This window comes from Bacillus sp. Brlt_9 (genome assembly GCF_051948935.1).
GTDB lineage: Bacteria > Bacillota > Bacilli > Bacillales > Bacillaceae_G > Bacillus_A.
This window is the reverse complement of sequence record NZ_JAYJLO010000007.1, coordinates 115344-173014: the sequence shown is the minus strand read 5'-3', so window position 1 is coordinate 173014 and position 57671 is coordinate 115344. Positions and strand designations below refer to the sequence as shown.

Below are 57671 nucleotides of genomic sequence, written 5' to 3'. Positions count from 1 at the left end.
GTCTATTTCTACAACTGGAATCATTAGATGATATTTTTCTAAAAGGTCATTATCTTCATATATATCTATTTCCTCAATTTGAAAAGAATATTCACATTGTACTTCCTGTAAAACTTGTTTCGCCTTCACGCAAAGGCCACAATCTTTTTTTGTATACAGTACAACTTTCATCTTCTCCACCTATCCGATCGTTTTTCGTAATGACGACGCTGGGATGTGCATTTGCTCTCTATACTTCGCCACTGTTCTTCGAGAAATAACGATTTCATGCTCTTCTTCTAATAATTTTGAAATCTTTTGATCTGAAAGTGGCTTTTTCTTATTTTCCGCCTCAACAAGCGTTTGGATAAATTGTTTTACACGCTTCGTAGAAACTGCTTCATCTTCCGTAGTCGAAACCGCATTACTAAAGAACGATTTCATCTCAAATAAACCGTGTGGTGTTTGCACATATTTATTTCGCGTTGCACGACTAATTGTAGATTCATGTACACTTAACTCTTCTGCTACCTCTTTTAAAGCCAGTGGCTTTAAATAAGCTGGACCTTCCCAGAAAAAATCACGTTGTTTTTCCATAATAATGGTCATCACTTGAAGAAGCGTTTGTTTTCTCTGTTTCAAACTACGCATAATCCACTGCACATGCTGATACTTTTCTGATACGTAAGATGCTACTTCACTTTCACTATTATTAAGAAGCGCACTATACTCAGAGTGAATCTCAATTCTCGGCATATTTCTCTCATTCATTTGTAAAACGAGACGATCACCATCTTTTTTCACTGCCATATCAGGCACAATATAAAGTGGTTTATCTGAAGAAAACGCAAGACCTGGTTTTGGCTGTAATGACGTAATACAGTTCACCGCTAGTTGCAATTCTTCATTACTACACTTCAACACTTGAACGAGCTTTCGCCAATCTTTCTTCACGAAATAAGTGAAGTGATCTTCCACAACCTCTTCCGCTAATCCATTTCGTCTTTGTAAGCGCTTCAATTGTAAAGTTAGGCATTCCTGAATATTACGCGCACCTACCCCTGCTGGTTCAAGTGATTGGACAAGCTCAACAGAGCGGTCGACTACATGAAGCGGTGCGGAAAGGAGATCGGCTAACTCTTCGTTCGTTTCTTGTAAATACCCATTTCCATCCATATTCATAATAATGAAGGAAGCTACTTTTCGCTCTTCTTCTTCTATTTTATAATACTGCATTTGATTTAATAAATGTTGCTGAATCGTTGTAGAATCCACACTGTAGATTTCCATCTGATTCTCGACTTGTTTGCTGGTACTTTTACTGTTGTTAGAGCTCTTTTTCTTCTCCCTCTCAAAACCACCTAACTCAATAAGGGGATTCTCTAACGATTGCTCATACAAAAACTCCGATAATTCTTGCACATTATACTGGAGCATTGTAATCGCTTGCCTTAACTCTTGTGTCATTGCCAAACGTAAGCTTTGTTCTTGTAAAAGACTTGCCTTCAAACTAATCTCCCCCTTGTTTCTATTGTACAATAAGTTTGGTAAAAGGAGAATGCTATCACAGACACCCATTCCAAAATATTATTAATTTATATGTATTAATGAGATTTACAACTTACAACTGAAATTTGAATAATATTGAAAGAAAATAATAAGTCATAAAATTATTATCAAGTACTAATAGTAAATCTTATCACTAGATATAACAATAGGGAAATAAAAAAAGTCCTAACTTACAAAACGTAAGTTAGGACTTTTTGACGCGCCCAGAGGGATTCGAACCCCCGGCAGACGTGGTACCGGAAACCACCGCTCTATCCGACTGAGCTATGGGCGCATGATTATAGAAAACACTTCATTTTCTTTTCATAATAATAGCAATAAAATCCATCTAAATCAATAAAAACATCCCCATAATCCGTTATGCAACTTAGTTATGAGTATATTAACAACACACTCTCCCCTATATTTTCCAATCATAATTTCACCCCAACTCACAAATTATAACCTTTGAATTGATATTCCAAAGGGGGCTTCATTCAATGACTGTAATTACGAAACTAAAGCAAACTGTTTCTGGATTAAAAAGTGCACAAGCTAGCTTAGAGGGATTCGCCCTTGATACGGATAACCAACAAGCTAAGCAACTTTTCCAAACAGCTGCGCAGCAAACGCAAACAATTATCGATTCTTTAAATCCACGCGTTGAAGAAGTCCAACAAGAAGAACCACAATACTCACAGCAATAACGGATCGGTTTATGCTGTGAAATAGAAAAAGGATGATATGCAGTCATCCTTTTTCTATCACATTACATATTGCAATAGAAACGGAATGATAATTATGCGAAAACTCGGCCTCATAACCGCATTATTTGCCCTTCTATTTAGCTCTTTTACCGGATGTGATAATAGTCCTTTAGATAAAAAAGTGAAAGAAGAAGCAAAACGAACGGAGAAAGAAAAAGGTCCTAAGTTAACAAAGACGAGTACGGAATCCTTTAATCAATCTATATCACAAGGAGCCAAGAAAAGGGCTCTCGCTATGGATGAAATTATAAAAAGCACAGCAGTGAATTCAAATTTAGATCTCTACATAGCAGTTACACCGGAGCATCACGAAAGGTTTGGATTAAAACCTCTGCGTAAGAAACTTCAAAAACAACTAAGTGATGAGCATCCTACTTTCGATGTTCGTGTCAGTACAGATAAAAAAATCTTTATGTTACTCGAAAAACTCGAAAGAAAAATTAAGGAAAAAGAAGTATCTAAAGATGAAATTAATAAACAATTAAAATTCATTGGTAAAAAAATGGAGTCTAACACTTAACGCTTTTTAAAAGAAAAGGAAGGATCGCAATGTCTAGTAAAGATAAGAACTTAACCCCTGTACAACAGGAGTATAAAAAATTCGAGCAAGAACGAGAACCGAAGCGCCCTGTCTTAAAAAATTGTATTAAAGCTTTTTTCGTTGGTGGTTTTATTTGTTTCATCGGACAACTCATTTCTACGTTTTATATCACATATTTTGATTTCACTGAACGCTCAGCAGGAAATCCAACAGTCGCAACTCTCATTTTCATTTCCATGTTACTAACTGGTTTCGGTATATATGACCGCTTTGGGCAGTTTGCTGGAGCAGGCACAGCTGTACCTGTCACTGGATTTGGTAATTCTGTTATTGCCGCATGTATCGAACACCGAACAGAAGGGTTCGTACTCGGCGTTGGCGGAAACATGTTTAAATTAGCCGGCTCCGTTATTTTGTTTGGTGTATTTTCAGCTTTCGTCATCGCACTTATTAAAACGATTCTCGTTCAATGGGGAGGGCTATAAATGTTACAAGGACACCGAACGTGGGTATTTGAAAACAAACCCGTTATTATTTCGACAGGAGTCGTTGGCGGGCCGTTTGAAGCAAAAGGGAAAATTCCAGAAGACTTCGATATTCTTCATGAAGATTTATGGCTCGGACAAGATTCCTATGAAAAAGCACATAAAATTTTATTTGAAGAAGCTTGTAGCCGCGCCACTGAAAAAGCAGAACTTCGCAAAGACGATATTCAATTCGTACTTGCAGGAGATTTAATCAATCAAATTACCCCTACAAGCTTTGCGTGCCGTACACTGGGCACTCCTTATCTCGGCTTATTCGGCGCTTGTTCTACTTCTATGGAAGGTTTAGCACTCGGGGCAAGTATTGTAAATGCAAAAGGCGCAAAATATTTACTAACTGGGGCATCTAGTCATAACGCTGCTGTAGAAAAACAATTCCGCTATCCAACTGAATACGGCGGTCAAAAACCTCCTACCGCACAATGGACAGTAACCGGGGCAGGCGCGGCTATTTTAAGTGACACTGGACATGGCCCTAGGGTAACATCTGCCACGATCGGACGAGTGATTGATATGGGATTAACAGATCCTTTTAATATGGGTGGTGCGATGGCCCCAGCAGCTGTCGATACAATTGAGGCTCATTTACGCGAACGACAAATTGACGCCTCTTATTACGACTTAATTGTAACAGGGGATCTTGGACATGTCGGTCGTGAAATTGCTTATGACTTACTACATAAACACGGAACAAAAGTAACGAGCGAACAGTTTCAAGATTGCGGGATACTCATTTATAGAGAAGGACAACCTGTCATAGCTGGTGCTAGTGGACCAGGATGCTCCGCAACAGTCGTGTACGGTCATTTATTAAACCGAATGAAAAGAGGAGAATTCAAAAAAATACTTGTCGTTGCGACAGGCGCTTTACTATCTCCACTTACATTCCAACAAGAAGAAACGATTCCGTGTATCGCCCACGCCGTTTCGATTGAATTTGGAGGTGCAACACAATGATTTTTTTCTGGGCTTTCGTCATCGGCGGACTCATATGTGTGATTGGCCAACTTATGTTTGATGTTGTAAAACTTACACCCGCTCATACAATGGCAACACTCGTTGTTGCCGGAGCTATATTAGACGGATTCAATTTGTATGAACCATTAATTGATTTTGCTGGAGCCGGGGCAACTGTACCTATTACAAGTTTCGGTAATGCCCTCGTTCACGGCGCAATGGAAGAAGCTGCAAAACATGGTATCGTTGGCGTCATTACCGGCATGTTTAAAGTAACGAGCGCCGGTGTATCCGCAGCCATTATTTTCGGCTTTATTGGAGCACTGCTATTCAAACCGAAAGGATAAGAGGTGTTTGTATGACAGTTATCGCTAGCGTTAAAACTTGCCTTGCTAGTGTAAGGGGCGCTCAAGCAAGCTTAAGTTCCCTTTCACTAAATTCTACAGACGATGAAGCTAAACGCGTATTTCATGAATGTATGTTAGAAATGGACAGTGTCATCGCTGATTTACAGGATAGAGTTTCAGTATTAGAACGTGAAGAACCTCAATATAAAGGGTTTTAAGTAGACTGGAGGAAATGACTATGTCTCACCTACCGGAATGGACACTTGTCATCCTTCGCTCTGTATTCATACTAATTATTTTATTCACTATTACAAAGTGCTTAGGAAAAAGGCAAATCTCTCAGCTTTCCTTTTTTGAATACATAGCGGGAATGACAATCGGTGATATCGCTGCTCAAATTGCTACAGGGCTTGATCAAAAGTTTTTCCATGGTGTCTTCGCTATACTTATTTTTGCCTCGGTACCTTTTTTCGTTGGAATTCTTTCCTTAAAAAACAAAACTGCTAGAGACTTTTTTGAAGGAAAATCTACAGTGTTAATAAAAGACGGAAAAGTACTTGAAGATAATTTAAAGAAAGAAAAATACACAAGTGATGAGTTACTTGAACTTCTTAGAGGAAATGGTGCATTCAGTATAGCTGAAGTTGAATTTGCTGTCTTAGAACCGAGCGGAGAATTAAATGTATTATTAAAGAAAGATGCTCAGCCACTTACTGCAAAAGATCTCGGTTTAAAAGTGCCGAATGAAAAGGAACCACAAACTGTTATTATGGATGGGAATGTACTAGATGGCCCCCTTTCAGCAAGCGGGCATAACCGTGCTTGGTTACATTCTGAACTAGAAAAGCTCGGTGTTGTTATTGAAAATGTCTTTCTCGGTCAAGTGGATTCATACGGACAACTTACTATCGACATTTATAATGACAAACTACAAATGCCATCTCCTCAAAACAAGCCTTTATTATTAGCATCTTTAAAAAAATGTCATGCTGACCTTGAACTATTTTCCCTAGAAACAAAGTCGAAATCAGCGAGCGAAATGTATAGCAAAAATGCGAAACAAATCGAAAAGATTTTAAATAAAGTAACATATCTTTTAAAAGAATAAATATCGAAAGAACGCTTCAGTAAAAAGGCGTTCTTTTCTTTTTTTCTATAGTTTTTATAACGTTTAAATTTATGTAATTCGGTTATGATGTTGAAGATACATAAGCAGGGAATTTCAAAAACATAGCGAATATTTCATGTTACAACTACATATTTTTTTGATTTAAAGTGGTTTCGTTTGACCTTTATTGACCATAATTGTATTATAAGACTAAGAAAGCTTTAGAAGGAGGAAATAACAGATGAATTTAATTCCTACAGTAATTGAACAAACAAATCGTGGAGAACGCGCTTACGATATTTACTCTCGACTATTAAAAGACCGCATCATTATGCTTGGTAGTGCAATTGATGACAACGTAGCTAACTCAATCGTTTCCCAGCTTTTATTCTTGGAATCTCAAGATCCAGAAAAAGATATTCATATCTACATCAACAGCCCTGGTGGTTCTATCACAGCGGGTATGGCAATTTACGATACAATGCAATTTATTAAACCACAAGTATCAACAATCTGTATCGGTATGGCTGCATCTATGGGTGCATTCTTACTTGCAGCAGGTGAAAAAGGAAAACGTTATGCACTTCCAAACAGTGAAGTAATGATTCACCAACCACTTGGTGGAGCACAAGGTCAAGCGACTGAAATCGAAATCGCTGCTAAACGTATCCTATTCTTACGTGAAAAACTAAACCAAATTCTTGCTGACCGCACAGGTCAACCACTTGAAGTACTACAACGCGACACAGACCGCGACAACTTCATGACAGCAGAAAAAGCTTTAGAATACGGTTTAATCGATAAGATCTTTACAAATCGTTAATAACTAAAAGCGGAAACGGCTCGTTTAGAATCACAGGGCGATGGAGCACCTGATTCCGAGGCGCTTTTTGCCTCGAATGAAGGGGCGAAGCGACCGAAGATTCTAGCCGCTGGAGCTGGATATAACTAAAAGCGGAAACGGCTCATTTAGAATGGGAGGGGGATGGAGCTTCTGACATAGAGGTGCTTTTTACCTCGACGGAAGAAGCGAAGCCACCGACCATTCTAGCCGCTGGAGCTGGATATAACTAAAAGCGGAAACGGCTCGTTTAGAATCACAGGGCGATGGAGCCCCTGATTCCGAGGCGCTTTTTGCCTCGAATGAAGGGGCGAAGCGACCGGAGATTCTAGCCGCTGGAGCTGGATAGATTTAAAGCAGAAGCGCCCTATAATGGGGCGCTTTTTTTATATCTAGGTCTCCGCACGTGCATACCCCACCTAGTATCCCCTTAAATATATCAGCGATTTTTCAAATATATCGACCGTAACTCCAATTATATCGGCGATTATTTCAATATATCGACGATTCGACACAACTTATCGACTTACCGACAATACTCGACAAGCACACGCCACCTATATACCCTCCCCCCGTCAACAAACACCAAAACAAAAAAAGCTATCGCACACGCGCGATAGCTTCTTATTGTACATATGCAGCTAATGCTTCTAAAGCTTCTTCTGCATCTGAACCTTCTGTTGTAATTGTTATCATGCTACCAGTTCCAATTGCTAAGCTCATAATCCCCATTATGCTCTTTGCATTCACTGTCTTTCCATCTTTCTCAATGAAGATATCCGCATGAAAGCGATTTGCCTCTTGTACAAACAACGCAGCCGGACGTGCTTGTAAACCGTTTTTTAATGAAACCTGAACTCTTTTTTGAACCACAGCTCCATTTCCCCTTTAACCTCTTATTTTTTTGCTACCGTTTCCCCCGCGCGTAATTTCTCTGCAATCTCATCGATTTTGCGCAAACGATGATTAATACCCGATTTACTAATTTTCCCCCCGGATACCATCTCACCTAACTCTTTCAATGTTACATCTTGATAATCTCTTCGTAGTTGTGCAATTTCTCGTAGTTTATCTGGCAATATATCAAGACCGACCGTCTCATCAATATAGCGGATATTTTCAATCTGCCTTAGCGCTGCACCAATTGTTTTATTTAAATTAGCTGTTTCGCAGTTCACTAAACGATTTACCGAATTACGCATATCACGTACGATTCGAATGTCTTCAAATCTTAAAAGTGCATTATGAGCACCTATAATATTTAAAAACTCTGTAATTTTTTCTGCTTCTTTCAAATACGTAATATACCCTTTTCTTCTTTCCAACGTCTTACTATTTAAATCAAATCCGTTCATCAGTTCACATATAGCATCATTATGTTCCTTATATAACGAAAAGATCTCTAAATGATAAGATGATGTTTCTGGGTTATTTACTGAACCACCTGCTAAAAATGCACCGCGTAAATACGATCGTTTACAACATTTCTTCTCAATCAATTCTTGTGATATATTTCGAATAAATGAAAAGTCGTCTCGAACGATATGAAGATCAGCTAATATTTCGCGAGACTTCTCAACAAGCCGTACGATATATACATTATTTTTCTTCAATCGCATTTTTTTACGAACAAGTAATTCTACCGTCACGTCATATCCTTTTTTCAAAAGCGTATAAATCCTTCTTGCAATTGCCGCATTCTCTGTTTGAATATCGATAGATAGACGACGATTTGAAAAAGAAAGCGATCCGTTCATGCGAAGTAACGCTGATAATTCTGCTTTCTCACAGCATTCCTTCATCTCAAGATTCGTCAACTCTTTCTTTGTTTCTGATGCAAATGACACAGTCAACACCTCCTTATACGATTATTGTGGAACAAAAATCTTGTCCTATATGAAATGATGAGCGTTACCTCAAACGAGGCAACGCACATCTACAACAGTGAATATAAAATAGAAGCTAGTTTTAATGTATCGTGCCTTACAACATGATCATCATACTTCGCTAATTGATCTTGAATGACATCAATATTGCACTCTGTAAAACGCTCTTCATCTACTACAACTGGTGCCGACATTTCTTCCTCATATAACTGACGTAATTCACAAGGAATATCACGGTTATTTACAATTGCAGTATCGATAAATGACTTACCTAAATGATCATGTAACGCCTGCACATGGTCAAACGCAGTATATCCCATCGTTTCACCAGCTTGCGTCATAACATTACACACATATACCTTCTTTGCTTTTGCAGCAAGAACAGCGTCCCCGATTTTGTTAACAACTAAATTCGGTAATATACTCGTATACAAACTTCCTGGACCGAAAACGAGTAAATCCGCTCGTTTAATCTCAGCCAACGTTTCATGTAACGGTTCTACATCTTCTGGAGTTAAAAAGACACGGTTAATCTTCTTTCCGTAATAAGGAATCTTTGATTCACCTGTTACAATTTCTCCATCTTCTAGTTCCGCATGAAGTACCGCGCTTTGGTTCGCTGCCGGTAACACACGCCCTCTGACGTTCAATACTTTACTCGTTTCCGTAATCGCATGGAAAAAGTCTCCTGTAATCGAGGTCATACCCGCCAATAATAAATTTCCTAACGCATGACCTTTCAGCCCGTCTCCCGTTGTGAAACGATGCTGAAATAAAGCTTCCACCAGTGGCTCTACATCTGATAACGCAACGAGTACGTTACGAATGTCACCTGGGGGTGGAATTTCTAGCTCATCACGTAATCTACCTGAACTGCCACCATCATCAGCGATTGTAACAACTGCTGTAATATCAACCGGATATTGTTTTAATCCTCTTAATAAAACAGAGAGTCCAGTACCGCCTCCCATGATAACAATTTTAGGTTTTCTCTCTTTTTTCATCCCTTAATGGCCCTTTCTCTTCTCCACATCACGATGAGATACATGAACGCTATACTCTGGTTTCAAATGTTTCCCAAGGTATTCTGTAAGCGTAACAGAACGATGCTGTCCACCTGTACATCCAATTGCAATTACAAGTTGACTCTTGCCTTCTCTTTTATAATGAGGCAGCATGAAAGTAATAAGATCCGTCAATTTCTCTAAAAACTTATGCGTCTCATTAAATTTCAGCACATACGATGAAACTTCTTCATCCAGTCCTGTTAACGGCTTCATATGTGGAATGTAATATGGATTCGGTAAAAAACGAACATCAAATACTAAATCTGCATCAATTGGAATACCGTACTTAAATCCAAATGACATGACATTTACACGAAATGCTTGCTCAGTTTCAGTTGAAAACAGATGAACAATTTTTTCACGTAATTCTTTCGGTTTTAAATCTGATGTATCAAGCACAATATTCGCTCGCGCCTTCATATCAGTTAATAAACTACGCTCCATCTCGATTCCCTTTAACGGCAAACCAGTTGGTGCAAGTGGATGCGAACGTCTCGTTTCTTTATAACGAGTTACAAGCGTGCCATCTTTCGCATCTAAGAATAAAATATGAGGAATAATCCATGTACGTTCTGATAAATCATCAAGTGCTCCCCATAAATGTTCGAAAAACTCTCGGCCACGTAAATCAACGCCAAGTGCTACTTTATTCATTTTTCCTTTTGAATCCGCCATAAGCTCAATAAACTTTGGCAATAACATCGGTGGTAAATTATCTACACAGAAATATCCTAAATCTTCAAAACTTTGTAAAGCTACTGTCTTTCCAGCTCCAGACATTCCTGTAATAATTACCATTTTTATATCATTATTCTCTGTCATCGTATCCTCTCCTTGACGGTTTAACTCGGATCTAATCGATATGAAAGCAACTCAAAATCTGGGGTATATACAAATGTACCGTAGATTATGCCATTTCCTTTAATTAAATAATCAATAATGTGATAATCTCCTGGCGCCATTGCTAGATCATCAATTTTATCAAATGTATGCCAACCAATGATGCCTTCTTCGCTCTCTAGTTTGTTTTCTCCTGCAAAATCTGTCGCTAAGAAGGAGAACATCATCCATTCAGAAACAACTTTATCACCTTCTTGGATGACAAAGGTGAAGACCCCCTTTAAAGCTGGGTTCTTTAAATAAATACCTGTTTCTTCACGATACTCGCGAACAACGGAATCTCTTACAGTCTCACCACGCTCCATTTTCCCGCCTGGTGCAACCCACCAATTTCGGCGAGGTTTTTGGAGTAAGAGTACTTCATTATCTCTAATTAACACACAGTTTGTCACTCTTTGCATGTTTCTTCACCTCAGCTACTTGCAGTAAAATTCTCACTGCATACTCATTTCATTATACTATCAAAAACAGTTTGCTACAACGAAGGAGCCAGTCCTCTTTTGCTCAGCACTGCTTCTCAACAATTGTAGAAAAGCTTTCTACAACAAGCAATGTAAATGCCTAGATTTTCAATAAATAGCATGAAAAATCCCCTTAACGATTTTTATCGCCAAGGGGACTCCAGCCCTTATTTCTTACCGAAATAAGTAACAATTGCAAATCCTAAAATAAAGGTAATAATTGAACTTATAATTGAAAATCCTCCAGTTGGAATACCAGGGAACACAATTACAATCGAGCCGATAACAAGTCCAATAATTGCTGCAAATGTCATACTTTTATAACGATCTAATAAGAAACTAATTCCTTTACTACTTACAACAAACCCTACCATAACACCAGCACCGATAACTACGATTAATGGTAAGTTCAGTGTAGTTAAAGCATTAATTGCTGTCGGATACACACCAATAATTAATAAAATAAATGATCCGCTAATTCCAGGAAGTAACATAGCCATACTAGCCATCCATCCTGCAAAAAATAAACCAATTGCATTTAAAATTGTTAACGTCGTAATTGGATCTGCTGCCTTATCTGGTTTAAAGAAAGCTGTGATCGCAACAAGAATTGCTGCAACTATTAGTAAAACGATGTGCTTACCTTTAAACGACGACTTTGCATCAGCTTCTCTCATTAACATCGGTAATATGCTAATAATTAAACCGAGAAAGAAAAATTGAGTCGGTTCATAATGATTTGCAAGTAAATATTTAATAACGTGGCTTAACGTTAAAAAAGCTGCTGCCACACCAGCTGCAAGGGGAATTAAAAATCCTAAATGTTTTTTCCATTCACGACTAAAGAATCCACTAATTGCCGCAAGTAATTGTTCATAAATCCCTAACACAACAGCGATTGTACCGCCGCTCACACCAGGAATTAAATCACTAACACCCATACAAAATCCACGATATATATTACGCCATTCCATACTGAATAAATTCCTCATTTCTTATAGTGATTTTTTCCGTAAAGTCCAGTATATCAATAAGAAATCTTATAATCCTAATAATTTTTGACAAAACTTTGACATTTTCACACAAAAAAAAGAAGAAAGCCCCTATGTGTAGCTTTCTTCTCAAAAGGTATGTTATCCCTTATTTTTCTGATACAGTTTTTAGTTCTTCTAATAATTCTTCTACGTAATGTTGTGCACTTTGTGCTGCAATACTACCATCACCTGTTGCAGTTACAATTTGACGTAGCATTTTTTCACGAACATCTCCAGCTGCGAAAATACCAGGAACTTTCGTTTCCATACGCTCATTTGTTTCAAGGTAACCATTTTCATTTGTAATACCTAGTTCAACAAATGGTTTTGATAATGGTAACATACCGATATATACGAATACGCCATCAGTTTTGACTTCTTTCTCTTCTCCACTGTTTACGTCTACAAGTGTTACACTTCCAACTTTACCACTTGCTTCGTTAATTTCTTTAATAGTGTGATTCCAAATGAAATCTACTTTCTCATTTTGGAAAGCACGATCTTGTAAAATTTTCTGTGCACGAAGCGTGTCACGACGGTGAACAATTGTTACCTTCGATGCGAAGCGTGTTAAGAACACACCCTCTTCAACAGCAGAATCTCCGCCACCAATAACTACAAGTTCTTTTCCTTTAAAGAATGCGCCATCACATACTGCACAATATGATACACCTCGGCCGCCAAGTTCTGCTTCACCTGGCACACCAATTTTTTTATATTCTGCGCCGCTTGCAACGATAATTGCACGTGCTTTATATTCTTTTTTACCAGCAATAATTGTTTTGTATTCTTTACCATCGATGACCGCTTTCACATCACCGTATGCATATTCAGCACCAAATTTCTTCGCATGCTCGAACATTTTATTTGATAAGTCTGGTCCTAAAATAGACTCATAACCTGGGTAGTTTTCTACATCTTCCGTGTTTGCCATTTGGCCACCTGGAATACCACGCTCAAGCATTAATGTGCTTAAGTTCGCACGAGAAGTATATACTGCAGCTGTCATACCAGCTGGTCCTGCACCAATAATAATGACATCATAAATTTTTTCTTCTGACACACCATTCACTCCTATTCATTCCTACACAATTAAGTTACCCTCATTATACTGTTAGCATCATTTTTTTCCCAATGATTTGCTTACCTTATTTGTGCGTACGTTTCACAGCCTGCACATACTTTCGAACAGTCGCTACAGATACATTATATACATCTCCAAGCTCCGACTGTGTCATCTTATTTCCTTGTTCGCTGCGTACGATATATTCAATCGCAGCTGACCATCCGTACACGTTTGTAAAAACTGCTCCAGATGTATATAAACGTATGAATGTACAAAACCAAAATTGTAAACACTCTTCGATTAATTCATCATCTTTTTTCGTATAATTATATAAGGCATCCGCGATTCGCGCGCACTGTTCAAACTGTTGTAAATCAGCTGGAATGCTCTTATGGCTATTAAGTAAAAAGAAATACTTTGCAAGTTGTGATACAATTGGAACACCGTTCTTCGCTTGCGTTACATCAAAGAAGAATCCCACCTTCTCTGGCGTGGATAATTCATTCATTAAATATAAAGCTAGCATTTGTTCCTCTAGCGTCGCACTTTGCTGAAATGATTTTCGTAATTCTTCAAATAACACGTTTTGTCCTTCATCCGCTAAATTCAGCGCATTCCACGGTTCTTTTCCCTTTTTATCAGGGTGCAATTCTACAACATGTTGCCACATTTTTTCAGCTACTTGCTGATCTTTCACCATATAAGCAGAATATGCAAACCAATAATAAAAACTAACGTCTCCCTCGTATCCTTGACGCTTTAATACTTTGAACCATTTATATGCAGGTTCAAAATGACCAATTGTTGCAAGTGTCGTTCCGAGTTTCAAACGATGTTCAAATGAAATTGGATATACTGCAACTAACTGCGCAGCTAACGCTTCTACTTGTTTATGCTCTCCAATTGAATATAGAAAAATAAGCGTATTACAAAGCGCATGTATATTACCAGGATTTTTCTCTAAAATCATTTCCGTTAACTTCAGCGCTTTATCTACATTACCAGATTGAAAATGTGCGATGGCTAAATTATTATGACCCGACCAAAATTCCGGATAATCTTTCGTAACAATTTCTAATGTAGCAATCGCTTCTTCCAATTGTCCGTTACGAATATAGCGATTCGCTTCTTCCTGCATAACAATTAGATCATCTTCATCCTCAATCTCTTCCGCACCCATCGCTTCTTCTTCCATAATTTCAAGTAATTCTAATGTATCTTCTACAAATTCCTTCTCTTCTGCAACTTCTAAATAGCGATCCGCATACTTTTTTGCCTGCTGAAATAGCCCCATATATGCATAATTATTTGCAATAAAATAATAGCACTGTTCAAGTTCTGGATTAGATCTAACAAGCTTAAAGAAGGTTTGATTCGACTCTTGATATTCACCAGCCTCAGATAATACTGTTGCTAATTGGCATAAAATAAACGGCTCCTTCTCACTTTGTGCCGCTCTTCGAAAATATTTAATTGCATCTTGCAATTTTTGCCCTTTGTAAGCCCTCATCCCTTTTTTATAAAAGAAGTCCGCTAATTGATTAAAAGAGATAACTTGTCCGTTCTCCTTATATATTCCTTGATTTTTCCCCATATATCCTCCAGTTTTTTGTTTTCTTCGTTCACACATTCTTCTATCTATAAGTATAAACGATTCCGTAAAAAACAAAACAGTATATTATACTCAATTATTTCCTTTTTATTCATTAAAAAAGAAGAGAAATGTTACATTTTTAGTATCAACCTTCTTTAGCATCGATTTCTTCTTTCGTATAAATAACACGCATTGGATTTCCACCCACGAAGGCACCACTTGGGACATCCCTATGAACAAGTGTGCCAGCTGAAACAATCGCGCCATCTCCAATTTTCACACCTGGTAATATCGTTGTATTCGCTCCAATCATCACTTCATTTCCTATGACAATCTCTCCAAGTCGATATTCGCGAATTAAATATTCATGCGCTAAAAGCGTTGTATTATAGCCGATAATCGAATTCTCTCCCACAGTTATCTTTTCTGGGAACATAATGTCCGGCATTACCATAAGCGCGAACGATGTTTTCTTTCCGACTTTCATCCGTAAAAATGTGCGGTACAACCAATTTTTGACGGATAAAAATGGTGTATAACGAGCAATCTGGATAATAATAAAGTTCTTCATTACCTTCCAAAAGGACACTGTTTTATACACATTCCATAATGAATTTTCTCCCGAAACAGGATAGCGCGTTGTCCGTCGCACTTAGCTCGCTCCTCTACTAAAAAATGAAACTGTAAGTTAGTAGAGAAATATCTCCCCTACTAACTTACTTGGACCTTTATGAACGATTCATATTAGACAAAATTGGTAGCAAATCACTCATTTTATCTAGCATAAAGTCCGGCTTGTAAGCCTCTAAATACGCTCTACCTTTCAATGTCCATGAAACAGCAGCTGTTTTCGTACCCGCATTTTGTCCACCAACAACATCATGATGGTTATCCCCAACCATCAATGCTTCTTCCGGTTTCGCATCTAATAAATCAAGCGCTTTTTGAAGTGGTTCTGGGTGTGGTTTCACATGCTCTACATCATCAATTGTCACAACAACATCAAAAAATTCATCAAGCTTTGACAACTTTAATCCCATTTCAACAGTTTGTCTCGCTTTCGTTGTAACAATCCCAACTTTATAGCCTCGCTTCTTCAACTCTTGAACTGTTTCATATACAGTTTCATATTCTTCTACTAATTCATCATGATGATCATGGTTAAATTGACGATAACATGTGATCATCTCTTCAACCTTGTCTTCATCAATCTTGCTGAAGGTTTCATGTAAAGACGGGCCGATGAATGGTAATACATCTTCACGTTTATATTGATCTGGATAATATGTATGTAACACATGTAAAAAAGAAGAAATAATAAGTTCGTTTGTATTAATTAAAGTTCCATCTAAATCAAATAACACTGTATTTATTCTCATTGCCTTAGTCCTTTCTCTTTCCTGAATATGAAAGAAGCAGCATCTTATAATAAGATGCTACTTTTCTCTAATTTTCCGAATATCTTTTATCAGCTTGCCCCATTTTTCGTCTCACAATAATGAAAATAATAGAAATAACAACAAGTCCAATTGACATTACTTGTGCGATGCGAAGTGGTCCTAGCATTAAACTATCTGTACGTAAGCCTTCTACGAAGAAGCGCCCTACTGAATACCAAATTAAATATGTGAAGAATAATTCCCCGCGTCGTAAGTTCACTTTTCGTAATGCAAGTAATAAAATGACACCTGCAAAATTCCATAATGATTCATATAAAAACGTCGGATGGTAGTATACACCATCAATATACATTTGATTAATAATGAAATCCGGTAAATGAAGGCCTTCTAAAAACTGTCTCGTTACTTCATCACCATGTGCCTCTTGGTTCATAAAGTTTCCCCATCGGCCAATTGCTTGTCCTAGTAAAATACTTGGCGCAGCAATATCAGCCAACTTCCAGAATGAAACCCCGCGGCGTTTCGCAAAAAGAATCCCTGTAATAACAGCCCCAATTAAACCACCATGAATCGCCAAGCCACCTTGACGAATATTAATAATTTGACTCGGGTTTTGCGCGTAATATTCCCATTCAAAAATAACATAGTACATTCTCGCAAATAGAATAGCGATCGGTACTGCAATTAATACAAGGTCAACAAATGTATCTTTTGGAATACCTAGCCTTTCTCCCTCGCGAGTTGCTAGCCAAAGACCTAATAGCACACCTGTCCCGATAATAATCCCGTACCAATAAACAGGAAACGGCCCAAGTTGGACAGCTACGCGGTCAAGCTGTGGTACAGAACCTAACAGCATATGTATGACCTCCCTCTCCAAAGTTTACTCCTGATTTCCTAACTCAATCGCACTCATTAATCGTTCAGAGAACTGCTGTGCTGCATTGACTCCCATACGTTTTAGACGGAAGTTCATCGCTGCCACTTCAATAATAACAGCCAAGTTTCGACCAGGGCGAACTGGAAGTGTAATCTTCGTAAGTTCTGTATCAATAATCTTCATCTTCTCTTCATCAAGACCTAAGCGATCGTAATTTTTCTTTTGATCCCAAATTTCAAGATTAATAACAAGTGTAATACGCTTATAATTTCGCACTGCCCCTGCACCGAATAACGTCATAACGTTAATGATACCTAGACCACGAATTTCTAATAAATGCTCAATTAAATCTGGTGAGCTTCCGACTAACATGTCCTCATCTTCTTGACGAATTTCTACACTATCATCCGCAACAAGACGGTGACCACGTTTCACAAGCTCAAGAGCTGTCTCACTTTTACCGACACCACTTTGACCTGTAATTAACACACCAACACCGTAAATATCAACTAGCACACCATGTACAGCTGTAGTTGGAGCTAACTTACCTTCTAAATAATTTGTTAAACGACTCGATAATCTTGTTGTTGTTTGAGAAGAACGCAATAAAGGCATTCCTGATTCGCGCGATGCTTGCAGTAACTCATCTGGTACATCTTGATTACGAGTTACAATAATACATGGCGTCTCCTCAGTACAAAGCGCTTTCATTCTCTCTTGCTTTTGCTCTGACGTTAACGTGTCAAAGAACGTAAGCTCCGTCTTTCCAAGAAGCTGTACGCGATCAGCCGGATAATATGTAAAAAATCCTGCCATTTCAATTCCAGGTCGTGATAAATCACTTGTATCAATCGGACGATGAATTCCTTCTTCACCACTTATTAACTCCAATTGAAATTGTTCAATTAAATCTTTTGTCCTTACTTTCGGCATATGTATAAACCTCCACTCCGCTGCGGGTTCAGTCTCATTTGATGTAAAATTCCATTCTACCGGATATTGTACCATTTTTTTCTGGAAACAAGAAATACGGTTTCTAATAAATAGAAAAAAACATTTCATACACATCATGAAATGTTTTTCTTTGTGTCATTTTCTCTTTTTTTCATATAGAGGTTCCACAATTGCCTTTTCAATAATCATATTAAAAATTGAAATACAAATTGCTGCAACGATCGCTACACCAAATCCTGATATATTAAATGCATCTCCTAATAATGAATCTGCTATTTTTAACGTAATCGCATTAATAACAATTAAGAAGAACCCGAAAGTTACAACCGTAATTGGTAACGTAATTAAAATTAAAAATGGTTTTACGAACACATTTAAAACAGCCAAGATAATACTCGCAATAATTGCAGTTTGTATATTTGCTACGTAAAACGCGTCTGGTGCAATCCCTTTTAAAAGTCCCGATACAGCGATTAACACAACGCTATTTACAAGAAGTGATACAATCCATCTCATTTTCTTACACATCCTTTTAAACATATATATTTCATCATACGCTAATAGACAGTAAACGCAAGTATCATGCGAGCGCTTATATCAACTTATTCTACCCTTTATGCTTGTATACCTACTAACACTTCCTTGCGAAATAAGGACCACACCATCTATGTTCATGAGTTTTCACAAAGGTCCAAGTAAAATCTTTGTCTACAATATAGATATCACCTTTATACATATCATCTGTTTCACCTAATATATCATCCATAATTAATAAACTCGCATCTTTTATTAGCATTACATCATCACAGTGTTGATAGAAGATGTAGCAATCCTTTTTCACTTCATTATGAAACGCTCTCTCTGCTTCTGTTCCTTCTAAGCACTTCTTCTTTTCATAACTAAATATGTGCCACAAGTAACCACAATAATATTTATCCCCATATAAATGAATCTCTTCTTTCTCTTCATAACTCAAATGATTCGCAAAGCTATTCTCCCAGCGCTTGCGAAAATAAACACCCCAATTTTGAAACTCTCTTACCTTCATATTTTTCTTTCTTAAAACATCTATAAAGTGAAACTTTAATCAGTGGGGGTTTTGTTCATCTCCCACTGATTATTAGTTGAACCAATCGGGCTTTTACGGGCAGTTGATCATCCACCTAACTTCTTTGCTTTCGCTGAATTTTGAGGTAGGGATCTTACTGCCCGTTAATGCGGGGCAAACTCCATCTTCTCCCCCTATGAACGAAAAACCGAGTGCCATTTCCACTCGGTTTTTCGTAATACACTTATTGAGATAGCTCTACTTCTTTTATTTTCTCTTTCATTCTTGCTTTATCGCGATTTAAAATCTCTTTTAAATACTTACCTGTATACGAACGCTCTTCTTTCACTACTTGCTCTGGCGTTCCTGAGGCAACGATTTGTCCACCTTTGTCTCCGCCCTCTGGTCCAAGGTCAACGATATAGTCAGCTGTTTTAATTACATCTAAATTATGTTCAATTACAAGTACCGTCTCACCACTCTCAACAAGACGTTGCAACACTTCTAGAAGGCGTGCGATATCATGCGCATGTAAACCAGTCGTCGGCTCGTCTAAAATGTATAGCGTACGTCCTGTAGAACGACGGTGTAATTCAGAAGCTAGCTTCACGCGCTGTGCTTCCCCACCAGATAACGTCGTAGCTGGTTGCCCTAATTTCATATAACCAAGCCCTACGTCTACAAGCGTTTGAAGTTTACGCTTAATTTTTGGGATATTAGCGAAGAACTCTACTCCATCTTCAATTGTCATCCCTAACACTTCAGAAATGTTTTTATCTTTATATTTCACTTCTAACGTTTCACGGTTGTAACGTTTACCGTGACAAACTTCACACGGAACGTATACATCTGGTAAGAAGTGCATTTCGATTTTAATAATTCCATCACCACGGCACGCTTCACAACGTCCACCTTTTACATTAAAGCTGAAACGTCCTTTTTGATATCCACGCACTTTCGCTTCATTCGTTTGTGCAAACACATCACGGATATCATCGAATACACCTGTATACGTCGCTGGATTAGAACGTGGCGTACGACCGATTGGCGATTGATCAATATCGATTACTTTATCTAAATGCTCGAGACCTTTAATCTCTTTATGCGTACCTGGCTTCGCTTTCGCTTTATATAATTTTTGCGCTAACGATTTATATAGTACTTCATTAATCATCGTACTTTTACCAGAACCAGATACACCCGTTACCGCTACAAACGTACCAAGCGGGAATGACATCTTCGCATTCTTTAAGTTATTCTCTTTTGCACCGACAATTTCCACTTTACGCCCGTCACCTTTACGTCTCTCAAGTGGAACCGGAATAAACTCTTTACCGCTTAAATACTTACCTGTTAGCGAATTCTCATCTTGCATCACTTCAGCTGGTGTACCTGCTGATACAACTTGACCACCGTGAATACCTGCACCAGGCCCGATATCAAGTAAATAATCAGCAGCCATCATCGTGTCTTCATCATGTTCAACGACAATTAGCGTATTTCCTAAATCACGCATTTCTTGCAATGTGCGAATAAGACGGTCATTATCGCGCTGATGCAAACCGATAGAAGGCTCATCAAGAATGTACAGTACGCCAGTAAGACGAGAACCGATTTGCGTCGCTAAACGAATACGCTGCGCCTCACCACCTGATAAAGTTCCTGCGGCACGACTTAACGTTAAATAATCTAAACCGACGTTTACTAAGAACCCAACGCGCTCCTGAATTTCTCTTAAAATTAAATGAGCAATTTTTTGTTGTTTCTCCGTTAGCTCTACATTTGAGAAGAATTCCTGTACTTCTTGAACAGAATACTTCGTTACGTCAGCAATCGTTTTATCACCAACGAAAACAGCTAAACTCTCAGGCTTTAAGCGTCCACCTTTACACTTCGGACAAGCTTGCTCTGCCATATATTTCTCCATTTGCTCGCGAACATAATCAGAACTCGTTTCACGATAACGACGTTCGATATTTGGAATAACACCTTCAAATAAAATCTCATTTTCCTTTACTTGACCAAATTCATTTACATAGCGGAAATAAACTTTCTCTTCACCGCTTCCGTACAACACTTTATCAAATAAATCTTTCGGTATATCTTTCACAGGCACATCCATATCAACGCCGTAATGATTACATACAGATTGTAAAAGCTGCGGATAATATTGTGAGCTTGTCGGTTCCCAAGGAGCAATCGCATGTTCATTTAATGATAAATCCCAGTTCGGTATAACAAGTTCTAAATCTACCTCTAACTTTGAACCAAGTCCATCACAAGAAGGACACGCTCCGAATGGACTGTTGAATGAGAACATACGCGGCTCTAATTCTCCGATTGAAAAACCACAATGCGGACAAGCATGATGTTCACTAAATAGAAGTTCCTCTTCTCCCATTACATCGATTAACACTCGGCCTCCGCCAAGCTTTAATGCACTTTCAAGTGAATCCGCAAGACGGCTTGCGATTCCTTCTTTTACAACAATACGGTCTATTACAACTTCAATAGAATGCTTCTTATTTTTATCTAACGTAATCTCTTCAGATACATCCAGCATTTCACCGTCAACACGTACACGAACATATCCTTGCTTCTTAATATCTTCAAGCACTTTCACATGTGCACCTTTACGTCCAGAAACGATAGGAGCTAACACTTGTAATTTCGTACGTTCAGGATATTCAAGTACACGGTCTACCATCTGCTCTACTGTTTGTGACGTAATTTCAATGCCATGGTTCGGACAAATCGGTGTACCAATTCGCGCAAATAATAAACGTAAATAATCATAAATCTCCGTTACCGTTCCGACAGTTGAACGTGGATTACGACTCGTCGTTTTTTGATCGATTGAAATCGCTGGTGACAATCCTTCAATCGTATCTACATCCGGCTTATCCATTTGCCCTAAAAACTGGCGCGCATACGCAGATAACGATTCTACGTATCTGCGCTGCCCTTCTGCATAAATCGTATCAAATGCTAATGATGATTTCCCTGAACCAGACAATCCTGTCACAACAACAAGCTGATTTCTCGGAATGGTTACATCAATATTTTTTAAGTTATGTGCTCTAGCACCTTTTACAACAATAAAATCCTTGCTCATGCTCACTCTGTTCACCCTTCCGCTTTTAATTCTAATAGTAAATCTCTTAACTCAGCTGCACGCTCGAAATCTAACGCTTTTGCTGCTTCTTTCATCTCTGCTTCCATCTTCGCAATTGTCTTTTCACGCTCTTTTTTCGTCATCTTCTTAGCTGGCGCTGCTTCATATGTTTCTGGTTCTTCGGCAGCTGTCGTTGCACGGATCACATCACGCACACCTTTTTGAATCGTTTTCGGCGTAATACCATGCTCTTCATTGTAAGCTTCTTGTATCGTACGACGACGTTGCGTTTCTTCAATCGCAATTCCCATCGATCTTGTTATACGATCTGCGTACATAATTACGCGGCCGTTTTCATTACGTGCTGCACGACCGATTGTTTGAATTAATGAACGCTCTGAACGCAAGAACCCTTCCTTATCAGCATCTAAAATAGCTACAAGCGATACTTCTGGAATATCTAATCCTTCTCGTAATAAGTTAATACCGACAAGCACATCAAACTTACCAAGGCGAAGGTCACGGATAATTTCAATACGTTCTAACGTTTTAATTTCAGAGTGAAGATAGTTCACTTTAATTCCTACATCTTTTAAGTAATCCGTTAAATCCTCTGACATCTTCTTCGTTAAAGTCGTAATTAATACACGCTCATTTTTTGCGATGCGATCTTGAATTTCTCCTAATAAATCATCAATTTGTCCTTCAATTGGTCGTATATCAATTGGTGGATCTAAAAGCCCTGTTGGACGAATAATTTGTTCTATTACTTCTGGTGACTGCTCTAATTCGTACGGACCTGGCGTTGCTGAAACGTAAATAACTTGATTCGTTTTCTCTTCAAACTCATCAAACGTAAGCGGTCTATTATCTAAAGCCGATGGCAAACGGAATCCATGATCCACAAGCACTTGCTTACGCGCTTGGTCCCCGTTATACATCGCTCTTACTTGCGGCACTGATACGTGCGACTCATCCATAACGATTAAGAAATCCTCCGGGAAATAGTCTAATAGCGTATACGGCGTTGCACCCGCCGGACGAAGCGTTAAATGGCGGGAATAGTTTTCAATCCCTGAACAAAAGCCCATCTCGCGCATCATTTCTAAATCATAACGTGTGCGCTGCTCTATACGCTGCGCTTCTAACAACTTGCCATTATCATTTAATTCCTTTAAACGCTCTTCTAATTCTTTTTCGATATTTTCAATAGCGACCTTCATCTTCTCTTCACGTGTAACGAAGTGAGATGCTGGGAAGATTGCTACATGATCACGTTCTGCTAATACTTCCCCTGTTAACGCATTTACTTCGCGAATACGATCAATTTCATCGCCGAAAAACTCAATTCGAATACAATGCTCGTCAAGTGATGCCGGGAAGATTTCAACTACATCTCCGCGCACACGGAATGTACCACGCTTGAAATCAATATCATTACGTCCATACTGTACATCAACAAGTTCACGAAGCAATTGATTGCGGTCCTTTTCCATACCAACTCGAAGTGAAACAACTAACTCGCGGTATTCTTCCGGAGAACCTAAACCATATATACACGAAACACTCGCAACGATAATTACATCGTCCCGTTCAAATAATGCAGACGTTGCCGAGTGACGCAATTTATCAATTTCATCATTAATCTGTGCGTCTTTTTCAATAAACGTATCTGTTTGCGGCACATACGCTTCTGGTTGATAATAATCATAATAACTAACAAAATATTCAACTGCATTATTCGGGAAAAAATCTTTCAGCTCACTATATAACTGTCCCGCTAACGTTTTATTATGAGCCATGACAAGTGTTGGCTTCTGCACTTCTTTAATGACATTTGAAATCGTAAATGTCTTACCCGTTCCTGTCGCTCCAAGCAACACTTGCTTTTTCTTTCCACTATTAATTCCCTCTACAAGCTTCTCTATAGCTACCGGCTGATCGCCTTGTGGGGAATACGCTGAAATAATTTCAAATTGATGTTCCACGTAAGATCCGACCTCCTCATAAAAATCTGTATTATTATTTTACCACGAATGCCCACAAAAAACCTAAAAAAACGAACAGATATTCGGTAAAGTTTTCGACAATATATACATAGAAAAAGGAAGGAGTCAAAACTTCCTTCCTCTACTAACTCTATTCTTTAGGTACATATAATAAATCATATCCATTGCGCCCATTTTCATTCGCACAGTCTATTAACCTATAAGCCATTTGTGATTCACGCTGCTCTTTAACAATCCTTTTACAGCTATCTTCATCTATACCTGTATGATTACCAGCAAATCGATCTTGCCTATTATCTAACATATGAATTATATCTGTCCCACTATACTCTAACGTTTGAAAAACCAGATCACCTTCATGTGTATAATGTACAATTCTTATTTTATCAACTTCCCCTTGGTCCACATTCAAAACGAACTTTTCGAATTTATCTAGATTGGAAATTTCTGCTCTCTTTACAATGACATCATTCTTCTTATCAATTGTAGTGTTAGGTTGAGAGCATGCTACTAAGCTAAAGAGAAATAGACATATAAAACCGCTTCTTTTTCCTATTGTCATCCTCTCCTATAAAAATTATTTGTATACCATAAAAGCTACTTCCCTCTAAGAAAGTAGCTTCTCTTTTCCTTTCCCCTTCTTCGGAAAAAGAACATATGAAAATGAAATAACTGTATCCACTAAAAATATAATCGCCCAAACTTGACTAACACGACTAGCCGCCTTATTTAAAATGATTCCTGACTCTAACCAATTGCTCCACTGTTCAAATGGAATAAACCCATACGCGAAGAAAAAGAAAATATGCACAACAACGAATAAAACAAGATGTAATACCCAATTTTTTATTTCCTGCTTCGCATAGGCCATACCTGTTAGTTCTATCTGTTCTTCGATAATAGGTGCTGGTTCATTCCTCCATTTCGCAACTTGCTTTTGCGCAAATATATCAAGCTTCTTCAAATCCTTTTTCCCGTAGAAAACTGCATACAATAAAATAATTACCGTAATGATTTGAAAGTTAGAGAACTTTCCTGTTTGATAATAGTCCACTACCCCTAAGGTTAAAATAAACACTTCATTTACGAGGAGTACAATCCCCATAATAAAGCTCGCCTTCTTCAAACGGAATCCGTAACGGAGTAAAAAGAAACCGATAGCTGATAACCAAAATACAATCTCTGCCCCAATTAAAAAATACCAACGATATTCTGCAAGTATACTCATTTACCCTTCTCCTTTTCATCATATATACGAAAAGCTTCATCCATATATAATAAAAGCTCTTCTTCAATTGGATACATACTCATTTTCTGTGAATCTTCCTTCGATTTTCTAACTTCCCATAACTTATCTAAAAATGCTTCATCACCATTGGCCATTTCTAAACACTTCTGCATTAATCGTTTTGTTGCCCCTTGTACCTCATCACTCCTGGCTTCTTTACCTTCTTTCATAAAAGTACGTAATTGCTTTAATAAATCTACCCACTCTAAAACATTCGGATCTTCTTCACTCATATTTGGCAAATTATGAAGCAATTGTTGTTCTTCCTTTGAAAACACTTCATTTTGAAATATTTCACGTATACGAGAAGACTGTTTTGAAAGCTGAATCAGTTCAAACATAACTTTCCAATCAAGTTCTCCCTCTACATCTACCGAATAAACAACAGCTTGTAAAACACGCTCCATTCGATTAAACTTCTTTTGTTCTTCCTGTACAAACCGAAGTTGTTTTTCAAGCGAATCCTTTAAATTAAGCTCACCTTTTACTAACATATTCGCAGACTCTTTTAATGAAAATCCCATTTCCTTTAAAAATAAAATTTGTTGCAGCCGTATTACGTCAGCTTCACTATATAAACGATGCCCGCCTTCTGTTTTCCCGCTCGGCTTTAATAAATCTATTTGATCATAATAACGTAATGTACGTACTGTTACCCCTGTTTCTTTCGTCAATTGTTGTATTGAAATCACTACCATCACCTCTTCCCTTTCATTATAAAAGATGACGTTACGTAACTTTCAAGTGTTTTGTAAAAAAAATACAAAAAGCTGTTTATACAAAATGTATAAACAGCTTTTATGGAAATAGTCCCTTTTGTACAGCGCGCCCACAAAATAAAATAAGTGCTCCAACAACAACACTCGTTGCTGTTTTATGATAATGAGCTGAAACTAATAAATAATAAGATAAACCTACAGTACCAAGCATAATACAAATACTCGGTACTGGATTACGAGAGACGTTCTGCATTCCCCAAAACAAAGCAAAAATAGCCGTAGCGACACATAATACCGGTAATCCCATCCCAGTTCCCCTTTTTCTATCTATTCCTTGTTGCTAACACACTCGTCGATGCCATACTTATTAATAAAGTGAAACTTTAATCAGTGGGGGTTTTCTTCATCCCCCACTGATTATTAGTTGAACCAATCGGACTTTTATGGGCAGTTGATCCCCCCACCTAAATTCTTTGCTTTCGCTGAATTTTGAGGTGGGGGTCTTACTGCCCATTAAAGTCGGATAAACCAAAAATAGCAATATATAATAACTCATTTACATGTACTACTTGCCTATCTAAATACTTGTTTACACAAAGATACAGAATGAACAATAGCACGAAGCTTGTCATACTAATTGTAAAATATGACTTCATCTTGTTCGCAACTCGCTCATCAATCGACGGTACTCCCTCTTCTTTCAAACGCTTCTGTTCTCTATATTCCGCAATACCATATAGAATGACTAGCGCTACATTCGATATGAAGATTGTTCCCCATGAAATATGTAACACCATTAAGCTCACATTTAAAACAAGCCCCGCTAAAAATAAACTTCCTATGAATCGTATAACCTCTTGCTTACTCATACATGATCAGCCTCTTTTTGATTTCTATACTTCCACTTCGGCCAATAGTTTACAAGAAAATACACCCACTGTCCTAGTACAAATAAAACAAACGGCATACCAGCATTTCCATCAACTATTAAGTTATATAAACTCCATACCGCTAAACTAATCGTAAAAAATAACCCTACATATTTAAACGCTTTATCCGACTGGAATCTCTCAAACTCATCTTGCAATTTTCATTCCTCCTATCGCTATGCTCGTTTCCCTACCATGACTCCTATAATGAGACTCCCCGCAAATAAGGAACTACATATCATAAATATTTCTTGCACTGGTATAACAGCTCTGCCTATTGCTTTACTCGCAACAATATAAACAATAAGCAATAGAAACGCGAATACAAGTGAGACATTTACATATTTTTTTATATTTTCATTTACTCGCTCATCTATATCTGGAAGTTCTTCTTTTTTGTACTTACGCTTTTTGTAATACGTATACACTAGTAAAAATACAATTGCTAAAACGTTACTCACTACGAGCGATAAAATTGGTATAGCCGGATTCATAATATGAACTACAATGTCTCCTAAAAACAATCCAAAAGTCGCACCAATCAATAACTTTTTAGTATCGTTCATTTTTTCTCCCCTTACTCTAGCGTAAAGATTTCCTCTACCTTCACCCCAAAATATTTAGCGATTTTTAAGGATAACTCTAAACTCGGGTTATAATGATGGTTTTCAATCGCCACAATTGTCTGCCGCGTCACCTTCATCGCCTTTGCCATTTCAACTTGTGTTATATGATTTTGCTTTCTTAACTCTTTTATTTTATTTTTCACACCCATAGGCTCCACCTTCGAAAGTAAAGATATCTTTACTTTAATTATAAATATTTTCCAGTTACAAGTAAAGATATCTTTACAAATTTTAGAAAAACATTTCACTACGCACCTTCTCTAACAAAGTACAGGCGTAATTCAATTTATCCCGCTTTAACGGGCAGTAAGACCCCCACCTCAAAATTCAGCGAAAGCAAAGAATTTAGGTAGGGGGGATCAACTGCCCATAAAAGTCCGATTGGTTCAACTAATAATCAGTGGGGGATGAAGAAAATCCCCACTGATTAAAGTTTCACTTTATATCAGCGATTTTTTTAATATATCGACTTACCGACATCCGTAGCCCTATAATCATAAGAAAAAGCTGTTCCCAAATACCTCTGGGAACAGCTTCTCCGCCCTACTACATAAATCCTAACGCATATACAAGAACGTATCCAAGAATAGAAAGGCACACCGAACCAATTAGCCCTGCCACGAACGCTTTGCTTCCTAACTTACGGAACGTTTTAAATTCTACATTTAAACCAAGCCCTGCCATCGCCATTGCGATAAGCATGTAAGCAATGACAACAATGTATCCCGCAACAACTTCTGGGATAATACCGAGCGAATGCACTGCACTCATCGCTAAAAATCCGAAGATGAACCACGGAATCGGAAGGTCACGCCACGATCTTTTTTCCTCGCTACCTTCGCTCTTACCAAACCATAACCCAATTAAAATTGCTACTGGCACAAGCATTGCAACGCGCGTTAACTTCACGATAACTGCGATGTCTACAGCCGTACTTCCTCCTGGCGCCGCAGCTGCGATGACATGAGCGATCTCATGCAACGTCGCACCTGAGAATACACCGTAACCGTACGGTGAGAAGCCAAGCACTGGATATAATAGCGTATAAATAAGTGTAAATATTGTACCTAAAATGGCAATAATCGCTGCACCGACTGCCGTTTCATCATCTTTTGCTTTCACTTGCGGTGCAATTGCCACGACCGCAGCCGCGCCGCAAATTGCCGTCCCGCACGCTGTTAAAATTCCAAGTTTCTTTTCTACCTTAAATACTTTCGTTAGTCCATATACTACGAAAATCGTAAATGTAATAACAACCGCTGCGATGACTAATACTTTCGGCCCCGCCTTCGCAATATCAACAAGATTTAATCGCATTCCAAGTAAGATGATCCCGAAGCGAAGCAACTTCTTACTCGCAAAGTTCGTTCCAGCTATCGCTTCTTGCGGAACTCCAATTGCCGCACGCCAAACCATCCCAATTAGAATAGCAATTACTAATTGTCCCATAATATTTAAAAATGGAAGCTCTGCTAAATATTTCGCAGCAATTGCGATTAATAGTGTAATCCCAATTCCTTGTGAAAATCCAAAGCCCTTCTTCTTTTGTATAATAAGTGTTTGTTCCACTTTGAACCACTCCAATAATCGTATTGGAACATGCATGTTCTTTCTACTTACATTATAAGAGAGTTTCTATAATAAGTTTAATATCAATACCAAATCTCTATCATCAGAAATACTTATGATAAGATGATAGAAAAACGAAAGGAGTCCATTATATGAACGTAGACATTTTAAAAATTTTCGTTACTGTCGTGGAACAGAAACACTTCTCCCGTGCAGCAGAGTTATTAAACCTTTCACAGCCTGGCGTAAGTATGCACATTCGCAACTTAGAAAATGAATTTGGAACTACACTCATTCAGCGCTCCCCGAAGCACGTTCAAGTGACAGAGGCTGGAAACATTTTATATATACACGCAAAGCAAATGCTCTCTCTTTACGAAGATGCTAAACAAGAAATTAACGAACTACATAACGTTGTAACAGGAACGCTTCGCATCGGTGCTAGTTTTACAATTGGTGAATACTTACTTCCAAAAATACTGGCTAACTATGCGAATGAAAATCCACACGTCGAAGTTCATACTTTTATCTCAAATACAGAAGACGTTTTGCAAAGCCTTCGCTCTAATCAAATTGATATCGGCTTAGTAGAAGGACAAGTCATATACGCCGACGTTGACGTTGAAACATTTATGCAAGATGAAATGAAGCTCGTCGTTCCGCCAAATCATCCACTGCTCCGCATAAAAGAAATCAATGAAAACACACTCCAAGATCAAGTATGGGTATTAAGAGAAAGCGGCTCTGGTACACGTGCTTATAGTGATCGTTTTATTCATCAACACCATTTAAAAATGAAGCGATTCTTTACATTTAGCAGTATTCAAAGCGTGAAGGAAGCAGTTAGTGCCGGGCTTGGCATCGCTATCCTTTCTGATTGGACTGTACGGAAAGAGCTACTGGCAAAAGATCTATTCCACGTCGAAGTTCCAAATGAACAACTCATCCGTCCATTCTCCATCGTGCGCGGCAAATATTTTATTCCGTCTAAAGCTATTCAAGTATTTTTAAATCATGTAGATTCTTTTGCGAAAAAACAGAGTTGACCTTCACATTAGTGTGAAGGTTTACAATACAGGTAAAAGGAGTGAAACGCATTGCGAATCGGGGAGTTATCAAAAGAAACTGGCGTTAGCGAAAGATCACTAAGACATTACGAAGAAAAGGGATTACTCCCTTCTAAGCGGCTCACAAATGGCTACCGTGATTTTGATGAAAGTGCTATTGAAAAAGTAGAACTTATTCAAATGTACTTACAAATTGGCTTAAATTTAGAAGAGACTGCAAGAATGCTACGCTGCCTCGAAATCGAGCCGCACCTGTACGAAAATCCTTGCAGCAGTATCCTTGCACTTTATGAAGATAAACTCAATGAAGTAACAAAGCAAATCTCATTACTTTCTAGCATTCAAACGAATTTGCAAAAACACGTTTCACTCCTAAAACAAGCAAAAGAAAAGGGATGATTACATGTTTGTTATACACGGCAGTTCAAGACAAAACGGAAATACAGAAGCTTTAACACATATGATGATAGAGGGCATTGAAACAGAACAAATTTACTTGCGAGACCATACAGTTCATCCTATTACAGACCAACGTCATGATACAGAAGGATTCCAACCTGTAAATGATGACTACGAGCAGTTAACGAAACGCATGTTAGAGCATGACACGATTATCTTTGCCTCACCATTATACTGGTACGGAATGAGCGGACATATGAAAAACTTCGTTGATCGCTGGTCACAAAGCTTACGCGATACATCACTTCATTTCAAAGAGAAAATGAAAGGTAAAAAAATGTACGTTGTCATCGTTGGCGGAGATAATCCAAAACTGAAAGCATTACCGCTTATCACTCAGTTTCAATACATCTTTGATTTTGTTGGTTCGTCATTTGAAGGGTATATTATTGGGGATGCGAATGGACTGGATGAAATTAAAAACGATGCTGAGGCGCTAGCAAAAGCACAATTGTATAATGATAAATTCAAAAATCATAAACAGAAATAAGTTTGACAAACTCTTTTGTATGCGCATACAATAAAAGTAATATTATGAAAGGAAGGTACTTTGACCAATGAAGTTCTAATTCTCTTATTTATTTCATCCATCACAAATAGTGAACAAAAAATGATGAAAACTAGCAGGGGATTAGTCTGTCCATTTGTCGATACTTTCTTTCGAAACGATCATGTAAAAAAATCGTTTATTTATGTACGGTTTTTTACATGTAAGGGCGACGTTTATCCTCTCTAGTGAAACTAGGGAGGTTTTTTTATGACTATTTTATTCGCACGTAATATTGAAAAGAGCTTTGGTGATCGCACACTATTTACGGTACAATCACTGGAAATACAAGCACATGACCGTATAGGAATTGTCGGAGTCAACGGAGCTGGTAAATCTACGTTATTACAAATATTAAGTAAAGAAATAGAAGCCGACAAAGGCATAGTAACTCATCATAGTTCTATCAGCATCATTCCTCAGCTTAGTGAGGAACTACCGGAAACCGCTTCTTCTCTCTCAAAAGGAAAATGGAGTATTTCAAACGTTACAGGTGCAATGAGCGGTGGTGAACGAATGCGCCTAAAGATTGCCCACGCTCTCGAACAAGATGCAGGTATTTTATTCGCTGATGAACCAACAAGCCACTTAGATATGGTCGGTACAGAGCAATTAGAAAAGGCACTTTTATCTTATAGAGGGGCACTTGTTTTAATATCGCATGACCGTGAATTTCTAGATAATATATGTACAAAAATCATTGAAATTGAAAACGGTACGATTCAAGAGTATAAAGGGAATTATTCACACTATCGAAAACAAAAAGAACGTGAACGAATACAAAAACAAGCAGAATATGAGCAATATGTACAAGAAAAAAACCGTTTAGAGCAGTCCATTTTACAAAGAAAGCAACGTGCTTCTAACATGACAAAAATCCCGACACGGTTCAGCTCATCTGAATCTAAACTGTATAAATTAAGTGGGGCTCACGGCCAAGAACAGGTTAGCAAAGCAGCAAAGGCACTGGAAACACGTCTTGAAAAACTAGAAAAGAAAGAAAAACCAAAGGATTTTTCTCTGGCTCAGTTTGACGTGCAATACCATACACCCATTCATAGTAAAGTGGCCGTACAGTTCAATAAAGCAACAAAGAAAATAGGTGACCGTACACTATTTAAAAGTATGAATGGAACTATTGCTCCTGGTGCAAAGCTTGCTGTTTTAGGTGCAAATGGAAGTGGAAAAACAACTTTGTTCAACATGCTTCTCGCAAAAGAGCGTGGTATGCAGCTATCGAAAAGTTGTAAAATTGGATACTTCGAACAAACACTGTCAATTTTAAAAACAGATAAAACCATTTTAGAAAACGTTCTAGAGGAAACAAATTACACTGAATCGTTCGTTCGAACAATACTTGCACGGCTCCTATTCCGCCGTGAAGACGTTCATAAGCCTGTGCACGTTCTAAGCGGTGGTGAACGAATGAAGGTTGCACTCGCAAAAGTATTTTTAGGAAACTATAATATGCTTCTGCTCGATGAACCGACAAACTATTTAGACTTAGCAACGCAAGAGGAATTAGAACTTATGTTACGAGAATATCCAGGCACAATACTTTTCATTAGCCATGACCGTGCCTTTATTCGCTCTGTTGCCGACCATATTCTACAAGTAGATGAGAGTGAACCAAGAGTATTCCACGGTAATTACGAGCAATACACAAAAAGAACAACCGGGGATTCTGTCAATGTTACTGAACAAGAATTATTACGATTACAAACAAAATTAACGGAAATCATCGGCCGAATTTCCATGCCAAATCATCACGATAACATCCCATCTCTCAACCAAGAATACGAAACATTATTAGTTCAAATCCGGAAATGTAAAGAAGCGCTCTAATGTCTTCCCTATATATCGACGGGAGCTTCCACATTTCCCAAGAAATATCGAGGCTTCGACATAGCACAGCATGAATAAAAGTAAAAGCCGTGCATCAGCACGGCTTTTCACCTTATATACGGACAGCAGTCCCGCTCACCGCAACCATTAGCATCCCTTCGCGAACGACTTCGTAGTCCACATCAATACCAACAATTGCATTCGCATTTTTTTGTCTTGCGAGAGTTTTCATCTCTTCCATTGCGATATCTCGCGCTTCTTTTAATTTACTTTCATAAGCGCCAGAACGACCACCGACTACATCACGGACAGAAGCGAAAAGGTCACGAACGATATTCGCACCCATAATCGCTTCTCCATTCACGATATCGACATACTCAATAATTTCTTTTCCTTGAATTGTAGACGTTGTTGTTACAATCATACTTTATAGCCTCCCATATGAGATTTTTACCTACTTATGGTGCACTAATTCAGTACAAATTATATTTACGAACTAAACTGCGCTTCGTATAACCTGCTGTATCCTCCGCCTTGCTCAATTAATTCCTCATGCGAACCTTGTTCTGCAATACCATCTTTATTTACAACGACGATACGATCTGCATTTTTAATCGTTGCAAGTCTGTGAGCGATAACTAGCGTTGTGCGGCCGACAGCTAGTTCAGCAAGTGATTTTTGAATCGCTAGTTCCGTCTCTGTATCTAATGCAGAAGTCGCTTCATCTAATATTAAAATTGGCGGGTTTTTCAAGAACATACGAGCAATCGCTAGACGCTGCTTTTGTCCACCAGAAAGTTTCACGCCGCGCTCACCAATAACAGTATCTAAACCGTCTGGTTGTGAGTAAATTAAGTCTTCTAACTGCGCACGTTTTACTGCCTGCCAAATTTCAGCTTCTGACGCCTTTAAATTTCCGTAAGCGATATTTTCACGAATCGTTCCAGAGAATAAGAACACGTCTTGCTGCACAATTCCAATCTGCTTACGAAGTGAAGATAGCGTCATATCTTTCGTATCAATACCATCAATTTGAATCGATCCAGAAGATTGCTCATAAAAACGTGGGAGTAAACTACATAACGTTGTTTTCCCTGCTCCTGATGGCCCAACGAATGCAACTGTTTCGCCTGCATGTATTTTCAAGCTAATGTCATTTAAAATCGGTTCTTTATTTTCATATCCGAACGTAATGTTGCTATATTGAATATCACCGTGTACATGTTTAACTTCTATCGCATCTTTAGAGTCTACAATATCTGGCTCTGTTTCAAGAAGCTCTACATATCTCTTAAAGCCAGCGATCCCTTTCGGATAGCTTTCGATTACCGCATTAATTTTTTCAATTGGGCGGAAGAAAATATTCGTTAATAGAACGAATCCGATAAATCCACCGTACGTTAATTCACCTTGCAGAACAAACCATGTACCGCATATTAAGACGAAGAGCGTTACGAGACGCATAAGCATATAACTAATCGAAGAATTTAACGCCATAATTTTATACGCCATTAATTTCGTTGTACGGAAACGAGCGTTGTTCACAGCGAACTGGTCTTTCTCAAACTTTTCATTTCCGAATGCTTGTACAACACGGATACCACCGACGTTGTTCTCAATACATGCATTGAAATCAGCAACATCTGAGAACAAACGTCTAAATGTACCTGTCATTTTTTTATTGAAGTAAAGCGCTAACCATAATAAGAATGGAATAACGAAGAACGTTAATAGCGCTAACTTCCAGTTGATCATCATCATAAATGAGAACGCCCCAACTAACGTCATAACAGCGATAAATAAATCTTCTGGCCCGTGGTGAGCAATTTCTCCAATTTCCATTAAATCGTTCGTAAGACGTGAAATTAAATGACCGGTTTTATTATTATCAAAAAATCTGAATGATAGCTTTTGAATATGATCAAATAATTTCTGCCTCATATCTGTTTCAATGTTAACCCCTAGCATATGCCCCCAGTATGTAACGACATATTGCAGGCCTGCGTTTAACATATACACTGCAAATAAACCGAAACACGCCCATAAAATAAGCGTCCAGTTTTGCCCTGGCAATAACTTATCGATAAATTGGTTTACGATAAGCGGGAAGCCAAGTTCTAGTAATCCTGCGATCACTGCGCAAGAAAAATCGAGTATAAATAAACCTTTGTACGGTTTATAGTACGAAAAAAATTTACGTAGCATATTTCCCCTCCATTTTCCAAAATTTAAAAGACTCCCTAAATGATAACCATTATCAAATAATTATTCAAGTTATCCGTCTATGAAACTACAAAAATAAATAAATTCGAAAAAGCCCAACTCCCCATTTATATCAATGAGAAATTAGGCTTCATTTCTATATGTTACATATCGTATTCAAACAAAGGTGCTCTACTAGTGGAGATGCCCCTTCTATTTCCCCATGAATACACCCTTTAAATAATTCGAAACTTGTAATCGTGCTTGGAGACCTTTATCCATAATACCCGCCATCCAGAAGAAACCATGGACCATCCCTTCGTAGCACTTATATTCTACAGGAATCCCAGCTACCTCTAAACGTTTCGCATATGCAGCACCATCGTCTCTTAGCGGATCATATTCCGCTGTAATAATAAGCGCTGGTGGCAAATTCTCTAACTCATTATTCACTGAAGGTGATGCAAATGTATTGTATCTGTCAATTTCGTCACGTAAATACATTTGCGTTGCCCAGAAAACTCCTTCAGTTGTAAGTAAATAACCTTCACCATTATCTCGATATGATTGTGCTTTGAAAGTTAAAGTAAGATCAACTACAGGATAAACTAATACTTGAGCCACCAATGAAAGGTTGTTAAATTTTTGCGCCATAATCGCAACTGCTGCTGCAATATTTCCACCAGCACTATCTCCACCAATTGCGATTCTTGTTTTATCCGCATTAAGCATAGAACTATTTTCAGCTACCCATTTAGTCGCTTCATAACAATCTTCTAATGGAACAGGGAATTTATGTGTAGGAGCTAGGCGATACTCTACCGCAACAACTATACATTCCGCATCATGCGCCATATTTTGGCATAAAGTATCTACAGCCTGAATATCTCCTGCTACCCATCCACCACCATGTAAATATACAAAAACAGGTAATGATTCCTTTTCATTCGGCGTATAAACTCGAAGTTTAATTTCACCGTCCTTCACAGGAATATGGAAATCTTCCACCTTAAACACAGCTTTTACTTCTCCGTGCTCTTCTCCTGTAAGTGTATTCAAATTCCCACCTTGCGCAAGAAACGATTGAACTTGTAAATCTAAAGTCATACATGAACCCTCCCTAAAGTTTTCTCATTATATTTGGATTTGAAAATAACGACGAACCGTTTCCTCAACCTCATGTTTTTCTAGTTTTTCTTTTATTTTCTCTTTTCCGTTAACGATAATCAGCATATCTCCTAGCAAAGTAATACGCCCATTTTCTGTCACTCTTGAAAGGAAATACATTTTGTTGAACATCGAATCTGGAGCTGTTTCAGTTAAAACACAAATGGGATGAATATTCTCTAGGTTCCATTTATGAGAAGGCTGTTCAAAGCGATATAAAATTTCCCACTTATCATCAGTCTTTTTTTGTAAATAATAAAATGATGTTGTCTCGTCTTTATTTACTCTGTAAAGACCATCACTATCCACAACTTCTTCTCCATTCAGTGGGACAGGGATTCGTGGGGAATTACCGCCCATACCTACATCCACCAAATACTCTTTATTATTAATTGGTACGATTATGAATAAATGAGCATTTTCAAGAGCCCACATTCCTTCTCTTACATATACAGTTCCTGCCATAAGATACGGATCAAATCCTAATTCTTTTAGCAGAAAATAAAATATTCCGTTTAACTCGTAGCACACGCCACCCTGCTTCGAATGAACAATTTTTTGATATAAATCTTCTTCACGCAAAGACAGAGGTTTTCTTGCAAGAATATCAAGATTCTCAAAGTGAACTTTGAGTACATGTTGCTTTTGAAGATGAGATAAGTAAGAGAAACTTACCTCTCTTTTTTCAGATTGAATATGCTCTAAATATTTTTGAATATCCAAAATCATCCACCTCATTTTTTATCTATATATAAATTCTTATAATATTTCCTTTCACACTCATATTATAAAATTGATTATTGATAAACAAAAATATAAAATCACTATCATATTGATAACTTTGAGTATATAAGAGAAGGTGGACATAATTTATGGAATTGCTGCAGCTCAAGTATTTTAAGACAGTCGCTCGGACGGAACATATAACAAAAGCGGCACAAGAACTGCATATCTCTCAACCAGCTTTAAGTGTTACTATCGCTCGATTAGAAGAAGAATTAGGAGTTCCCTTATTTGACCGAATCGGGCGCCAAATTCGCCTAAATGCTTTCGGAAAAGCTTTTCTCAAACAAGTGGATACGGCCCTTGATGCGCTGGAAACTGGCAAGCGACAAGTTACAGATATGGCTGGATTAGAACGAGGAAGTGTTTTAGTAGCTACTACAACTTTAAATCGGGTCTCTGAATTGCTAGCACCTTTTCTAGCCCTATATCCACACATTAACTTCCGCATAACGCAAGCATCTACAGAAGAATTAAAAATTCAGCTTCTTGAAAAAGGCGAAATCGACTTTTGTCTCACACCTTCACCTATTGATCGACTCGGAATCTATAGTCTTCCATTAATGACCGAAGAGATCGTACTAGCTATCCCAAGTACACATCGACTCAAAGATCGCGACCGTATCAAGCTGAGTGAAGTAGCAAACGATCCTTTTATCTCCCTAAAACCAGGATATAGCTTCCGGGAGATTACAGACAATTTCTGCAGACAAGCAGGGTTTACACCTAACATTGTATGTGAAGGAGATGAACCTGCAGCAATAAGCGGCTTAGTACGTACTGGACTTGGCGTTGCTTTTTTACCAATCGCAGCAAAAAAGGAATTACCACCGCTAACGCTTCTACGTATTGAAGAGCCTGTTTGCCAATGGACGCCTCATTTAGTGTGGAATGAAAAACACTACTTATCGCTTGCTGCACAGACGTTTCGTGAGTTTGTTGTGCGACATTACGCTCAAGTAAAACCGTAAATCAAAAAAGAAGAGGCTGTATAACATTGTAGTTATACAGCCTCTTCTTTCATTTTATTGTTACATAGCTTCCGAATCCCACTCATGCTCCTGCTGAACAAACACAATACCTAATTCGTGATGTCCTCCGGCGTATAATGCCGTTTGAGCGAGGCGAAGCTCTCCATTTGTATCTAATACTTCTAATTTACAAAATGCTCCTGTCGTCTTCGTTTGAAGCGCATCATAAAATTCTTCAGCACTTCTTGGAATGACTCCATTTACTTTCGTAATAATTTCTCCAGGTAGTAAATTCAGCTCTGCCCCAATTGTATTCGGGATTGTATCTAATACAACGAGTCCATCATTACGTGCAGCGAAGTACGCTGGTCTTGTTTCATCCGCGATTTTCTCTTGCATAGAAATTGTGAAACGTCCAAGCATTGCGGCTCCCATCGCGATAATTGCAAGTACGTGCCACCAATAACTTGCGATTCCTAAAACTAGCACAATTCCTGCTAATCCGTATACACGTCTTCCTGTAAATAATAAAGCTTCCGTCGGTTCATAACTTCTAATCCTTCTCATAAATCCAATTAAAAATGGAACGAGGAATAGAGAATATGTATCTGAACCGATTGAAACGACAGGCCACCATGAAATAAACTGCGTTACCGCGTCACCTGGTACAAGAATAAAAATAGGAACGATCCATAAACGCTTTGATTCGTGTAAACCAACCTTTAACCCCCGCTTACCCTTTCTCATCTTCGGCGTCGAATATCCTACTGCATTTTTAGAAATCAATAAGCCCTCTACAACGAGCATGACGCCTAGCAAAATAGCAAGAGATACAATCGTACTCTCTTCACCTTCTCCAAGCTGTAAGAAGGAAACTGGTAGCTTAGAAGATAATAGAACACATACAATTGCGATACTAAACGTATAAGCCGCTGATAAATATCGATACATAGCAGTTAATCCAAATAGAAGCGTCCAAAGTAAGATGACCCATAAACTCGCTTTGGAAACAACAAGTCCAAAGCCAATTGTAATAATAGATACGATTAATCCGTATTTAACTCCCGCAAATAAGGATGTTCGCAGTTCAAACAAAATATCATAAACTTTAAAGGAAAAGTCCTTTCTTTCTCGTAACATACGCAAGTATCCGACGAAGATACTACTTATTAAAAATACATAGACAGCAGGGTGTAAGAAAAAACGTCCAACCGCCCGCATTATTTCAAAAATCCATGCCTCCACGAACCCATTCACCACCATTTATATCATTCTTTCTTTTTATATTATCATAACTGGACAAACGTTTGTTTAACACAAAAAAATACAGGCAGAAAACTGCCTGTATTTCTTTTTATTTCGCTATTAATTTTAATGCTGACTGTAATTGTAGATCATTTTCTCCAGAACGGATTTTTTCAATAATTTTCGTTTGAATCGCTTCAGCTGTCTTTTTATCAAGCTGTCCTGTCGCATCCATTTTATTCGCATTTTGGAATGCTTTCAGCGCTGATTCTGTCTCTTTACTAAAGTATCCATCTTCACGTCCTGTTACATATCCTAAACTCTTAAGCATTTCTTGCGCGTGTTTTACTTGTACATCATTTGAATTGTATGAAAGTGTCTTTTCAATTTGAATTGGTGTTGCATGATAATAATCTGGTTGCTTCACTTCTACTGTTGGCGCGATTCCTTTTTTATGAATCCAGTTTCCATCCGGCGTTAACCATTTAAACATCGTTAATTTGATGTTGCTGCCATCTTTAAATGGAACGGCTTGCTGAACAGTTCCTTTACCAAACGTTTTTTCACCAACTAAATCATATCCTTCTCCCTCTTTTAGCGCACCCGCTAAAATCTCTGAAGCAGAAGCACTTCCGTTATCAATTAATACTGAAATTGGATATGGCTTTCTTTGTTTCAGTTCCGTAGAGAACTTCTTCTTCTCACCATTTCGCTCTTCTACTTGTAGCATCGGCTTTTTATCCGTCATAATTTCCCCTAGTATCTCTTCTACACTATTTAAGTAGCCACCAGGATTACCACGTACGTCAATAACTAAGCCTTTTATGTTTTTCTTCTCTAACTCTTTTAACTGATCCTTAAATTCTTTCGCTGTATTTTCAGCAAAGGAAGTGATTTGCATATAACCGATATCTTTTCCGCTCTCTTGTTTCACAGAGCTAAACACTGTGAAAATCGGAATTTTTTCACGTTTAATTTTAAACACAATCGGATCAGCTACTCCTGCACGCTTAATTTCAATCGCAACAGTCGTTCCTTTTTTACCACGAATCTTTAATACTGCTTCTTCACGTGATAAATCTTTCACACTATTTCCATCTACAGATAAAATTTGGTCATTCGGTTTAATTCCAATCTTTTCTGCCGGTGAGCCTTTAATTGGAGATACGATAATAAGCTTACCGTCCGTCTTGTTCACCTCAGCCCCAATCCCCTCTAGCTCGGGATCGAGTGATTCACTAAACTGTTTAGCCGTTTCTTTATCCATATACGTGGAATAAGGGTCCTTCAGCGTAGACAACATTCCTTGTATTGCACCTTCGACTAATTTTTCATCCTTCACGTCTTCCACATAACGTGAATCAATTAGTGCATACGCCTCATTAATTTTTGCCAAATTCCCTTGCGCAGTGCTAGCGTTTCCACTCGAAATTGTTTGCGTTACTTCTGATGGGTTAACCCCAAATAAAGACATACCTGCAAACATTCCGCCAGCACCAATTAAAAATGCAACAACCATTCCAATAATTGCAACTCTACGTTTCAATGCGGAATTCCCCTTTCCAAAACACACAGGTGGTGTAGCAAAAGGCATCACACAGTGTGTGATGCCTTTACCTATTTCTACTATATGATAAGCTTGTACGAATTATGTTTGCAACTTTTTATACTTTTAAGAAGCGACGAATTGACATTACACTTCCCCACATACCGATTAAAGCCCCGATTAACACTAGTAAACCAGCTAATTGGAATACAAATGGGCTGTATGGTAGAAGTTCGAAAATTGTTCCGCCAAGTTTTTCGTTAAACACACTTTGTAGTGAATTATACGTGACTAGAATCAAGCCAATTGGAATAATTGATCCTAATACTCCTAAGAATAATCCCTCTAATAAGAACGGCCAACGAATAAACCAGTTTGTCGCACCTACAAGTTTCATAATTTCGATTTCTGTACTACGAGCATAAATCGTAATTTTAATTGTATTAGAGATTAAGAACATTGCTGTGAATAAAAGACCAGCAATTAACACAATCCCGATGTTACGACCAGTTTTTACAGTATCAAATAATCGTTCAACTTGCCCTTTTCCGTACTGAACATTACTTACAAACTGCATTTTTTCAATCTTTTTCGCGATTGCCGCTGTATCTGTTGGTTCTTTTGCTTTTACAACGAATACGTTTTTAAGTGGGTTATCTTGTTCAAATAACTCAAACGTTTTTCCGCTATCGCCTAAGCTTTTAATTAAACGTTTTAACTCTTCTTCTTTAGAAGAATAGTTAATAGATTCTACTTTTGCAATCTTACTCATATCATCTTCTAATTTCTTTTGATCAGCTTCTTTTGCTGCTGGATCAATGTGTACACGAATCTCTACATCCTGCTCTACTTTCGTTGCAAAATGGTTCATATTCATAATCGCTGTTAAGAAGACACCTACAAGTAATAATGTAACTGTTACTGCACTAACAGAAGCAAACGTCATCCATCCGTTACGTGATAGATTCTTTACACCTTCTCGCAAATGTCGACTAAGGGTCTTAGCCTTCATATCCGTATCCTCCCTCAATCTCATCTCGAACAATTTTTCCGCCTTCAATCGCGATTACACGATGACGGATTGTATTTACGATATCTGCGTTATGTGTCGCCATAACGATCGTTGTACCACGCTCATTAATGCGCGTGAAAATCTTCATAATATCAAGAGCTGTTTCAATATCTAAGTTACCTGTTGGCTCATCGGCAATTACAACCTTTGGTCTATTAACAATTGCTCTCGCAATCGCAACACGTTGCTGCTCTCCGCCTGAAAGTTCGCTTGGAAGTGCATCTGCACGATCTTCAAGACCTACAAGACCTAAAACTTCTGTTACACGCTCAAGAATTGCTTCTTTTTCTTCTTCAATTACCTCTAAGGCAAACGCAACATTCTCATATACCGTTAACTTAGGTAACAATTTAAAATCTTGGAAAATTACGCCTAATTGACGACGGAAATATGGAACATCTCTTTCTGCTAATGTTTCGATAACAAGTCCATTTACATTAATTGATCCTGTAGATGGCTTCTCTTCACGATACATCATTTTAATAAATGTAGATTTCCCGGCTCCACTCGGTCCAACTACGTATACAAACTCACCTTGTTTAATGTTAACTGTGAGACCAGCAATGGCTTTCATACCATTCGGGTACTCCTTATAAACATTCGTCATTTTTATCATTATTTATCACCCAATACTTAATGATTTTTTTCGAAATACTTTTCTGTACATCTGAAAATAAAAACTTTATTCTCACTTAACCACTCTTGTTGAAGGTAGTCTACTTACAATTTTTTTATAAGTAATACTACTATGTAATATATTTCAGCAAAATTCTACAAACCCCATTGTAACATCAAACGGTTTCCAGTTCGGATACATTTTTGTTACAGTTATGTTACACACCAAAAAAAGGAAACGAGTTGTCATAGTTCTTACCAAAAATCCTTTTTGGATAAGACTCTATAATCAACTCGTCCATTTCACCTTTTTTATTTATGGTCAGCTAACCACTCAGCTACTTTTTTCGCATCCTCACCTTGAATAATTCCTGGTGACATAGAACCGCGACCTTTTTCAATAATCTTTTCGATCTCTGCTGCATCATACTTCTGTCCTACTTTTCGTAAATCCGGTCCAGTTGCTCCTGATAAATCTTTCGCGTGACAGCCTATACAACTTTTTTGATAAATTTGCTCTGCGCTATCTGTGCTTGCAGATTGTTTTGAAGGCTTACTCTCTTCTTTATTTCCACATGCTCCTAAAGCAAAAACGACTGATGTCCCTAGCGCAATAGCCAACAATTTCTTTTTCACTTCTATCGCTCCCCATTGTTGATATTCTTTTCATTCCTAACACACACTCATTTTCATTATAAGCATTATCTTTATATAGAAAAACTAAGGTATATTTCATATTCTTCAAAAATACAGCGAAAACCCTAATAATATAAAGCTTTTATAAGTTGTTTCAATTCTGTGAACAACATAAAAACTTCTATAAAGTATCCTTTTTGAACGGGAAATTAAAAAAGTTCTGTATAAAGTCTTACTCTATTGCCGCTCTGTTTTACTATTCTCTACTTTTTACAAAACAATATACAACATTGTATGCTACATATAATCCCATCAAAAAGAGAAGTTGTCGTTTCCAACTTCTCTTCCTCTGTACTTCATCTATATAGATAAAATAACACTCTTTATATCCTCTATATCCTCAACATGTGCCAACAATTTTGTTGGCTTTTTTTCACTTAGTTTATTAGATGCGAGAACGTAAGTAAGCATCGATAAATGGATCAATTTCTCCATCCATTACCGCCTGCACGTTACCAACCTCTGTGTTTGTACGGTGGTCTTTCACAAGAGAATACGGGTGGAATACGTAAGAACGAATTTGGCTACCCCATCCGATTTCTTTTTGCTCACCGCGAATTTCATCTAACTCCGCTTGTTGCTCTTCTAATTTCTTTTGATATAATTTCGCTTTTAACATCTTCATCGCATGCTCACGGTTTTTAATTTGTGAACGCTCTGATTGACATGTTACAACTGTGTTTGTCGGTGTATGTGTAATACGAACTGCTGAGTCTGTCGTATTAATATGCTGTCCACCTGCACCACTTGCACGGTACGTATCAATTTTTAAGTCTTCTGAACGTATTTCGATTTCAACTTCATCATTGAACTCAGGAACAACTTCACAAGATACAAACGATGTATGACGGCGACCTGAAGAATCGAATGGTGAAATACGCACTAGACGATGTACACCTTTCTCTGCCTTTAAATAACCATAAGCGTTATGACCTTTAATTAATAAAGTAACACTCTTAATACCAGCTTCATCACCTGGTAAATAGTCAACCGTTTCTACTTTAAATCCACGTTTTTCAGCCCAACGTGTGTACATACGTAATAACATAGAACCCCAGTCTTGTGACTCTGTTCCACCAGCACCTGGGTGTAGTTCTAAAATCGCGTTATTTTTATCATAAGGATCGCTTAGTAGTAACTGAAGTTCATACTCATTCATTTCTTGAATTAAGCCTTTTACTTCTGATTCAAGCTCCTCATGTAAATCTTCATCATACTCTTCTTTTAAAAGCTCATGCGTGATTTCTAAATTTTCGAATGTCTCATCTAACTGACGGAACTTTCCAACCATATCTTTCAGTGCATTCGCTTCGTTAATTACAGCTTGCGCGCCTTGTTGGTCATCCCAAAATCCTGCGCCCATCATTTTCTCTTCTAATTCTGCAATTTGTTTCTCCTTAGTAGGAAGGTCAAAGAGACCCCCTAAAAGCCGCTAATCTCTTAGCCATTTTTTCTAATTCCTGTCTAATTTCTACTAATTCCATTTCCTTCACCTCTATGTAATTGCTGTTACTTTCTTATGAAAACAAGGGAAACTCTCTCCACTTATGACGGAGAGAGTTTAATCCTTCTTAATTATACATTTTTGATGTAAAAGTTTGCAAAGTAGCCTAGGCTACCGCCCTATATTACTTCCCAATACCACAGCAGTTTTTATATTTTTTACCACTACCACATTTACATACATCATTGCGGCCCACTTGGTCACCTTTTACAACTGGCTTTTTCTTCGCTTCTTCGCCATCGCTAGATGGGTGAACAGCTTCACCTTGAACAACTTCTTGACGCTCTAGGTTTTGTTCAATTTCAGCTTTCATAATGTAACGAGAAATTTCTTCTTCAATAGAAGCAATCATTGATTCGAACATTGCGAATCCTTCCATTTGATACTCACGAAGTGGATCAATTTGACCGTAAGCACGTAAATGAATACCTTCACGAAGGTGATCCATCGCATCAATATGCTCTGTCCATTTCGTATCTACAACACGGAATACAACAACTTTTTCGAACTCACGCATTTGCTCTTCTGGCATAAGCTTTTCTTTGTCGTTGTAACGCTCTATTAATTTCGCGATAATTGGCTCGCTCATTTCCTCTGGAACAAGGCGACGTAATTCTTCTTCTTTTACATCTCCTTCTTGCAGAAGGTTTGTATTTAAGTAGTCAACAAGACCTTTAATGTTCCAATCTTCTTCGATTTCCTCTTGTGTATGAAGTGCAACCGCACGCTCTACTGTAGATTTCATCATACCTTCAATAATGCCGCGTAAGTTCTCAGACTCCATTACCTCTTGACGCTGTTTGTAAATAACTTCACGTTGCTGACGAAGTACATCATCGTATTGTAGTAACTGCTTACGTGCATCATAGTTATTTCCTTCTACACGTTTTTGCGCAGACTCTACTGCACGAGAAACCATTTTACTTTCGATTGGCTGAGAATCATCCATACCAAGACGATCCATCATCGCTTTCATATTGTCAGAACCGAAGCGGCGCATTAGTTCATCTTCCATTGATAAGTAGAACTGTGTAACACCAGGGTCTCCTTGACGACCAGCACGACCACGTAACTGATTATCAATACGACGACTTTCGTGACGCTCTGTACCGATAACTGCTAAACCAATGTTTTTAATATCGTCTCCAAGCTTAATATCCGTACCACGACCCGCCATGTTCGTCGCAATCGTTACAGCACCTTTAATACCAGCTTCTGCAATGATATCTGCTTCACGCGCATGGTTTTTCGCATTTAAGATGTTATGACGTACGCCTTTACGCGTTAACATTTTTGAAATAAGCTCTGACGTTTCAATCGCAACTGTACCAACAAGAACAGGTTGTCCTTGTTTATGACGATTTACAATATCCTCAACAACAGCATTAAATTTACCTTCCATTGATTTGAAGATTAAATCAGCACGGTCATCACGAACAATCGGTTTGTTTGTTGGAATTACGATAACGTTCATATTATAAATGTTACGGAATTCCTCTTCCTCTGTTTTCGCTGTACCAGTCATACCAGATAACTTTTCGTACATACGGAAGTAGTTCTGGAATGTAATTGTCGCAAGCGTCATACTTTCATTTTGGATTTCTACGCCTTCTTTTGCCTCGATAGCTTGGTGTAAACCTTCGCTATAACGACGACCTTTCATAAGACGACCAGTAAATTGGTCTACAATTACGATTTCGCCTTCTTGTACAACATAATCTGTATCACGGTGCATAACAACGTGCGCACGAAGTGCCTGATTAATATGGTGAAGAAGTGCTACATGTTTTAAATCGAATAAGTTTTCAATGTGGAAAGCTTTCTCGGCTTTCGTAATACCATCTTCTGTTAACATTACATTTTTCGTCTTCACATCAAATGAGTATTCTTTTTCATTTTCTAACGTACGAACGAATGCATTTGCAAACATGTATAGCTCTGTTGATTTTTGAGCTTGTCCAGAAATAATAAGCGGCGTACGCGCTTCATCGACTAAGATAGAATCGACCTCATCGATAATAGCAAAGTGAAGTGGGCGTTGAACGCACTGCTCTTTATATAAAACCATGTTGTCACGTAAGTAATCGAATCCAAGCTCATTATTTGTGCTATACGTAATATCAGCAGCATAAGCTTCTTGTTTTTCTTCGCGTGACATACTGTTTAAGTTAATTCCTACTGTTAAGCCTAGGAACTCATGAAGTTGTCCCATTTCGCTCGCATCACGTTGTGCTAAGTATTCATTGACTGTAACAACGTGAACACCTTTTCCTGTTAAAGCATTTAAATATACAGGTAATGTAGATGTTAACGTTTTACCTTCACCCGTTTTCATCTCAGAGATATTTCCTTCATGTAAGGCAATACCACCCATTAACTGTACGCCATACGGACGCATTCCAAGAACACGAGTCGCAGCTTCACGAACAACCGCAAAAGCTTCAGGTAGTAGATCATCTACTGTTTCACCTTTTGTTAGACGTTCTTTAAATTCAAGCGTCTTCCCTTTTAATTGTTCATCAGTTAATGGCTTAATAGATGACTCTAATGCATCAATTTGCTCAACTGTCTTCTGCATACGTTTAATTTGGCGTTGATTTACATCAAACACCTTTTTTAAAATACCGATCATAGGAAATACGCTCCTCTTTTTATTAAAATAAAACTTCCGATTGTTTTTTCTTTTTCTCTATTACAATCAGTCGTTATAAAAATCAAATGTATGTTATGCCAATTTTTCTCCTAATTAAAAAAACTAAAATGTATATACCTAATGATAATTGTAACACTTGTCTTATAACTATGACAACAATCGGCCGAATGTCTCGTTCTAAATTAAGAAAACTTTTTGTAGAAATCTATTTTCAGCAAAAAAAGCGCAGCCATTTCGGCTGCGCTTTTGAATTATTATTTAGTTTCGATTAAACCATATTTCCCATCTTTACGGCCATATACAACGTTAGTTTCATTTGTATCAGCATTTGTAAAGACGAAGAAATTATGTCCTAGCATATCCATTTGTAGGATTGCTTCTTCAACGTCCATCGGTTTTAAATCGAATCGTTTTGTACGTACAAGTTCTAGTTCATCCTCTTCTACCTCATCCAGAACAGCTACTGCTTCTGGAAGGATAAAGTTCGTTTTCACAGAACCTTTCTCACGTAACTTACGATTTACTTTTGTTTTATGTTTACGAATTTGTCGCTCAAGTTTATCAACTACTAAATCGATAGCAGCGTACATATCGCTATTAGTTTCTTCTGCACGAAGTAATAAATCAGTAAATGGAATTGTTACCTCGACACGTTGCTTGTCAGAGTATACTTTTAAATTAACTTTAATCTCTGGGAATGTATCAAAATAACGCTCTAACTTACCTAGTTTTTTCTCTACATATTCCTTTAATGCTGGAGTTACTTCAATATTTTCACCACGAATGTTGAATTTCATAGATGAATTCCTCCTTTCAAGCCTATGTACTATAATTTCGACACTGGCTTAAAAACTCCTTCTAACTTTTTTAAAAAAATTAGTGGAATTGCGATTTTTTTATCGTTTTTTGTTGAAATGAAAAGATGCATCGTTTCTATCTTTATTTTATCCTATTAACATCGTGAATAACGAATATAACTGTGGACAATTCGTTACAGAAAAGAAACAACTTTTTGACAACTCCATTCATAACAAAAACCCCTTGCAAAAAACAAGAGGTTCTACCATATATATAACGTTGTCACACACGCAGCTTTCTCTTCCCAAAAGCCAATATTCCTACAGTTTTACAACATTAGCTGCTTGTGGTCCACGTGCTCCATCTACAATGTCAAACTTAACTTGTTGACCTTCTTCTAATGACTTATAACCATCTTGTTGAATCGCAGAAAAATGAACAAACACATCATCACCGTCTTCACGCTCAATAAACCCAAATCCCTTTTCTGCATTGAACCATTTCACTCTTCCTTGCATGCTCATTCCATTCCCTTCACTCTAAAAATCAGGGCATTTGCCCCATAATTTGACTATAACGAATGACAACTTACGAAGTCAAAGAAGACTTATCTTCTTTTTATTATCTCTTTCGACAGTTACAGATTAACTTCTACAGAGCGTCAAACTAGAAACTTCTCTTGCTCCTCTATCGTATAAAAGACTTCCAATTTGTCTCACTGTAATTCCTGTCGTGTATACATCATCCACGAGTAAAATGTGTTGACCATGAAACATCTCTTCTCCCCGAAAATAAAAAGGATTACTTCCCGACAGCCTTTCTTTACGCGTCTTCTTACTTTGCTTTTCTGTTTCCCTTCTGCTTAATGATGGATACGAAATGTTGACAGGTAAACAAGTTGCTAATAACTCTGCCTGATTAAAACCACGTTCATATTCCCGTTCCCTACTAAGCGGAACAGCAATAACAGTTGAAACGTTCGTAAAATACTTTTGAAATAGCTCTCGAAAGGATTGATGAAAAATACGAACTAACTCCGCATCTCCTCGAAACTTAAACTGTGCTACTATTTCTTTCATCTCATCATCGTACACATGCAAAGAACGATTTTTAAAAGGACGATACTTCTCCTCATTTATCCACCTTACGCAATCCACACAAATATCATTTTCTTTATATTCGGCAGACAAGTCCTCTAAAGGTCGCCCACACTCTATGCAAATCTCCCCTATAATATAGGAAAGTTTCCGCTCACATCTATTACATACATATTGTTTATAGGACTTTACAAAGAAGGTGTACCAACTAACTGTTTCCAACATATACTCATCACAAAGCAAACAATGCATTAATCGATCAACCCTTGTTCCTTCGCACGTTTGTTCATACTTTGAATGTGTTTTTTCGCGCGTACCATCGACTCTGTCTTACCGTAATGAAAATACATAACCTCGCCATATGGCTCTTCAAAACTACGACCCGCTCGGCCTGCAATTTGTACGAGCGCGCTCTCTGAAAAAATTTCTTCTTCTGCCCCTAGCACCGCCACTTGTAAGTTCTTCACAGTTACTCCCCTTTCTAAAATTGTCGTTGTAACTAATAACGGAATTTCTCCCTTTCTGAACGCTGCTACTTTTTCTTTTCTCATCGAATCTTCTGCATGTACACCATCGATTCTATTATCCAATCCTTTCAATAACTGACTTATTTCTTCTATATATCGCACATGAGGAACAAATAAAAAAATAGGATGTTTTTTGCTTACGTACATTTTTAACCATTGTAGTAAAACTCGAGGAATTTTTTTATGATGAAGGCTTTTCTTCCAATTTCCGCACCAGCTAAATAGAGGAACTGGTAACGGATGACGATGGTATCGTCCTGAGACAATGATACCTTTTTGTTTCCCCTTTCTGAAATTACGCTTCCACTTTTCATCAGGAGTTGCTGTTAAATAAATACGCGCCGCTTTCTCTTTCATCGCTTGTTGCACCGCATACTGTAACATTTGATCTGCATGATACGGGAAGGCATCAATCTCATCTACAATCATGACGTGAAACGCTCTATAATAACGTAACAATTGATGCGTCGTTGCAACGACTAACGCTGCATCTTTTTCACGATCTGCACTCCCTCCGTATAAAGCAGCTACATTTATATTAGGAAACACTTCTTGTAATCTCGGTGCTAATTCCAGTACAACGTCTGTTCTTGGCGTTGCGATACAAACTCTTTCTCCTTTTTGAAGTGCCTCTGCAATACCGTAAAATAACATTTCTGTTTTTCCAGCCCCGCATACAGCCCAAATAAAAAAAGATTCTTTCTGCTTAATAGCTTCTATAACACCTTGCGCCGCCAACTCCTGACCAGTAGACAAAATCCCTTTCCACTGCAACGGATTTAACTCTCTTTCTTCCTTTCTTTCCTGAATACCACGAACGAGCACAGTACATTCACTAACTCTCCCCATCGTGATGCACTTCCGGCAATACGCGCATCTTTTACGGCATCTTTTACATAAAAATGACGCGAATAGCCGCTGCTCTATATTTCCGCAGCGCTGACATATATATTTAGAAGCCTTCTTTGTTACGCCTTGTACACATACAACTTCTCCCTTCTTTTCCATATCACTTAATTCTCTCCGTAAATCTGAAGAGAGTTCTTCTAATAGCAACTGTTTTCCAGCAAGCATTCACACCACCTCCAGCACTACTATAAACCTTTCTCATAATCTCGTAAAAACTCAAAAAAGCCGATAACCTACTTATAAAATAGTAAGCTATCGACTTTATACACATTTTTTATTCAATTATAATTCTATAATCTACCGTAACCTAAGAAATGTTTTTGGTTATAAGAACTATTTACACTACCGTAAGTAACACCCGTTGATTCATCAGCAGCATGGATCATTTGACCGCCACCAATATAAATACCAACGTGAGATACGCCTGCTCTGTAAGTACCTTGTAAGAAGATCAAATCTCCTGGTTTTGCTTCAGATGCACTAATCTTTTGTACAGAGTTCCATAAACCTCTAGTATCTTGACGACCTAAACCGTAAACATAAGAGATTAAACCACTGCAGTCAAATCCGCCATTTGAAATTGACGCACTACCCCATACGTATTTTAGACCTACTAAACCTTTAGCTTTAGAGACAACATCTTGTCTACCGCCACCATTGTCAGCTGGTACTGCTGGAGCTGGAGTTGCTTTTTTCTCTTCTTTTTTCTTAGGCTCTTCTTTTTTATCTTGTCCATCATTGTTTGCTGGCGCTGCTGGCTCTGCCTGTGTTTGTGCTGGTTGAGCTGGAGCCTGCGCTGGCTGAGCTGCTGCTTGAGCCGCTTGCTCTGCCTGCTTTTGAGCAGCAACTTCTTGTGCAGCTTTTTCTTGTGCTTCTTTTTCAGCAATTTGTTGTAATTTTAATGCCTGTTGTTCAAGCTCCTTCAATTGATCTTCCGTACTTGTCATTGAAGTTACAACTGTATCCATTTTACCGCTTAAATCGTTTACTGCTGTTGCTTTTTTCGCTTTTTCAGCGTCAAGTTCTTTTTTAGCAGTTTCAATTTGAGCTTGTGCTTCTTTTAATTCTTTTTGTTTTGTTTTTACCGTTTCAACATCTTTTTTCACGTTCGCTTGATCTTCTTGTTGTGTTTTCATGATGTCTTCGTCAGACTCAAGAATTTTAGAAACTGAATTTAAACGATCAACTAAATCTGCAATGTTTTTAGAGTTTACAAGAACTTCTGTTACAACGTTTGTGTTTGGTTGTTCTTGAAGTGCAACTAAACGTTTTCTTAATAACTCTTCACGTTTTGCAATTTTTGTTTGTAGTTCTGCAATATCTTTATTTTTCTTTTCGATTAATTGCTCAGTATCAGCTACTTTTTTCGTTGTTTCATCAAGTTTTGAAGCATTTTCTTGAACAGACTTATCCAAACCTTGAATTGTTTTGTTTAAGTCATTCATTTGTTTTTGTAATTCATCACGTTCTTGTTGTTGTTTATGTAAAGTGTCATTTTGTGTATTAATTTGTGATTTCACGTCAGAAATTTTATCTTCTGCAAATACATTTGGTGTTAGTCCTGAAAACATTAACCCTGCAACTAATGCGCAAGATGCCATTTTTAGCTTTTTCATTTTATTTTTTACACCGCTTTCTTTTTTCTTTTTCCGTATATAACCTATAAAATTTATACCATAATTCGGGATTTTTTTTGCTAATGTTACGCTTTTGTAAAACAAATGTAATATTATATGTAACACTATCGCAAAATATGCATATTTTTGTATGTATGTGTAGAATTTTAAACGTTTTTTATAAGCAAAGAAAAAAACGTAAGGTTTCCCTTACGTTTTATTAAATATACTAATACGAATGCAATCCAAGCGTTATTTCATCCATTTTTCAGCCCAATTTTGGACTTCATCCATAACACTTTCTAATGCTTTCCCTTTGTCAGTTAAGCCGTACTCGATTCGAACTGGTACTTCTGGATAAACATTACGAACTACAATGCCTTCGCTCTCCAATTCCTTCAAACGCTCTGACAACATACGATCGCTCATGTTCGGTATAATATCTGCGATTTCTCTAAAACGCTTTGACTCTTCAAGCAAAGATTTAATAATCAAGCCAGTCCATTTTTTACTAAGCAAAGTAAAAGCTGACTCAAACTTTGGACATAAACAAGAATTATGCTCCATATGTTTCACCTCTCTTCTATTATAATATAGTTTCTTGTAAAAAGTAAGTTATAAAACTTTCCTTATTAATTTATTTTACGTACATTTTACCATTTCCAAATATTAACTTGTCAACTACACGTAAAATATCCGTAAAAAAACCCTCTTAAAAAGAGAGCTTTTTATATCTTTATTACTTCGTATACCATCCAAGACCTAATGCACCTTCACCTAAATGCGTACCAATTACAGCACCAAAATAACCTGTGCGAATTGTGACATGAGGATATTTTGCTTCTAATTCAGCCTTCCATTCATTCGCTTCCTCTTCACGCTGTGCATGAATGATAACTGCTTCCATAGGTACACCTTTACTTGCTTGCTCATCAAAAATTTCAACAATTCGTTTTAACGCTTTTTTACGCGTACGAATCTTTTCAAACGGAATAATGATTTTATCTCTAAAATATAAAACCGGCTTCACTTGTAATAAACTACCAATGAAAGCTTGCGCACTATTTAATCGTCCGCCACGTTGTAAATGATGTAAATCATCCACTACAAAATAAGCGTCCATCGTTTGTTTCATTTCATCAAAACGGGCGATAATCTCTTTCGGATTCTTTCCTTCGCTTGCTAGCCTTGCACCTTCACGCACATAGAATCCTTGTACTTCACAACTAATTTCAGAGTCGTACGTATATACATCAATACCCTCTACCATTTGCCCAGCTGTCGTTGCCGTTTGATATGTACCACTAATCCCACTTGAAAGATGAATGCTAATAACCGCATCATAATCCTTAGATAGTTCTTCAAATAACTCAACAAACTTTCCGATTGCTGGCTGAGAAGTTTTCGGAAGTTCTTCTTGCTCACGTACTTTTACATAGAAATCATCTACTGAAATTTCAGCTTCTTCTTGATAAGATTCCGTTCCAAACACAACGTTTAATGGAATCATATATATATTGAGTTCATCACGAATATGCTTCGGTATATATGCTGTACTATCAGTAACAATAGCTGTTTTCATTTGCGTACCTGCCTTATAAAAAAGTTTTTATTCCCTAAGTTTACACGAAAACTAAAAATGGTGCATCCATACATGAAAATGCCGGTTTGAAATTATACTCACCATCTCGACAAATTACAACAAAAAGATGAAATACTCACCAAAAAATTCAACTTATTTATAAAAAATGTTTGAATATAAAAACGCTCGCTTTTAAAATGTAAAGTACTAGTCATTTTGATAGATAGGGGCGTATACGAGTGTTATTACAATATTTAACAATCAAAGACTACGGCGAGCACGAAATTGTCATTCAAAAATCAAGATTTATCTGTTACATTAGCCGAGCTACAATCGAAGAAGAAGCTCAAGAATTTATACAAAAAATAAAAAAACAAAATTGGAATGCAACACATAATTGTTCTGCATATTTAATTGGCGAACAAGATCAAATCCAAAAAGCAAATGATGATGGCGAGCCTAGCGGTACAGCTGGCGTACCTATGTTAGAGGTACTAAAAAAACGCGGTTTAAAAGATACCGTCGTTGTCGTTACCCGCTATTTTGGTGGCATTAAACTTGGTGCAGGTGGATTAATTCGCGCATATGGAAAATGTACAAGTGAAGGTATTAATCATGTCGGTGTTGTCGAGCGAAAACTCATGCGTGTTATGCAGACCGAAATTGATTACACATTACTTGGCAAAATTGAAAATGAATTACGTAATTCAAAATATGCCATTAAAGATATACATTATCTCGAAAATGTCACATTTGATACGTATGTAGAAGAAGATGGAAAACAAGCATTCACAGATTGGATGATTGAATTAACAAATGGGAAATGTACAATTACAGAAGGAGATATGTTGTACTTAGAACAAAATGTTATCTAAGAATAACTATATTATCACCTTTAAAGATTAATGTAGTGAATTACTTCCCTACAAATGAACTAAGGAGATTATATATGGAAGAACGTTATTATCATCTCCAAAATAGCAGAATAAAAAAGAAACGAAGAAGAAAGTTTTTCTACTTCCTTATTTTCTTATTTTTATTTGGTAGTGTAGGACTTTATATATTAAATTCCTACTCTTCTCTCATGGGGATGTATAGTGGTTTTACTCGTGAAAAATCGGATTTGAGAACTGAAGATGTAGAAATTACAAAAGAACCTTTTACAATCCTCATTATGGGTATAGAAGATTATGCGACAGACGGTCAAAACGGTCGTACAGATTCATTAATGTTTGCAACAGTCAATCCGAAAACGCAAAAGATTTCGCTTATGAGTATCCCTCGTGATAGTCGCGTCCCAATTGTCGGAAAGAATAAAGAGGACAAAATTAACGCTGCGCACGCTTATGGCGGAGAAGAAATGGCAATCAAAACAGTCGAAGGTTTTCTAAAAGTGCCTGTAGACCATTATCTTAAAATTGATTTCCAAGGCTTTAAAGGTATTGTTGATGCTGTTGGCGGTGTTACCGTAGATGTTCCCTTCGATTTCTGGGAACGTTCTGACGTAGATTACTACAAAAAAATCGAATTTAAGCAAGGGCAACAAGAATTAAATGGTGAAGAAGCACTCGCTTATGTTCGTATGCGAAAGCAAGATCCAAATGGTGATTATGGTCGCGCTGCTAGACAAAGACAATTACTAGCTGCTGTTGCTCAAAAGCTAAATTCCACCTCTACCGTATTTAAAATTAAAGATTTAACGACAGTCGTTGGAAAATATATAAAAACTGACATCCCTATTTCAGACGGACTGGCTCTTTACAATAAACTATCTGGGTTTGATCCTTCTACAATGCAAACGTTCAAACTTGAAGGAGAAGACAAAAAAATAGGTGGTATTTATTACTTCCTTCCGGATCCAAACGGTGTTGAAGCGGTACGTAACGAAATAAAAAAAGAATTAGGTGAAACAGCAAACACTCAAGACAATTCAACGACAAAAACCGAATCAAATCCTTCTTCAAATGCTAACTCTAACGAAAAAGCGAAGAAAGAAACGAATCAGAACCAAAATCAGAATAAAACACCAACTGAACCTCCTCCATCCACAAATGCTCATGCAGAGTGGATTATGAGAAATCAGCAATAACAAAAGAGCCAAATCGCAAATGATTTGGCTCTTTTTTATTTACTTATTAAAATGTTGTAAAATTGCTTCTACAATTCGCTCTGACGCACGGCCATCACCGTATGGATTAGATGCTTTCGACATCTTATCATAAGCTTCTTTATCTGATAACAATTCATCAGCAAGACTAAAGATTGTCTCTTCGTCTGTTCCTGCTAATTTCAATGTACCCGCTTCAATACCTTCTGGGCGCTCTGTTGTATCACGAAGAACAAGAACCGGTACACCAAGTGACGGCGCTTCCTCTTGTACACCACCAGAATCAGTTAACATTAAGTATGAACGAGCTGCAACATTATGGAAATCAATTACATCTAACGGCTCAATTAAATGAATGCGGCCATGATCGCCTAAAATATCATTTGCAGTTTCACGAACAACAGGGTTCATATGAACAGGATATACAACTTGTACGTCTTCATGCTTATCAACAAGACGTTTAATTGCACGGAACATGTTACGCATTGGCTCTCCTAAGTTTTCACGACGGTGAGCTGTCATAAGTACAAGACGATCACTTCCAAGCTTCTCTAGTACAGGGTGACTATATGTTTCTTTTACAGTCGTTTTTAGCGCGTCAATCGCTGTATTTCCTGTTATGAAAATGCGTGACTCATCTTTATTTTCTTTCTGTAAGTTCGTTGCTGATTTTGCTGTAGGTGAGAAATGAAGATCTGCCATTACGCCTGTTAATTGACGATTCATCTCTTCTGGGTATGGAGAATACTTATCCCATGTACGAAGTCCTGCTTCGACATGACCTACTGGAATTTGATTGTAGAAAGCAGCTAAACTTGCAATAAATGTTGTCGTCGTATCACCATGTACAAGTACAATATCCGGCTTTGCTTCTTTCATTACTTTATCCAAACCTTCTAAGCCACGCGTTGTAATATCAATTAAAGTTTGGCGGTCCTTCATAATATTTAAATCGAAATCTGGTGTAATTCCAAAGATACTTAATACTTGGTCTAACATTTGACGATGTTGCGCTGTTACAGTCACAATCGATTCAATTTTGTCTGAATGCTTTTGCAGCTCTAATACAAGAGGTGCCATTTTAATTGCTTCTGGACGTGTCCCGAAAATTGTCATTACTTTTAAACGTTCAGTCATTTCATTGCCTCTTTTCTTTCACTAGTTACAAATTCTATTATGACATATAAGAATATACATGAATACATGCCTTTTTAACGAATAACGGAAAAGTCTCTCTTACAAATACTTCCTCTTCCAATCGAATAATAATCTATCCCTTGCTCTTTGACACCCTCAATAGTATAACAATTTCTTCCATCGAATAAAATAGGCTCTCTCATAAGTTGTGCGTACTTTTCTAACGGATAAGCTCTGATTGCTTCCCATTCTGTTATGATAAAAGCCGCACTCGCTCCTCTAATCGATTCATCTATACATTCGCTATATTGTATAGTCTCTCCAAAGATATTTTTCATATTGTGAATC

Annotated in this window: 62 protein-coding genes and 1 tRNA gene (2 of these 63 cut by a window edge); 15 read left to right on the top strand and 48 right to left on the bottom strand. The window is 37.7% G+C overall.

All coding sequences use genetic code 11. The features are described 5' to 3' along the window. The 3 genes from VF726_RS24110 to VF726_RS24100 all read right to left on the bottom strand — a co-directional run. A protein-coding gene (locus VF726_RS24110) for a glutaredoxin family protein (protein ID WP_000869729.1) crosses the window boundary here: on the bottom strand, positions 1-171 show its 5' portion. Its footprint begins 75 nt before the window's first position; 171 of the gene's 246 nt are visible here — the first part of the coding sequence; it begins with the start codon at positions 169-171; its stop codon lies beyond the left edge, outside the window. A gap of 9 nt (positions 172-180) precedes the next feature. Then, positions 181-1488, bottom strand: a complete 1308-nt coding sequence (gene rpoN, locus VF726_RS24105; protein ID WP_440172755.1) for an RNA polymerase factor sigma-54 — start codon at positions 1486-1488, stop codon at positions 181-183. Positions 1489-1746: 258 nt separating this feature from the next. Next, positions 1747-1822: transfer RNA gene (locus tag VF726_RS24100), tRNA-Arg, on the bottom strand. 205 nt (positions 1823-2027) lie between these two features. Between VF726_RS24100 and VF726_RS24095 the strand changes: the two genes are divergently transcribed. The 8 genes from VF726_RS24095 to clpP all read left to right on the top strand — a co-directional run bounded on the left by VF726_RS24095 (position 2028) and on the right by clpP (position 6615). Next, a complete protein-coding gene (locus VF726_RS24095) occupies positions 2028-2234 on the top strand; it encodes a DUF1657 domain-containing protein (protein WP_000216166.1) in 207 nt (68 codons plus the stop codon). 94 nt (positions 2235-2328) lie between these two features. Then, positions 2329-2814 (top strand): YhcN/YlaJ family sporulation lipoprotein, encoded by a 486-nt coding sequence (locus tag VF726_RS24090; RefSeq protein WP_001228545.1) that lies wholly within the window; start codon positions 2329-2331, stop codon positions 2812-2814. Between the two features lie 29 nt (positions 2815-2843). Then, the gene (spoVAC, locus tag VF726_RS24085; protein WP_000095399.1) at positions 2844-3320 is read left to right on the top strand and encodes a stage V sporulation protein AC; all 477 of its coding nucleotides are present in this window, start codon (positions 2844-2846) and stop codon (positions 3318-3320) included. Further along, positions 3321-4337, top strand: coding sequence for a stage V sporulation protein AD (spoVAD, locus tag VF726_RS24080; protein ID WP_144615134.1), 1017 nt, complete (start codon positions 3321-3323; stop codon positions 4335-4337). It abuts the gene before it with no gap. Next, positions 4334-4684, top strand: coding sequence for a stage V sporulation protein AE (gene spoVAE / locus VF726_RS24075; protein WP_000575924.1), 351 nt, complete (start codon positions 4334-4336; stop codon positions 4682-4684). The genes spoVAD and spoVAE overlap by 4 nt, the downstream gene beginning before the upstream one ends. A gap of 11 nt (positions 4685-4695) precedes the next feature. Further along, positions 4696-4902 carry a DUF1657 domain-containing protein gene (locus VF726_RS24070; protein ID WP_000215916.1) on the top strand — a complete coding sequence of 69 codons (207 nt, stop codon included), beginning with the start codon at positions 4696-4698 and terminating at the stop codon, positions 4900-4902. A gap of 20 nt (positions 4903-4922) precedes the next feature. Then, the gene (locus VF726_RS24065) at positions 4923-5792 is read left to right on the top strand and encodes a DUF421 domain-containing protein (protein WP_088080844.1); all 870 of its coding nucleotides are present in this window, start codon (positions 4923-4925) and stop codon (positions 5790-5792) included. A gap of 241 nt (positions 5793-6033) precedes the next feature. Then, positions 6034-6615, top strand: coding sequence for an ATP-dependent Clp endopeptidase proteolytic subunit ClpP (gene clpP, locus VF726_RS24060; protein ID WP_001049162.1), 582 nt, complete (start codon positions 6034-6036; stop codon positions 6613-6615). A 642-nt stretch (positions 6616-7257) separates the two neighbouring features. Here the strand turns inward: clpP and VF726_RS24055 are convergent. From VF726_RS24055 to VF726_RS23935, 25 genes are all read right to left on the bottom strand, one after another. After that, positions 7258-7506: an HPr family phosphocarrier protein gene (locus tag VF726_RS24055; RefSeq protein ID WP_000250307.1), complete on the bottom strand. Its 249-nt coding sequence runs from the start codon at positions 7504-7506 to the stop codon at positions 7258-7260. 23 nt (positions 7507-7529) lie between these two features. Continuing rightward, positions 7530-8480, bottom strand: a complete 951-nt coding sequence (gene whiA / locus VF726_RS24050; RefSeq protein WP_000006563.1) for a DNA-binding protein WhiA — start codon at positions 8478-8480, stop codon at positions 7530-7532. A gap of 89 nt (positions 8481-8569) precedes the next feature. Continuing rightward, a complete protein-coding gene (locus VF726_RS24045) occupies positions 8570-9523 on the bottom strand; it encodes a gluconeogenesis factor YvcK family protein (protein ID WP_440172754.1) in 954 nt (317 codons plus the stop codon). A 3-nt stretch (positions 9524-9526) separates the two neighbouring features. Then, on the bottom strand, positions 9527-10408 hold the full coding sequence (rapZ, locus tag VF726_RS24040) for an RNase adapter RapZ (RefSeq protein ID WP_000138462.1): 882 nt from the start codon (positions 10406-10408) through the stop codon (positions 9527-9529). 20 nt (positions 10409-10428) lie between these two features. Continuing rightward, positions 10429-10887: an NUDIX hydrolase gene (locus tag VF726_RS24035; RefSeq protein WP_001190080.1), complete on the bottom strand. Its 459-nt coding sequence runs from the start codon at positions 10885-10887 to the stop codon at positions 10429-10431. Between the two features lie 227 nt (positions 10888-11114). Beyond that, on the bottom strand, positions 11115-11921 hold the full coding sequence (locus VF726_RS24030; protein ID WP_000455196.1) for a DUF368 domain-containing protein: 807 nt from the start codon (positions 11919-11921) through the stop codon (positions 11115-11117). Positions 11922-12087: 166 nt separating this feature from the next. After that, entirely contained in the window at positions 12088-13044 is a 957-nt protein-coding gene (gene trxB, locus VF726_RS24025; RefSeq protein WP_071758446.1) for a thioredoxin-disulfide reductase, read from the bottom strand. 85 nt (positions 13045-13129) lie between these two features. Continuing rightward, positions 13130-14641 carry a tetratricopeptide repeat protein gene (locus VF726_RS24020; protein WP_440172753.1) on the bottom strand — a complete coding sequence of 504 codons (1512 nt, stop codon included), beginning with the start codon at positions 14639-14641 and terminating at the stop codon, positions 13130-13132. A 145-nt stretch (positions 14642-14786) separates the two neighbouring features. Next, complete coding sequence (locus tag VF726_RS24015; RefSeq protein WP_440172752.1) at positions 14787-15293, bottom strand: acyltransferase; 507 nt, start codon at positions 15291-15293, stop codon at positions 14787-14789. Positions 15294-15369: 76 nt separating this feature from the next. Next, positions 15370-16020: a pyrophosphatase PpaX gene (gene ppaX, locus VF726_RS24010; protein ID WP_440172751.1), complete on the bottom strand. Its 651-nt coding sequence runs from the start codon at positions 16018-16020 to the stop codon at positions 15370-15372. Positions 16021-16087: 67 nt separating this feature from the next. Further along, positions 16088-16900: a prolipoprotein diacylglyceryl transferase gene (gene lgt / locus VF726_RS24005; protein WP_000924239.1), complete on the bottom strand. Its 813-nt coding sequence runs from the start codon at positions 16898-16900 to the stop codon at positions 16088-16090. 24 nt (positions 16901-16924) lie between these two features. Continuing rightward, positions 16925-17854 (bottom strand): HPr(Ser) kinase/phosphatase, encoded by a 930-nt coding sequence (hprK, locus tag VF726_RS24000; RefSeq protein WP_001127250.1) that lies wholly within the window; start codon positions 17852-17854, stop codon positions 16925-16927. A gap of 156 nt (positions 17855-18010) precedes the next feature. Continuing rightward, positions 18011-18391 carry a phage holin family protein gene (locus VF726_RS23995; RefSeq protein WP_001267308.1) on the bottom strand — a complete coding sequence of 127 codons (381 nt, stop codon included), beginning with the start codon at positions 18389-18391 and terminating at the stop codon, positions 18011-18013. A gap of 115 nt (positions 18392-18506) precedes the next feature. Then, the gene (locus tag VF726_RS23990; RefSeq protein WP_440172750.1) at positions 18507-18923 is read right to left on the bottom strand and encodes a DUF4275 family protein; all 417 of its coding nucleotides are present in this window, start codon (positions 18921-18923) and stop codon (positions 18507-18509) included. A 244-nt stretch (positions 18924-19167) separates the two neighbouring features. After that, positions 19168-22038, bottom strand: a complete 2871-nt coding sequence (gene uvrA, locus VF726_RS23985) for an excinuclease ABC subunit UvrA (protein WP_440172792.1) — start codon at positions 22036-22038, stop codon at positions 19168-19170. A gap of 11 nt (positions 22039-22049) precedes the next feature. Beyond that, a complete protein-coding gene (gene uvrB, locus VF726_RS23980) occupies positions 22050-24026 on the bottom strand; it encodes an excinuclease ABC subunit B (RefSeq protein ID WP_440172749.1) in 1977 nt (658 codons plus the stop codon). Between the two features lie 151 nt (positions 24027-24177). Next, positions 24178-24609 carry a DUF4362 domain-containing protein gene (locus VF726_RS23975; protein WP_440172748.1) on the bottom strand — a complete coding sequence of 144 codons (432 nt, stop codon included), beginning with the start codon at positions 24607-24609 and terminating at the stop codon, positions 24178-24180. A 45-nt stretch (positions 24610-24654) separates the two neighbouring features. Next, positions 24655-25275, bottom strand: coding sequence for a hypothetical protein (locus VF726_RS23970; protein WP_440172746.1), 621 nt, complete (start codon positions 25273-25275; stop codon positions 24655-24657). After that, on the bottom strand, positions 25272-26033 hold the full coding sequence (locus tag VF726_RS23965) for a MerR family transcriptional regulator (protein WP_440172744.1): 762 nt from the start codon (positions 26031-26033) through the stop codon (positions 25272-25274). The genes VF726_RS23970 and VF726_RS23965 overlap by 4 nt, the downstream gene beginning before the upstream one ends. Before the next feature lie 100 nt (positions 26034-26133). Next, a complete protein-coding gene (locus tag VF726_RS23960; RefSeq protein WP_440172742.1) occupies positions 26134-26361 on the bottom strand; it encodes a hypothetical protein in 228 nt (75 codons plus the stop codon). A 196-nt stretch (positions 26362-26557) separates the two neighbouring features. Next, positions 26558-26923 (bottom strand): ATPase, encoded by a 366-nt coding sequence (locus VF726_RS23955; protein ID WP_440172740.1) that lies wholly within the window; start codon positions 26921-26923, stop codon positions 26558-26560. After that, on the bottom strand, positions 26920-27141 hold the full coding sequence (locus VF726_RS23950) for a hypothetical protein (protein WP_001150203.1): 222 nt from the start codon (positions 27139-27141) through the stop codon (positions 26920-26922). The genes VF726_RS23955 and VF726_RS23950 overlap by 4 nt, the downstream gene beginning before the upstream one ends. Positions 27142-27159: 18 nt before the next feature. Further along, a complete protein-coding gene (locus tag VF726_RS23945) occupies positions 27160-27549 on the bottom strand; it encodes a hypothetical protein (RefSeq protein ID WP_440172738.1) in 390 nt (129 codons plus the stop codon). A gap of 11 nt (positions 27550-27560) precedes the next feature. Further along, positions 27561-27758, bottom strand: coding sequence for a helix-turn-helix transcriptional regulator (locus VF726_RS23940; protein WP_440172736.1), 198 nt, complete (start codon positions 27756-27758; stop codon positions 27561-27563). Positions 27759-28155: 397 nt separating this feature from the next. Continuing rightward, a complete protein-coding gene (locus VF726_RS23935; protein WP_440172734.1) occupies positions 28156-29178 on the bottom strand; it encodes a YeiH family protein in 1023 nt (340 codons plus the stop codon). Positions 29179-29330: 152 nt separating this feature from the next. Here VF726_RS23935 and VF726_RS23930 point away from each other — a divergent pair, with 152 nt between their 5' ends. The 4 genes from VF726_RS23930 to abc-f all read left to right on the top strand — a co-directional run bounded on the left by VF726_RS23930 (position 29331) and on the right by abc-f (position 33096). Further along, positions 29331-30224 carry a LysR family transcriptional regulator gene (locus VF726_RS23930; RefSeq protein ID WP_440172732.1) on the top strand — a complete coding sequence of 298 codons (894 nt, stop codon included), beginning with the start codon at positions 29331-29333 and terminating at the stop codon, positions 30222-30224. A gap of 51 nt (positions 30225-30275) precedes the next feature. Beyond that, entirely contained in the window at positions 30276-30644 is a 369-nt protein-coding gene (locus tag VF726_RS23925) for a MerR family transcriptional regulator (RefSeq protein WP_427230009.1), read from the top strand. A gap of 4 nt (positions 30645-30648) precedes the next feature. Further along, positions 30649-31194 (top strand): flavodoxin family protein, encoded by a 546-nt coding sequence (locus tag VF726_RS23920; protein WP_440172729.1) that lies wholly within the window; start codon positions 30649-30651, stop codon positions 31192-31194. Positions 31195-31461: 267 nt separating this feature from the next. After that, complete coding sequence (gene abc-f, locus VF726_RS23915) at positions 31462-33096, top strand: ribosomal protection-like ABC-F family protein (RefSeq protein ID WP_440172727.1); 1635 nt, start codon at positions 31462-31464, stop codon at positions 33094-33096. A 112-nt stretch (positions 33097-33208) separates the two neighbouring features. On the opposite strand, the gene VF726_RS23910 is transcribed toward abc-f, so the two are convergent. From VF726_RS23910 to VF726_RS23895, 4 genes are all read right to left on the bottom strand, one after another. Next, positions 33209-33520, bottom strand: coding sequence for a YbjQ family protein (locus VF726_RS23910; protein ID WP_000637527.1), 312 nt, complete (start codon positions 33518-33520; stop codon positions 33209-33211). 65 nt (positions 33521-33585) lie between these two features. Then, positions 33586-35301 carry an ABC transporter ATP-binding protein gene (locus VF726_RS23905; RefSeq protein ID WP_440172725.1) on the bottom strand — a complete coding sequence of 572 codons (1716 nt, stop codon included), beginning with the start codon at positions 35299-35301 and terminating at the stop codon, positions 33586-33588. Between the two features lie 210 nt (positions 35302-35511). Beyond that, the gene (locus tag VF726_RS23900) at positions 35512-36405 is read right to left on the bottom strand and encodes an alpha/beta hydrolase (RefSeq protein ID WP_440172723.1); all 894 of its coding nucleotides are present in this window, start codon (positions 36403-36405) and stop codon (positions 35512-35514) included. A 27-nt stretch (positions 36406-36432) separates the two neighbouring features. After that, positions 36433-37188: an arylamine N-acetyltransferase family protein gene (locus VF726_RS23895; protein ID WP_440172721.1), complete on the bottom strand. Its 756-nt coding sequence runs from the start codon at positions 37186-37188 to the stop codon at positions 36433-36435. 149 nt (positions 37189-37337) lie between these two features. Here VF726_RS23895 and VF726_RS23890 point away from each other — a divergent pair, with 149 nt between their 5' ends. Continuing rightward, positions 37338-38219 (top strand): LysR family transcriptional regulator, encoded by an 882-nt coding sequence (locus tag VF726_RS23890; protein ID WP_440172719.1) that lies wholly within the window; start codon positions 37338-37340, stop codon positions 38217-38219. A 60-nt stretch (positions 38220-38279) separates the two neighbouring features. Here VF726_RS23890 and VF726_RS23885 read toward each other — a convergent pair whose 3' ends face one another. From VF726_RS23885 to VF726_RS23820, 14 genes are all read right to left on the bottom strand, one after another. Continuing rightward, the gene (locus VF726_RS23885) at positions 38280-39482 is read right to left on the bottom strand and encodes a PDZ domain-containing protein (protein WP_440172717.1); all 1203 of its coding nucleotides are present in this window, start codon (positions 39480-39482) and stop codon (positions 38280-38282) included. A 91-nt stretch (positions 39483-39573) separates the two neighbouring features. Then, positions 39574-41010, bottom strand: a complete 1437-nt coding sequence (locus tag VF726_RS23880; RefSeq protein WP_440172715.1) for a S41 family peptidase — start codon at positions 41008-41010, stop codon at positions 39574-39576. Between the two features lie 118 nt (positions 41011-41128). Next, a complete protein-coding gene (ftsX, locus tag VF726_RS23875) occupies positions 41129-42022 on the bottom strand; it encodes a permease-like cell division protein FtsX (protein WP_440172713.1) in 894 nt (297 codons plus the stop codon). Beyond that, complete coding sequence (gene ftsE / locus VF726_RS23870; RefSeq protein WP_000594323.1) at positions 42012-42698, bottom strand: cell division ATP-binding protein FtsE; 687 nt, start codon at positions 42696-42698, stop codon at positions 42012-42014. Before ftsE ends, ftsX begins: the two co-directional genes overlap by 11 nt. A 311-nt stretch (positions 42699-43009) precedes the next feature. Then, positions 43010-43333, bottom strand: coding sequence for a cytochrome c551 (gene cccB / locus VF726_RS23865; protein WP_087959294.1), 324 nt, complete (start codon positions 43331-43333; stop codon positions 43010-43012). A gap of 445 nt (positions 43334-43778) precedes the next feature. Continuing rightward, positions 43779-44877, bottom strand: a protein-coding gene (prfB, locus tag VF726_RS23860) for a peptide chain release factor 2 (protein ID WP_097840497.1) whose coding sequence is annotated in 2 segments (ribosomal slippage) — positions 43779-44804 and positions 44806-44877 — 1098 coding nt in all. Because the reading frame shifts where the segments join, the coding sequence is not laid out codon by codon here. A gap of 144 nt (positions 44878-45021) precedes the next feature. Beyond that, the gene (secA, locus tag VF726_RS23855) at positions 45022-47529 is read right to left on the bottom strand and encodes a preprotein translocase subunit SecA (protein WP_440172710.1); all 2508 of its coding nucleotides are present in this window, start codon (positions 47527-47529) and stop codon (positions 45022-45024) included. 275 nt (positions 47530-47804) lie between these two features. Then, positions 47805-48347, bottom strand: coding sequence for a ribosome hibernation-promoting factor, HPF/YfiA family (hpf, locus tag VF726_RS23850; protein WP_098669928.1), 543 nt, complete (start codon positions 48345-48347; stop codon positions 47805-47807). A gap of 321 nt (positions 48348-48668) precedes the next feature. Beyond that, positions 48669-48866, bottom strand: coding sequence for a cold shock protein CspC (gene cspC, locus VF726_RS23845; RefSeq protein ID WP_044439520.1), 198 nt, complete (start codon positions 48864-48866; stop codon positions 48669-48671). Between the two features lie 126 nt (positions 48867-48992). Further along, positions 48993-49697 (bottom strand): ComF family protein, encoded by a 705-nt coding sequence (locus VF726_RS23840; protein ID WP_440172707.1) that lies wholly within the window; start codon positions 49695-49697, stop codon positions 48993-48995. After that, on the bottom strand, positions 49697-51046 hold the full coding sequence (comFA, locus tag VF726_RS23835) for an ATP-dependent helicase ComFA (RefSeq protein ID WP_440172705.1): 1350 nt from the start codon (positions 51044-51046) through the stop codon (positions 49697-49699). The genes VF726_RS23840 and comFA overlap by 1 nt, the downstream gene beginning before the upstream one ends. Before the next feature lie 125 nt (positions 51047-51171). After that, positions 51172-52602: a C40 family peptidase gene (locus VF726_RS23830; protein ID WP_440172703.1), complete on the bottom strand. Its 1431-nt coding sequence runs from the start codon at positions 52600-52602 to the stop codon at positions 51172-51174. Positions 52603-52749: 147 nt separating this feature from the next. Beyond that, on the bottom strand, positions 52750-53064 hold the full coding sequence (locus VF726_RS23825) for a winged helix-turn-helix transcriptional regulator (RefSeq protein WP_000400857.1): 315 nt from the start codon (positions 53062-53064) through the stop codon (positions 52750-52752). 172 nt (positions 53065-53236) lie between these two features. Then, the gene (locus VF726_RS23820) at positions 53237-54079 is read right to left on the bottom strand and encodes a DegV family protein (protein ID WP_440172700.1); all 843 of its coding nucleotides are present in this window, start codon (positions 54077-54079) and stop codon (positions 53237-53239) included. 239 nt (positions 54080-54318) lie between these two features. Here VF726_RS23820 and VF726_RS23815 point away from each other — a divergent pair, with 239 nt between their 5' ends. Next, positions 54319-54954, top strand: coding sequence for a YigZ family protein (locus VF726_RS23815; protein WP_440172698.1), 636 nt, complete (start codon positions 54319-54321; stop codon positions 54952-54954). A gap of 74 nt (positions 54955-55028) precedes the next feature. Continuing rightward, a complete protein-coding gene (locus VF726_RS23810; protein WP_440172696.1) occupies positions 55029-56168 on the top strand; it encodes an LCP family protein in 1140 nt (379 codons plus the stop codon). Positions 56169-56207: 39 nt separating this feature from the next. Here VF726_RS23810 and wecB read toward each other — a convergent pair whose 3' ends face one another. Both wecB and VF726_RS23800 read right to left on the bottom strand, forming a co-directional pair. Further along, the gene (wecB, locus tag VF726_RS23805; protein WP_440172694.1) at positions 56208-57323 is read right to left on the bottom strand and encodes a non-hydrolyzing UDP-N-acetylglucosamine 2-epimerase; all 1116 of its coding nucleotides are present in this window, start codon (positions 57321-57323) and stop codon (positions 56208-56210) included. 74 nt (positions 57324-57397) lie between these two features. Continuing rightward, positions 57398-57671, bottom strand: the 3' portion of a protein-coding gene (locus VF726_RS23800; RefSeq protein WP_440172692.1) for a UDP-glucose dehydrogenase family protein. 1097 nt of this gene lie beyond the right edge of the window; the window shows 274 of its 1371 coding nt (coding positions 1098-1371); its start codon lies beyond the right edge, outside the window; it ends in the stop codon at positions 57398-57400.

Coding starts and splice junctions, on each gene's coding strand:
- VF726_RS24095 (WP_000216166.1), top strand. CDS start 2,028: ATGACTGTAATTACGAAACTAAAGCAAACTGTTTCTGGATTAAAAAGT.
- VF726_RS24090 (WP_001228545.1), top strand. CDS start 2,329: ATGCGAAAACTCGGCCTCATAACCGCATTATTTGCCCTTCTATTTAGC.
- spoVAC (WP_000095399.1), top strand. CDS start 2,844: ATGTCTAGTAAAGATAAGAACTTAACCCCTGTACAACAGGAGTATAAA.
- spoVAD (WP_144615134.1), top strand. CDS start 3,321: ATGTTACAAGGACACCGAACGTGGGTATTTGAAAACAAACCCGTTATT.
- spoVAE (WP_000575924.1), top strand. CDS start 4,334: ATGATTTTTTTCTGGGCTTTCGTCATCGGCGGACTCATATGTGTGATT.
- VF726_RS24070 (WP_000215916.1), top strand. CDS start 4,696: ATGACAGTTATCGCTAGCGTTAAAACTTGCCTTGCTAGTGTAAGGGGC.
- VF726_RS24065 (WP_088080844.1), top strand. CDS start 4,923: ATGTCTCACCTACCGGAATGGACACTTGTCATCCTTCGCTCTGTATTC.
- clpP (WP_001049162.1), top strand. CDS start 6,034: ATGAATTTAATTCCTACAGTAATTGAACAAACAAATCGTGGAGAACGC.
- VF726_RS24045 (WP_440172754.1), bottom strand. CDS start 9,523: ATGAAAAAAGAGAGAAAACCTAAAATTGTTATCATGGGAGGCGGTACT.
- rapZ (WP_000138462.1), bottom strand. CDS start 10,408: ATGACAGAGAATAATGATATAAAAATGGTAATTATTACAGGAATGTCT.
- VF726_RS24035 (WP_001190080.1), bottom strand. CDS start 10,887: ATGCAAAGAGTGACAAACTGTGTGTTAATTAGAGATAATGAAGTACTC.
- VF726_RS24030 (WP_000455196.1), bottom strand. CDS start 11,921: ATGGAATGGCGTAATATATATCGTGGATTTTGTATGGGTGTTAGTGAT.
- VF726_RS24020 (WP_440172753.1), bottom strand. CDS start 14,641: ATGGGGAAAAATCAAGGAATATATAAGGAGAACGGACAAGTTATCTCT.
- ppaX (WP_440172751.1), bottom strand. CDS start 16,020: ATGAGAATAAATACAGTGTTATTTGATTTAGATGGAACTTTAATTAAT.
- lgt (WP_000924239.1), bottom strand. CDS start 16,900: ATGCTGTTAGGTTCTGTACCACAGCTTGACCGCGTAGCTGTCCAACTT.
- hprK (WP_001127250.1), bottom strand. CDS start 17,854: ATGCCGAAAGTAAGGACAAAAGATTTAATTGAACAATTTCAATTGGAG.
- VF726_RS23995 (WP_001267308.1), bottom strand. CDS start 18,391: ATGAGATGGATTGTATCACTTCTTGTAAATAGCGTTGTGTTAATCGCT.
- VF726_RS23990 (WP_440172750.1), bottom strand. CDS start 18,923: ATGAAGGTAAGAGAGTTTCAAAATTGGGGTGTTTATTTTCGCAAGCGC.
- uvrA (WP_440172792.1), bottom strand. CDS start 22,038: ATGAGCAAGGATTTTATTGTTGTAAAAGGTGCTAGAGCACATAACTTA.
- VF726_RS23975 (WP_440172748.1), bottom strand. CDS start 24,609: ATGACAATAGGAAAAAGAAGCGGTTTTATATGTCTATTTCTCTTTAGC.
- VF726_RS23970 (WP_440172746.1), bottom strand. CDS start 25,275: ATGAGTATACTTGCAGAATATCGTTGGTATTTTTTAATTGGGGCAGAG.
- VF726_RS23965 (WP_440172744.1), bottom strand. CDS start 26,033: ATGGTAGTGATTTCAATACAACAATTGACGAAAGAAACAGGGGTAACA.
- VF726_RS23960 (WP_440172742.1), bottom strand. CDS start 26,361: ATGGGATTACCGGTATTATGTGTCGCTACGGCTATTTTTGCTTTGTTT.
- VF726_RS23955 (WP_440172740.1), bottom strand. CDS start 26,923: ATGAGTAAGCAAGAGGTTATACGATTCATAGGAAGTTTATTTTTAGCG.
- VF726_RS23945 (WP_440172738.1), bottom strand. CDS start 27,549: ATGAACGATACTAAAAAGTTATTGATTGGTGCGACTTTTGGATTGTTT.
- VF726_RS23940 (WP_440172736.1), bottom strand. CDS start 27,758: ATGGGTGTGAAAAATAAAATAAAAGAGTTAAGAAAGCAAAATCATATA.
- VF726_RS23930 (WP_440172732.1), top strand. CDS start 29,331: ATGAACGTAGACATTTTAAAAATTTTCGTTACTGTCGTGGAACAGAAA.
- VF726_RS23920 (WP_440172729.1), top strand. CDS start 30,649: ATGTTTGTTATACACGGCAGTTCAAGACAAAACGGAAATACAGAAGCT.
- abc-f (WP_440172727.1), top strand. CDS start 31,462: ATGACTATTTTATTCGCACGTAATATTGAAAAGAGCTTTGGTGATCGC.
- VF726_RS23910 (WP_000637527.1), bottom strand. CDS start 33,520: ATGATTGTAACAACAACGTCTACAATTCAAGGAAAAGAAATTATTGAG.
- VF726_RS23905 (WP_440172725.1), bottom strand. CDS start 35,301: ATGCTACGTAAATTTTTTTCGTACTATAAACCGTACAAAGGTTTATTT.
- VF726_RS23900 (WP_440172723.1), bottom strand. CDS start 36,405: ATGACTTTAGATTTACAAGTTCAATCGTTTCTTGCGCAAGGTGGGAAT.
- VF726_RS23890 (WP_440172719.1), top strand. CDS start 37,338: ATGGAATTGCTGCAGCTCAAGTATTTTAAGACAGTCGCTCGGACGGAA.
- VF726_RS23885 (WP_440172717.1), bottom strand. CDS start 39,482: ATGGTGGTGAATGGGTTCGTGGAGGCATGGATTTTTGAAATAATGCGG.
- ftsX (WP_440172713.1), bottom strand. CDS start 42,022: ATGAAGGCTAAGACCCTTAGTCGACATTTGCGAGAAGGTGTAAAGAAT.
- ftsE (WP_000594323.1), bottom strand. CDS start 42,698: ATGATAAAAATGACGAATGTTTATAAGGAGTACCCGAATGGTATGAAA.
- secA (WP_440172710.1), bottom strand. CDS start 47,529: ATGATCGGTATTTTAAAAAAGGTGTTTGATGTAAATCAACGCCAAATT.
- hpf (WP_098669928.1), bottom strand. CDS start 48,347: ATGAAATTCAACATTCGTGGTGAAAATATTGAAGTAACTCCAGCATTA.
- cspC (WP_044439520.1), bottom strand. CDS start 48,866: ATGCAAGGAAGAGTGAAATGGTTCAATGCAGAAAAGGGATTTGGGTTT.
- VF726_RS23840 (WP_440172707.1), bottom strand. CDS start 49,697: ATGCATTGTTTGCTTTGTGATGAGTATATGTTGGAAACAGTTAGTTGG.
- comFA (WP_440172705.1), bottom strand. CDS start 51,046: ATGCTTGCTGGAAAACAGTTGCTATTAGAAGAACTCTCTTCAGATTTA.
- VF726_RS23825 (WP_000400857.1), bottom strand. CDS start 53,064: ATGGAGCATAATTCTTGTTTATGTCCAAAGTTTGAGTCAGCTTTTACT.
- VF726_RS23820 (WP_440172700.1), bottom strand. CDS start 54,079: ATGAAAACAGCTATTGTTACTGATAGTACAGCATATATACCGAAGCAT.
- VF726_RS23810 (WP_440172696.1), top strand. CDS start 55,029: ATGGAAGAACGTTATTATCATCTCCAAAATAGCAGAATAAAAAAGAAA.
- wecB (WP_440172694.1), bottom strand. CDS start 57,323: ATGACTGAACGTTTAAAAGTAATGACAATTTTCGGGACACGTCCAGAA.